We start from the raw sequence: 53190 nt of genomic DNA, 5'->3' as shown, positions 1-53190 counted from the left end.
TTCTGCTAACCAGAACCGCGAAGGTGGTGGTGGAAACTACCGCGGAAATCGTCCCGATGGAAACCAAGGTTATCAAAACCGCGAAGGCGGTGGAGGTTACCAAGGCGGTCAAGGCGGCGGTGGATATCGCGGAGGTCAGGGTGGCCAGGGCGGTGGATACCAAGGCGGTCAAGGTGGCGGCGGTTACCGTGGCGGCCAAGGAGGCGGTCAGGGTGGTGGATACCGTGGAGGTCAAGGTGGCCAAGGCGGTGGAGGCTATCGCGGCGGCGGTCCAGGTGGAGGCCAGGGCGGCGGATTTAGAGGAGGCCAAGGAGGTCCAGGCGGAGGTTTCCGTGGTGGCCAAGGTGGCGGAGGATTCCGTAGTGGTCCAGGAGGACCTGGAGCTGGTGGACCACCTCCAGGTTTAGGACCTGTAGAAGGCGGAAGAGGTGTTCCTTCCGGCAAAAAACGTAATGATAAAGATAGAGGCGGAAGACCGGAAGGTCAGGAAGGTTCTGAAAACTCTAGATTCTACAGACAGAATTACAAAAAACAGAAAGTAAGCGGACCTACTGGTGTTTCCGTTCCGAAAGAGATTACTCTATTAGAGAACGTGCAAGTAGGAGAACTGGCTAAGAAAATGAATCTTAAGCCGGGAGACGTTATCGGAAAACTCATGAAAATGGGAATGATGGTGACTATCAATAATATCATCGATGCAGAAACTGCTTCGATCCTCGCTGACGAATACGGCTGTAAGGTAAAAGTAGTTTCTCTATATGAAGAAACTCTAATCGATGAGGAAAAAGACAGTCCTGAAGATTATATCCACAGACCTCCTGTCGTTACCATCATGGGTCACGTTGACCATGGTAAGACAAAACTATTGGATACAATCCGTAAATCTTCAGTGATCGATACCGAATCCGGTGGAATTACTCAGCATATCGGTGCTTATCAGGTAAAAACTTCCAGAGGGGAAATCACCTTCTTGGATACTCCTGGTCACGAAGCGTTTACATCCATGAGAGCAAGGGGAGCGAAAGTTACAGATATCGTAATCCTTGTAGTCGCAGCGGATGACGGTGTAATGCCTCAAACATTAGAAGCATTGTCACATGCTAAGGATGCTAAAGTCCCAATTATCGTAGCTATTAACAAAGTGGATCTACCTTCTGCAAATCCTGATAAGATCATGCAGGAACTCGCGAACCATGGACTCCAATCGGAAGAATGGGGCGGGGACACTATGTATTGCAAGATCTCTGCGAAAGAGAATATCGGGATCGATAAACTTTTAGAATCGGTACTTCTACAAGCAGAAGTTCTGGATCTGAAAGCGAATCCGAAACGTAGAGCAAAAGGAACGATTGTAGAAGCGAAACTTGATCCGGGCCGTGGAGCAGTAGCGACTGTTCTGATCCAAAATGGAACCCTAAGAGTAGGCGATCCGTTTGTGGCGGGAATATTCTCCGGTAGAGTGAGAGCAATGTATGATGATTACGGTCATCTAATCAAGGAAGCAGGACCTGCTTTCCCTGTTCAGGTAACTGGTCTCGACGGAGTCCCTGATGCTGGAGCACCTTTTGACTCTGTAGAAGACGAGAAAGAAGCAAGAAATATCTCTCAACACCGTATCGAATTCGAAAGGATCGGAAACGCTGGAGCTGCAGGTTCCAAAGTAACCCTCGAGAACATGAACGAGTTCATCAAACAGGGTGCGCTAAAAGAACTGAAAGTAATCATCAAAGCGGACGTTCGCGGTTCTGCGGAAGCGATCAAAGAAGCATTGGAAAAACTTTCCACTTCTGATGTGAAACTGAATGTGATCCAGTCTGGAGCGGGAGCGATTGTGGATACAGACGTGATGCTTGCATCCGCTTCCAATGCGATCGTTATCGGATTCCATGTTCGCGCGGCGAACCCTAAGACGATCTCACTCGCAGAAAAAGAAGGCGTTCAGATCAAATACTACAGCATTATCTATCAAGTTGTAGACGAGATCAAGATGGCGATGGAAGGACTTCTCGAACCGGAAAGGATCGAAGAGGTTATTGGAACTGCGGAGATCAGAGAAGTCTTCAAAGTTTCCAAGATCGGAAACATCGCAGGTTGTATGATCACGACTGGAAAGATCACAAAAGTTTCCGGTATCCGCGTGATCAGCGACGGAGTCCAAGTGTTCGACGGAAAACTCAAATCTCTACGAAGATTCAAAGACGAAGTGAACGAAGTACTGAACAACTTCGAATGTGGTATCCAATTGGATAATTATAACGACTTCAAAGTCGGAGACACAATCGAAGCATACACTGTCACCGTAGTAAAACGTAAGCTTGAGTAGGAGTGGGAATTGAATCCGATCCGTAAAAGGAAAATCGAAGCGGAAACGGTTCGTACCGTAGCCATGATGATCCTTGCCGGAAAAGTCAAGGATCCTCGGGTGCATATGGTTTCCGTTCATAGATCGGAAATTTCCGACGACTCAAAAAATCTGAAAGTGTACGTCACTGCTATCTGCACTGACAAGAAGAAGGAAAAATTACTCGCAGGCCTGAATAGCGCCTCGGGTAAATTTGCCGCAACTCTCTCTACGAAACTCAATCTAAGGATCACTCCTAGGATCAGTTTTGTCTGGGACGAAGAATATATCCAAGGTTTAGATGAATCCCTCCGACTTACGAGAAAGCCAACAAATCCGGACTGAATCCGGGTTTTTACTTTTAGATAAGCCGGTCGGAATGACTTCTTCCGATTTGGTCTTAAAAGCTAAAAAGACTCTTGGATTAAAAAAAGTAGGTCATACCGGGACCTTAGACAAAGCCGCTTCCGGTCTTATGCTACTTCCTATAGGAACTTCTACTAGCTTCTCCCAAGTATTTTTAGGAAAAGACAAAGAATACGAAGCAGAAGTCCAATTCGGTTTTTCTACAGACTCCGGGGACAGAGAAGGGCTCGTAACCGAGGACTGGGAAACTTCTAAGATCCAAAGATGGTATGTAGAATCCAGAGCAAAGTTAGAAGAAATTCTTTCCAAGGTTTGCACTTGGGAAGAGCAAGTGGCTCCTGAAGTTTCCGCTCTGAAAGTCCAAGGGCAGAGAAGGGCAAAATTATTCAGAGAAGGGATTTCAGTCCCTCCAAGCATTCGTAAAATTAAGATATTCGAATTCGAAACCTCAGAGTTATGCGGAGAAGGTTTTAAACTCAGGACAAAGGTTTCAGGCGGGACTTATATCCGAAAATTAGTCATGGATATCGGCCAGGAAGCAGGTATTCCGATGTGCCTCAAGAGCTTAAACCGCACTAAGGTGGGGAAGTTGAAGTTAGAGAATGCAGATACATACGAGGCATTACTCCTTGGAAAAGTGATCATCCATCCGCCGGAAGAAATTCTGGATATTCCCTCGGTAGAGATCCCTAGTACGGAAGTAAAAGACGTATTTCATGGGAAAAAGATCAAACTGGACTGGATTCCGGCCCAGGAATTCCTACTTACTTCTCCGGAAGGTGAGATTTTGGCGTATTGCAGGAGGGAGGGACTTCCTGGCAGCCTTTCTTATAAATATTTGAAGGTCTTTTCTAAAATTTAGCTTGGACAGGGGGGTAGGCCCCCGAAAATTGGCAGCAGGTACAATCAAACTATGGTAACTACGGAACAAAAGAAGCAAATTATATCCACATTTGCAAAAGCTCAAGGGGACACCGGTTCAACGGAAGTTCAAGTCGCCCTTTTAGACGCTCAAATCAAAGATTTGAACGAGCATTTTAAGACTCATAAGAAAGATTTTCATTCTAAAACAGGCCTTCTTAAATTAGTTAGTAAACGTAAAAAATTATTGGAATATCTAAAACGCCAAAATCTAGAACGTTATAAAAAACTGATCGAAACTCTCGGACTCCGCAAGTAAGGAGTTCCTTCATGGCTAAAACAATAAATGGCCAATTTGGCCGTGATTCCATCACTCTCGAAACGGGAGACTGGGCGAAGCAAGCCCACGGGTCCGTAGTATATAAAACCGGAAATTTAGTTCTACTTGCTACAGTTTGTGCAGCAGATGAACCGAAAGAAGGCCAAGATTTTTTCCCATTAACCTGCGAATACTCTGAGAAAATCTACTCCGTAGGTAGATTTCCAGGCGGTTATTTCAAAAGAGAAGCGAAACCTTACGAGCATGAGGTCCTAAATTCTAGGATCATAGACAGACCGATCCGTCCTCTTTTTCCGGAAGGATATTTCTGCGAAGTGCAATTGCAAGTAACCGTTCTTTCTGCAGACAATGAGATCTCAACTGCGGGTCACGCGTTGAACGCAGCTTCGGCAGCATTAACAATCTCTAATATTCCTTTTAACGGTCCGATTGCAGGAGCAAGAGTTGGAAGAATTAACGGAGAACTTGTTCTTAATCCGGGAAATAAAGAACTTCAGAATTCCGATTTGGATCTGATCGTTGCCGGAACTAAAACTCATATCGTTATGATCGAAGGCGAGGCAAAAGAACTTTCCAATACGGAAATGTTGGAAGCTCTTAAATTTGCCCAAGGACATATCGCTAAGTTTGTTGAACTTCAAGAAAATTGGGCCAAAGAACTTGGAACAATTAAAAAAGAAGTTAAACTGAAAGTGAAAGACGAGACTCTTTTAGGTGAGGCTCGTAAATACGCATTCGATAAATTATCCGCTGCAAACAAAACTGCTGATAAGGCTTCCAGAAATAAGGAAGTTGCTGCAGTTAATAAAGAAGTAGTCGAATACTTCAAACAAACAGTGACGGAATCCGAAAAGATCAAAGATATCAAAAACTTCCTACACGAACTTGAATACGAGATCGTTAGAGAGCAGGTGCTTAAAGAAGGAGTTCGTTTCGACGGAAGAAAATTGGATGAGATCCGAAATATTTCCGTAGAGATGAGCCCACTTCCAGGAGTCCATGGTTCTGCAGTATTTACAAGAGGTCAGACTCAATCTCTTGGAACCGTAACTTTAGGAACCGCTTCGGATAACCAACGTTACGAGACTCTTGAAGGCCAAAAAGAAAAGAACTTCATGTTACATTATAACTTCCCTGCTTTCTCAGTGGGAGAAGTTAGAAGATCTTCCGGCCCGGGAAGAAGAGAGATCGGTCACGGGAATTTAGCGGAAAGAGCTTTGAAACTTGTTCTTCCGGACCAAGATAAATTCCCTTACGTGATCCGCGTAGTATCCGAAATTTTAGAATCCAATGGATCTTCTTCCATGGCTTCCGTTTGTTCCGGATCCTTAGCATTGATGGCTGCAGGAGTTCCAGTAAAATCTGCAGTATCCGGGATCGCGATGGGATTATTCTCGGACGAAGGCGGAAGATTTGCAGTATTATCCGATATCGCAGGTCTCGAAGACCATTTCGGAGATATGGACTGTAAGATTGCAGGGACCAGAAAAGGGATCACTGCATTTCAAATGGACTTAAAAGTTACCGGTGTTGCGTTTAACGTATTGGAAGCGGTATTCTCTCAAGCAGAAAAGGCTCGTTTCCATATCTTAGATGTGATGGAAAAATCCATTTCCAAGGCTGCGGATTCTGTTTCCAGAACTGCGCCTAGAATTATCGTTAAGTATATACCGAAAGATCGTATCGGTGAATTGATTGGTCCTGGTGGTAAAAACATCAGAGGGATCATCGAAGCTTCCGGAGCGGATATCAATATAGACGACGATGGAAAAGTGACGATCGCCGGAGCGAACCAAGAGCAAGCGGAAAAAGCTGCCGGTATGGTAGAAGGGTTCTTCGCGGAAGTGGAAGTAGGAAAAATTTACGAAGGTAAAGTGAAACGTATCACCGATTTCGGTGCCTTTGTGGAAATTCTTCCTGGTAAGGAAGGGCTTTGCCATATTTCCAAACTGGACTCTAAAAGAGTAAATTCCGTAAAAGACGTTGTGAAAGAAGGTGAGATTATCCGAGTTCGCGTATTAAACGTGGACAAAACAGGTAAGATCGATCTTTCCAGAAGAGACGCTCTCGAAGTTTAATAGAATCGAAGACCGGCGGGTTCCCCGCCGGGTAGACTATTGGTTTTTCTAGAAGAAAAAAATCATAAAAAAGTTTTAGGGAACGGACTTACAGTCCTCTTCCAAAGAGCTCCGTACTCGGTTAGCGCCTCCTTAGGTGTTTATGTTAAAGTAGGGTCTCGTTCAGAAATTTTAGAGACTGCAGGTTATTGCCATTTCTTGGAGCATATGCTTTTCAAGGATACGGAAAAGAGAACCGCGAAACAACAGGCAGAAGACTGGGAAAGAGTAGGTGCTTATTCTAACGCCGCTACTTCCAGAGAATATACTTATTTTCATGCAACCTTAGCTTCCAGGGATCTGGAACTCGGACTTACATTATTTTCCGAGATGATGTTCCAACCTTTATTCAGAGACCAGGATATCAAAACAGAAGCAGAAGTAGTCCTGGAAGAAATGAAAGGTTACGAAGATTCTCCCGAAGACGGAGTTCATGACTTCTACTATAATAATCTTTTCCCGGGAAATTCTTTGGGAAGGGATATAATCGGAACAGAAGCCTCCATTCGAGGAGTCACTCCATCTAGTTTAAGAAAATTTTATGAAACCTATTATCACCCGGAGAATATGATCCTTTCTCTCTCCGGAAATTACGAGCCCGAGTTCGTATTTGATCTGGTTTCCAAATATTTCTCTTATTCCCCTAAAAAAGGAAAAGAAGGAACATTCGAAACTCCTAAAAAAGAATTCGGATACTTCCGCAAAGGGAATAAAGAAACAGAACAGGCTTATTTTATTTTAGGTGGAGAAGGTTTCCCGAGAAATTTCCACGATGCGACCAGGCTTTCTCTTTTAACCCATGTTTTAGGCGGTGGAATGTCTTCTCGCCTCTTCCAAAAAGTGAGAGAGGAGAAAGGACTTTGTTATCATATCACAAGTTACCCTTCTTCCTATAGAGATATCGGGATTAACTCGATCGTTTGTTCCACTTCCAAAGAAAGATTTGCGGAAAGTTTGGAACTGATCCTTCAAGAATTAAGACTTTTCGTAGATAAGGGAGTGACTTCCGAAGAATTAAGGGACGCGAAAACAAATCACGAGGGAAGTCTTTCTATCGGTTACGAACATACTGAAAGTAGGATGAATAATATAGCGTTCCAAGAATTGTATTATGGAAAATATAATTCTTTAGAAGACAGGATCAAAGAGATCCATTCGGTAACGGAAGAAGAAGTAAACGGGACGATCCGTAGAATATTCGCATTACCTAAATTACATCTTTCCGTTTTGGCAAAATTGAAAACGAAAGAAGAGCAAAAAATAAAATCCATTTTCGAGTCTTACTCATATTCCTGATCATGAAAATCCCTGTTAAAAAACTAAAAGACAAAGCATTACTTCCCGAGATCAAAACTTCCGGTTCTGCGGGTTATGATATCGCTGCTTGTTTAGAATCTTCCTTAACCTTACCCGTGGGAGAAGTTGTTTTAGTTCCGACAGGTCTTTCTTTTGCGATCCCGGAAGGATTTCATTTTGAAATTCGTCCTCGCTCCGGATTTTCCACTAAATTTAAGATCTTAATTCCGAATACTCCAGGCACGATCGATTCCGATTATAGAGGGGAACTCATGGTCCCTCTTTTGAATTTAGGGAAAGAAGCTTATATTCTGGAAGACAAAACCAGGATTGCCCAACTTTTAATTCGCCGCACTTGGCATACGGATTGGGAACTAGTTTCCGAACTTCCTGAATCCGAAAGAGGAGCAGGCGGTTTCGGTAGCACCGGTCTTTAAGTAAAAGAGAATTCAGTTTCACACAGAGTGCACTGAGAACACGGAGATTTTTTACCTCTGTGAACTCCGTGATCTCTGTGCAAAACTCAGAAGCTTCATTTAAAAACTTCTATTTTTAACTTTTTGGCAATTGAAGTAACCTGTTCGTCAAGGGTTGCGATGCCCGCGCCTTTGCGAATACAAAGTTCAAAGTAAGAGGCGTCGTAGGATGAGAGATTATGAGTCTCCGCTAACTCTTGGATATGGCGGAAAACCTCGAAAGAAAGATTAATATCGAATTCGATCGGCAGAGATTCGAAAATGGAAATGATCTGTTTTGTTTGTAGATCGTTTAACCGTTTTCTTCTTTTAGAAACTAAGAGTACATTATTGAATTCGTACCACCAAAGGCTCGGAACTATAGTTCGTACAGTTTTGCTGATCGATTGCAAAAACTGATCCGCTTTGGAAGACTTTTCATCCGGTAAAAAACTTGCTGCTGCTAAAGAACAATCTAAAACCCAGAGTTTTACCATTTGCGGCCTTCGTTGATAAATTCTTTAATATTTACCTTCGAAGAAATGCTAGATCTGATCTTTTTTAAAGTACTGAGCCCCTCTTTAGGATCGAATTCGATCTCTTCCGAAAAAGGAACAATTTTAGCGATCGGTTTTCCTCTATGTGTGATCACAAAGACTTCTCCTGCTTGGACTTTTTTGAGTAATTCTGATAAATGAGTCTTCGCCTGAAATGCGGAAACCTGCTCGATGTTTATATTCACAATAAACACTAGTCTATTAACTGGTTGATTTAATTTTTCAACCTAAAAATGAAAAGAAGACCGGAAAACTCATTCCTTGTGCTCCGGTGCGAACCCTCGGATCCTTTTTTTCAGTATTTTGTCTCTTTTCGGATTTCGGTTTTCTGCCGATGCTTAGGGGGTATGGATAGAAAGGACCAAATAGTCGGACAAAATATAGCGATTTGGGAGAAAGGAAGGGCTGCCTTACCGTATCTTCTTCTTTTTAGCGGGATTTTTCTCACTCTTTCTCTTGGTTCTTTCACGATCGCGGAGAATGGGGTAGACGCGAATTTATTCGGAAGACTCGGGCATTTTCTATCTTGGGGATTTTTATACTTATTCGGAAATGCGTCCTTTGTTCCCGGGATCATGCTCATTCTAACTGGCGGGATCCTTCTCGCAAAACCTGCTCAGGATGTAACGAATAAACTTCTTACCATCCCATTGTTCCTACTTGCAGTCGCGGTGAGTTTGAATGTTTTCGGAAATGTTTCTACGATCCCTTTTGCTTCGAACGGAGGAGTTCTTGGTCAGGCACTTGCAGTGGCTTTGGAATATTTACTAGGCTCCACCGGAAGACTTCTCATCCATTTCGTGGTCTATTTTTACGGAATTTTAGTTTATTTGAATGAATCTCCGGTCCATTTCCTCGGAAGACTTCTTGCTCAAAGTGGAAGAGATTGGAAGGACCAATGGCTGGCTGGTTACGGTAGCGGGAAAATGAAAAAAGAAGAAGAGATCGGAAACTACGAGTCTGTTTTTTCTAAGAGCAATAAGACGGATTGGTCCAAGGGGCTTTCGAGCATGATGAATACTTGGAAACAAAATGAACCTGAAGTGTCGGAAGAAAATATTCCTCCTTGGTTTCGCAAAGAAGTTTCAGGCCAATCTTCTAACTCCCAGGCTTCGCCAAAGTCTCCGGCAAATTTAGGATCTTATATCCAAAAGGCAAAAGAGAATACAAAACCTTCTTATACTCATGAAGAGAATGTTCAGTATAAGAACTCTGGAATTCTCCAAGGATTTTTTGAAGAAGATAGAAAAGTTTTCCAATTCCAAAGTGCTTCTACTCGACTCTTAGAAAAAGTTTATGGAGTTCCGGAGAAAAAGGAAGAAGTTCCTACACCTTCTAAAAAAGGCTGGGAGATCCTGGATCTTCGTAGCGAGAGATCTACTTCCGAATTTTTCCGTAAAGAAGAACCAAAAGTTTCCGAACAGGAAGAAATCGTTTCGTATTCCGAGCCTGAAGTTTTTGACGAGGAAGAAATTGAAGAGCTGAATGAGGCTCCTCATAATTTCCAAGAGGAAGAAGAGGAAGCCGATTCTGAAGAATGGGTAGAAGAGGAAGATTCCTCAGAAGAGTCGGATGAAGAAGAAGCAGGCGAAGAGGAGCTGGATGAGGAGGAAGAGTTCGAAGAGGAAGAAGAAATTTCCGTCGAACCGGAAGTCCTTCCACCTGTAGTAACTCCTACGCCTGTTCTTGAAAAGAAGAAAGATATTGTGGAAAAACAGAAACAATCCGAGCTTCCATTTGCTCCAGTTTCTATGGTTCCGATCTTCAGATCCAAACGTTCTGTATATCATATTCCTTTGAACCGATTGCATAGTAATCCGACAAAAGTCCAGGACGCATTATTCAAAGTGGAATCCGAAAAAGTAGCTTTCGAGATCCAAAACGCTCTTAAAGTTTATGGATACGAAGCCAAGGTCGTTGCTTGGGAAAGAGGTCCGATCATCACTCGATACGAATTGACTCCTCCTCCAGGTGTGAAACTCGGAAGGATCACTTCTTTGACGGACGAGCTGAGAATGTATCTCGCGGTAAAGAACATCCGTATTGTAGCTCCGATCCCTGGCAAATCTACGATCGGTATAGAAGTCCCGAATAAACATAGAGAGGATGTCTTCTTAGGGGATATATTACGTTCTTCTTTAGCTCCTAAGCCTAAGAAGGATCTAAATATCGTGATCGGTAAGGATATTTCGGGTAAACTAGTATCCATCGATCTAAACAAACTTCCTCACTTGCTTGTTGCAGGAACAACAGGTTCGGGTAAGTCGGTTTGTTTGAATGCGATGATCGCTTCTCTAGTCTTAAATCTTTCTCCGGAAGAAGTTCGATTCATTATGATCGATCCTAAGATGGTGGAACTCACTTTGTTCGAGGACATCCCACATCTTCTTATGCCGGTGATCAAGGATGCGCGTAAGGCAACCAAGTCCTTGTCTTGGGTCATCCAAGAAATGGAAGCTCGTTACGAAGCAGTTTCCCAATTGAAATGTAGGGATTTCCGTTCTTATAACGAGAAGGTGGAAGAACATTATCATAAGGAAGGATATAATAAGATGCCTTACCTTGTGGTTTTTATAGACGAGCTTGCGGATCTAATGATGGTTTCCGGAAAAGATCTGGAAGATGCGATTACTCGTATCAGCCAGAAATCCAGAGCGGTCGGTATCCACCTAGTAATGGCGACCCAAAGACCTTCCGTGGATGTGATCACTGGACTTATCAAAGCCAACTGTCCTGCAAGGATTGCATTCCATGTGGCGCAAAAAACGGATTCTAAGATCATTCTAGATATGAATGGAGCAGAATCACTTCTTGGAAAAGGAGATATGTTGTATAAGTCTCCAACTTCCGCGGATCTCGCGAGAATTCAGGCTCCATTTATTTCGGAAGAAGAGATCGAGAAGATTGTGGATGAGGCCAAAAAATACGGAGCTCCTACTTACGTAGATTTCGATCTGGAAGAAGAAACCGAATCCGAATCCGTAGAAGAGATGGACGAGGAATTATTCGATAAGGCCTGGGAAATCGTAAGAACGGATCGGAAAGCGAGTGCAAGCTATCTGCAAAGACGTTTGAAGATCGGATACAATCGTGCTGCAAGGATCATGGAACTTATGGAAGAGAGGGGATATGTTTCTCCCATCCTAGGCTCCAAGGGCCGGGAAATTTTAAGATCCGCTTAGACAGACCCGATTCCGGGAATTTTCAAGCCGGGAAAAGAAACCAAGTGACAGGGGGGCGGATACTCTCCATCCTGGAAAAAAATCCCGGCATTCTTGAGAATGAAAGATACTAAAAACACTATTTCATTATTTAGGGCACTCGGAACCGTTTTGGTCGTTTTATTTGCGTCCTTTCCAGTATTCGCCCAGTCTTCCGCAAAACATCATTGGAATTCCCCGTCGGAAGTCGTTAAAAAAGTCAGAAAAACTTTTTCAGATCTGCAATCTTACAAAGCTGATTTTGTGATCCAGACCGAAGCGAACAAAAAGACGGTCACTAAAAAAGGGATCTGCTATTACAAGAAGGGAGGAAAGATCAAATATGAATTTTCCGATCCTTCCGGAGACGAGATCGTTTCCGACGGCAAGACACTTTGGATCTTCATCAAAAGATTGAACGCAGCTGGCAAACAAGATCTTACATTAAATAAATCGAATAAATCAGGCCCTATCTTTTCACCTATGACTGAAGAGGGACTTTCCAGGATTTTTAGAAAATATCATTATAAATTCGAATCTATCGAACAACCTCAAGTGTCCCCGAAAGACAATCGTAAATATTTCGTATTGGCTTTGGAACAAAGAGAGAAGATCGGCGGATACGAGACCATGACCCTTTACGTAGATGCTGAGACTTCTTTCATTAAAAAAGCGGTTGCAAGCGACGGAAGAGGTAAAACCACCACCGTTGAATTTTCCTCTTTAGAAGCGAATGCGGATATCGAAGATGGAAAGTTCAATTTCCGTCCGGATGGAAATTCTAAAATCGTAAATAACCCCTTGGTTTCGGAAGAATAAAAACTTCCTAGGAAAGGAGAGCGAAATTGAATCAGAAGCGAGTAGGGCAGATCCTTAGAGAGGCTAGGGAAGAAAAAAAGCTCACTGTAAAGGACGTATCCAAGGATACGAATATTTCCGTTAAATATATTCTCGCATTGGAGACTGAGGACTATGCTCAGTTTCCCGGAGAGACGTTTACTATCGGTTTTTTAAAAAACTACGGTAGTTATCTTAAATTAGACACGGGAATGCTGATCAATTTATATCGTGGGGAAAAGATAGAAGAGTCCCAGGCTCCTCTGGAAGAATTGACCAAACCTACTTCCAATTTCTATTACGATCTTAACTTCGATAAGAATAAACTTATCACCGCGATCTCCGTTCTGATGGTCGCTATTGCAGTAGTCCTTCTGTATACATTTATAGACGGATTTTCTTCGGGTGACGATGTCGCAGAAGAAAGCGGACGTAAACTTGAAATCCCTGAAAATATAGACTTCATCAATCGTTCCGTTCCGGAGACAAGACCTGAAAGTTTTATTCTAACCGCCAACCAAGGTGTGAGTTTCAGTGCGTCTAATCAACAATGTAAACTTTTCATCTCTTCAGTAGAGCAGGGTTCCGATACCAATACGGCTGTTTTGGCATTCAATGTGTATCCTGAGTTGACGGTTTATAAATTCAGATTGTCCGAAGGACAGGAAAAAGTTTTGAGTTATTCCATTCCTGAAATTTCCTCATTGCGTAGAAGTATCAGAATTTCGGCTCAAAGTGTGACTGGAAGTTCCGCTAAGGTCTTAGTTTCTTTAAGCGAAGAAGAAAGACAGGGAACTACAGTTCAACAGAACCCTCAGGGGGAAGATTCCACCAAAACATTGGGTGATGTTCCGATCCAGGTTACCTTGTTCTTCTCCAAACCTAGTTATGCGGAATTCATCATAGACGGGCAAATGGGATTTAGAGGTCTCGTTCAGTCCGGAGAAAACAAAGCTTTGGAAGCGAAGGATCGCTTAGAGATCAAAGTCGGGGACGGATCCGCAGTGGAAATGATCCAGAACGGAAAACAGAAAGTAGTTTTAGGCCGCCCTGGAAAATTAGTGAAGAAAGTTTATATAAAAACACCAAACCCTTACGATAGCACTCAGTTTATCATTAAGGAGTTAGGCGAGTAGGCCTCGTTTGGATAAGAAGTTCTACATAACAACTCTAGGATGTCCAAAAAACACTGTGGACTCCATGAGCATGCATCATTCTCTTTTGGAAGAGGGATTTCTTCCGGCTACAAAACCGGAAGAGTCCGATTTCCATCTGATCAATACCTGTACTTTTATTCGTTCCGCAACCGAAGAGACGATCCAAACGATACTAGGTGCTGCCCATGCTAAAAAACAAGAAGGGCAAAAACTAGTCGTCGTAGGATGTTTTGCAGAAAGATATCCGAAAGATATCTCCGCAGAAATTCCGGAAGTGGACCTGGTTTTTGGAACCGGAAAATATTCCCAGGCTGGAAAGATCATCAAAGAAGCTTTCCGTAGAGAGATCGTCTCCGTTCCTAAAACTGAATTCAATTCTGATATAGTGGAAAGGATGAAACTTTCTCCTGAGATAGAGAATTATTCAAAACCGTATGCATACGTAAAAGTTTCCGACGGTTGTAATCGCGGCTGCGCATTCTGCATCATTCCTTCTTTACGTGGTAAATTCGTAGATTCTCCTCTAGAAGAGATCCTAAAAGATACAAGAAGGGCGATTTCTGCGGGAGCCAAAGAGATCTGTCTAGTGTCTCAAGATACAGTGTATTACGGAAAAGATTCGGACAAACTTTTGGATATGATCAAGGTCGTCTCCGAAGTAGAAGAGTTGGAGATCCTACGTCTTTTATACTTATACCCTGATAAGAAGACTGAAAAGATCCTGAGACTCATGGGAGAAACTCCTAAGATCGCTCCATATCTAGAATCACCTTTGCAACATGTTTCCGAAAGAGTACTTAAAAGTATGAATCGTAGCGGAGGATATTCCGCGTTTAGAGATCTATATTCTCTCGCAAGAGAAGTAAGACCGGATCTGGAGATCCGCACTTCTTTTATCCTAGGATTTCCCGGAGAAACAGGAGAAGACGTGGATGAGATCCTAAGATTCGTAGAAGAGACTCGTCCTGAAAAACTGAATTTATTCTCTTATTCTCCTCAGGAAGGGACCAAAGGTGCGGACTTCCAACAAACAGTCTCCGACAAAGAAAAAGCAAAACGGATCAATTTAATCCGAGATCTACATTTGAAAATCCTGCAAGAGATCCACGAATCCAGGATCGGTAAAACATACGATGCGATCGTGGATGGGATCGAAGGAAATACTGCAGTCGTCAGAAGATTACAGGATGCTCCTGAGATAGACGAAGTAGTTTATGTGGAAGATCCTTCCTTGAAACCCGGAACGATCGGAAAAGTGAAAATAGAATCCTTTTACGAATATGATATGATGGGGACTTGGCTCGAATCTTGAATCCGAATATAAATTTACCCAACGCTCTTACCGTACTTAGAGTTGCTTCACTTCCATTTTTCGTCTGGTTCTTATACCAGAAGGAACAGGCGTATCATATCGCCGCTTTAGTACTTTTTTCTTTGGCATCTATTACAGATTTTATAGATGGTTATCTGGCTCGTAAATGGAAACAGGAAACCGAGTTCGGGAAATTCTTAGATCCTCTTGCTGATAAGATCATAGTAGTGGGATGTTTTACCACATTCATCTTTTTGCATGAACAAATAGAACTTTGGATGGTAATACTTATCATCGGAAGAGATATGCTCATCACTACTTTACGTTATCTTGCGATCCGACTCGGAAAATCCATCCGAACTACGATGCTCGGGAAGGTGAAGACCGCCTTCCAGATGGGAGCTATCATTCTTATTTTAGTCTTCTTTATCCTGGTTTCTTCTAGCAAAAGGATCCTGATCAACGAAGTATACCAAAGTGGTAAACTTGCAGGGCAAACTGTATTCGGGATCGCTTCCGAAAACGCGGTTGCTTTCGTTCGAGTTTGGCAGGAAAACGGTGCTCCGGGTTGGAACGAACTTGTATTCGGGCTAGGCGGATTTGTTCCGTATTTCGGAATGCTTCTGACCACTCTTATTACTGTTCTTTCAGGAATACGTTATCTGATCTCCAACCGAGAAGTAATTCGTTACAGTTCTATACGGAGGGCCTTCGGTAAAAATGGAAATTAGACAAGCGATCATCAAAGTATTAGAAAAAAAACACCTAAGCGTTCCGGAAGCAGAAGCAGTAATCAATTCAGTAATGAAAGGAGAAGTGTCGGAGATCCTACTTTCTTCCTTCGTGACTGCAATGAGAGCAAAGGGAGAAACCGTAGACGAGCTACTTGGATTTTGCCTCGCTCTTCGCAAAAACGCTCTCAAACCTAAAACTGCATTTCCTTTCGATATGCTAGATACTTGTGGAACCGGGGGGGACGGGAAAGGTACAGTCAATATTTCTACATTGTCTGCGATCGTGATCTCTTCTATGGGGATCAAGGTTGCAAAACATGGAAATCGTTCCGTTTCTTCTCATACAGGTTCTAGTGATATCCTTACTCGATTAGGATATAATACTGAAAAGACCCAGGAAGAAGTGGAGTCTCATCTTATTACTAGTGGATTCGCGTTTTTATTCGCGCCTATGTGGCATCCGTCTATGAAATTTGCAGGACCTGTCCGTAGAGAATTAGGTTTTAGGACCTTATTCAATATGATCGGGCCACTTAGTAATCCTTTCTCTCCCCAATACCAGATCATCGGAGTGTATGAGCCTGAACTGACCGAGACATTTATCCGAGTTCTACAAGGCTTAGGTTTAAAACGCGCTTTGGTTTGCCATTCTAGGGATGGGCTGGATGAGTTTTCTATTTTTGAAAAAACGGATTATACTCTTTTAGAAGATGGTGTAATCTCCAGAAAAGATTTCGACCCGAAAGAATTAGGCCTAAAAGACCTAGATCCGGACGAGGTTTTTACAAATGGGCCTGAAAAGGCGGAACATTTGGCTCGTAAGATCCTGGCAGGGGAGAAGATTGCGGGTGCCCATGCGGTTGCCTTAAACGCTGGAGCGGGGCTCTATACCTTGGGAAGGGTCTCGAATATTAAAGAAGGATATGAAACAGCTTTGGAACAATTGGCTTCCGGAAAAACAAGCGCCTTCTTTCAAAATTTAATTACCAAGGGATAATCAAGGAAAATACTGGTCCCAAAAAGGACCAAAAAAGGAATCACTAGGTTTCGTATGCTCAGTAATCTTCAAAATCTATTCTTACTCGCTCAGGCTGATCCAGCAGGAGCTCAAGGCGGAGGAATGAACACTCTGCTCTTTATCCCAATTCTATTCGTAATTTTGTATTTTATCGTGATCCGCCCTCAAAGAAACGAGGAAAAGAAAAGAAAAACGATGATAGAGGGTCTACAAAAGGGAGATACCGTTATCACTTCGTCTGGGATCCACGGTAAAGTGGTAGAATTTAAGGATAATAACGAGAGTGTTGTTCTCGCGATTGCGAAAGATACGAACGTTACGTTTAACTCTAGCACGATTTTAAGGAAGAAAGAAAAAGAGAAAGAGGCATAGTTCCCTCTTTCCGATAGTATCAGTATAATCGGTGCGAATATGAATAAGATCCTATGCCTCCTTCTTTCCATCTCATTGACCCTTCCAATTTTCGGGCAAGACGGGGAAGAAATCGATTTTTTGGACAAGGTTTCCGAACCTAAGAAAACTACAACTAGCTCTAAAAAGGCTCCTCTTGCAAAAGCTTCTAGAAAGAAGAAAGTAAAGAAGAATGCAGGTAAGAAGAAGAAACAATTAGAGTCCAAAGAGTTAGAGCAGAAGGAAGGGGAACCTAAGAAGAAGGTAGAACCTGAAATCGCACCGGATGATCCTACCCAAGGAAAAAATTCCGGAGACCCGAATGGCCCGGGAGAAACTACTGAAAAACCTGCAAACCGTGAAATTGCAAATCAGGAAACTTCTGGAGAGATCCAAAAACCTTACTGGTTAAACGAAGAGACTAATATTAGTCCTAAAAGTCTTCCCGGTTACGATGCAAGCGCCGCATCTCTTCCTAAAGAAGATATTTCTATCCGAGAAAAATTAGGAGAGATCCTAAAACTCGGAGATGATAAAAGAAAAGAAGAAGAGAAAAGAAAGGCTGCCGAGCAAAAAGAGCAGGGAGCGATTGCCGGATTTTTCTCAGAACATAAAAAGGGCATCATCATCATTGCCATCATACTCGCTTTTGCTTTATATCAATTTAGAGCCAAAGGCGCACGCGTCACTCGGCGTTCCCCTGTGACAATTAATAAAGTGAGAAGAGACTAGGAGTCCGAATTTGAAATCTGTCCAATGGATTTTTGTTCCAATCGTGGTAGTTGCTGCGTCTTTGACGCTTCTCTATCCAAATTTCGCCGAAAGAGAATTGGAACTAGCAATTAGAAAAGAATTTAACCAATTACCAGAAGAATCACGAAAAACGATACTTTCCAATTTCGCGGAAAGATGGAAATCTGATTATAACCCGCAAGGAACCTTGCAGATCGAACCTGATCCAAGCGTTTTTCCGGATAAGGATTATTATCTTGTAAAAGGAAGATTTATCACTTCCGCAAAGATCAACCAGCTTTCCCAAGAAAACCAAGAGTTGATCCTAGAGCCTAAAAATAAACTCAGACCTACTTTAGTGGAAGAGTATATTTTCGGCGGAAGACCTTTGGCAATCCGTTTGGGATTGGACTTACAAGGTGGGATGAGAGTCGTTCTGAAAGGTGATTTCGACGATTATACTTCCAAATTAAAAGATTCTTATACAAAAGAGATCGAAGATCTTACTAAGAAAAAAGACGATCCAAGTCTTTCTGAAAAAGAAAGAAAAGAAGCTCAGGACAAATTAAAAGAGATCGCAAGTTATTTCGAGCTGACTCCTACCAGAAAACTTGCGGAGTTAGAAAAGGCGAAACTGATCATAGACAATCGTCTGACCAACCAAAACTTAACAGAGCCTCAGGTTCGTATCCAAAAAGATCAGGATTCTATCGAAGTATCTCTTCCAGGTGTAAGTAACTCTTCTCAAATTTTGGACATCATCCGAAACACTGAAACTGTTGAATATAGATTGAGAGAGCCTTCCGATCCTTCTAACCAGAACTCCAGAGGTCAATATCATGACGCCATAGAATTGGAAGAAATGAAAATGATGAGCGAGGGCAAAAAGGAAGAAACCGAGATCGTTAAATTCCAGAATATAGTAAAACAGAAACTGGGAAAAGACGAGCAGGACAGATTCCTTGCTGCAATGGAGAAGAAGTATAATATTCCAGATCGTTATAAATTATACGTAAAATGGTCCAGAGCAAATAATCCTAAGGCTTCCTTACTTCCTAGGGAATTCGTAGTTCTTGAAAGAGCGATCTCTCTAGACGGAAAGGATATGAGAAACGCTCACGAAAGTTACGACCAAAACCGTCTTTCTTATTACGTTTCCTTCTCCCTAACTTCCCAAGGTGCGGAGAAATTTTTCGATATTACTTCCAAAAACGTAGGAAGACAACTTGCGATCGTATGGGGAGATAAAGTTATTTCTGATCCTGTGATTCGTAGCCCGATCGCCGGTGGTAACGCTCAGATCGACGGAGAATTCGGACAAAAAGAAGCGACCGATCTTGCAAACGTGATCAGTGAGGGTGCTCTTCCGATCCCATTAAGCGTATTGGAAATGAGATTTATCGGACCTACACTCGGGATCGAATCCATCGAAGTTGGATTAAAAGCGGTACTCTTAGGTTTCGCTTTGGTGATCATCTTCATGTTGATCATCTATAGATTGTCCGGTCTTGTCGCGGATATCGCATTATTAGTGAACGTGATCGTGTTAATGGCGCTTCTTTCTTTGATGGGCTTCACTTTGACATTACCCGGTTTTGCAGGGATCATCCTGACTGTCGGTATGGCGGTGGATGCGAACGTAATTATCTATGAAAGGATCAAGGAAGAATTGGCTGCGGGCAAACATGTATCCGCTGCAGTTGCCCAAGGTTTTGAAAACGCTTTCTGGACGATTATGGATAGTAACGTCACTACATTGATTTCCGGTATTTTAATGATCAAACTTGGAAATGGACCGATCAAAGGATTCGCGATCACTCTTTGTTGGGGTATTGTGACTTCTTTATTCACTTCCTTGTTCTTAAGTAGAATGATCATGGATCTACTCGTGAACAAATTCGGAGTTAGCAAACTTCGCATCGGATTCAAAAAATTGGAGTCCAAAAATGTTTGATTTTATAAAATATAAATACATATCAATTTCATTCTCCACGATCCTTATTGCGATCGGGTTTGGAGTTACTTTCGGAAAATACGGTGGGTTTGCAACATCATTGGACTTTGATGGTGGACTAAGAGCCGTAGTGGAATTTCCGGAAAACGTAGAACGCAAAAACTTAGAAGAATATTTTTCTTCTAAAAATATAGAAGCGGTCTTGGTCCTTATGGATAAGGATAAGAATGATTACCAGATCGATATCGGTTTGGGATCAGTGGATCAGATCAAAGAATTATATCTTCAGAAAAAAGGAAAAGATAGTGTTGAGGCTCAACAAGCTTCCGCGATAGATGCTTTGATCGGCCTTTTGCAAGAAGACTTTAAATTAGAGAAAAAGAAAATTCTCTCTGCGAATCAAGTGGGTTCCGTAGTAGGAGCCGAATTGACTTCTACAGGGATCTCTCTCTTAAGCCTTACACTTTTCTTCATCATGTTGTATTTGAGCTTTCGTTTCCAATTCAAGTTTGCTTTGGGTGCGATCTTAGCTTTGATCCACGATTTGGTGATTACGATCGCGTTTATCGGATTTTTTCAGATCAAACCTAGCGTGCCAATCATTGCTGCACTCTTAACTCTTCTCGGATATTCCATTAACGATACGATCGTGGTATTCGATAGGATCAGAGAAAATGCAGGAAATCTAAGAGATACGTTTTCTCAGGTGATCAACCTTTCGATCAATCAAACTCTTTCCAGAACGTTTAATACGTCTGTTGCAACATTGATCTCGGTAGTAGCGATCATTATAGGTGGAGCGGTAGAATTATATGATTTCGCGTATGTTCTTACATTCGGGATCATACTCGGAACATTCTCTTCCGTATTTATTGCAGCACCTCTCGTAGATATCTACGACGGTTTAAGCAAGAGGTGGAAACGCTCTTGAGCTCTTCCCTCCCGGATCGAATTCGGGAGGAACTAACACGCTATTCCTTTGTCTCCACAGGATATTCCAGTCCGAACCCTCCCGTTGCTTGTGTTATAGAAGATGCAAAAACGGGAGAAATTTTAGCTTCCGGTTTCACTCAGAGAACAGGCGGAAATCACTCAGAAAGAGAAGCTTATCGTATTCTGCGGGAAAAATTTCCGAGCGGGGATATTCCTTCTCATAATGCATATGTAACTCTGGAGCCTTGTTCTCATCACGGTAAAACTCCTCCTTGTATCGATCTATTTTTGAAAGAAAAACCGATCCGTTTGGAGTATGGCTGGAGGGACACGAATCCACTTGTGGCAGAAAACTCCGGGCTGGAGAAATTGTCCAAGATAGGTATCCAAGTTGTTCAGAATTCTGAGTTAGCCGAAATAGCGTCGAAATTCGTTTTCGGTTTTAGATCCAGAATAGACAAGGATCGACCCGCTTATTTGCTCAAAACTACAGTGAGTAAAGAAGGATATTTTAGCACTGGAGTAGGTTCGAGAGAGAAAATTTCCTCCCTCGAATCCGACTTCTTCCTTTCGATGCTTCGAGCAAAGGTGGATGCAGTTTTAGTAGGACCAAATACTGTCAAAGTAGATGATCCCGGTTTAGATTTTAGAGTGCCCGATTTTTCTTACCCGAATGTGTCTAAACATATAGAAGGAAAAGAATCCGGTTTTTCCGGATTAGTGTCTGCACTTTTAGAATATTCCGCAGAAAAAGAAATTTTTCAGATCCATCAGGATAAAGAGAAGGATTACCAAACTCTGCGAGTATTTTTTCTTCCCGCGCAAGAGTTTGCCTCCGAAGCTTTTTTGGAAAAACAATCCAAGATCAATGAAAGGATCGGTAAGAAGTCTGCGGCATTTTTTTTGGATTCGAATAAATCTTATGATCCTTCCTTTATAAATCGGTTGGAAGAACTTTCTAAATTCCCTTATGAGAGGATCGATTTTTCGGACGTACTTAAAATTTCCAGGATCTTATGCGGATGGGGAATCAACTCAGCGATGATAGAAGGCGGAAATTTTCTATATAAAGCATTCTCTCCGATCCTATCGGAAGAAGATGCAATTTTGCGAGTCAAATCCTCTACGGTTTCTTTTACGAAAGGGATCTTGCCGGAATGGGCAGGGAATTTTTCTATGGAATGGAAAGCGGAAATTGCTTCCGATCTTTGGGAGGTTGGTAGATGTTCACAGGGTTGATAGAAACTACCGGAAAAATCGAATCCATTCAGAATACTGACGATGGTAAAATTTTCAAAGTATTGACTTCTTGGAAAGATCCGGATCTGAAAAACGGGGATTCAATTTCAGTAAACGGTGCATGTCATACTGTTACTTCTTTCCAAGAGAATGGAAATAAATTCGAATTTTATTCTTCCTACAGAACTTTAGAACTTACTAATTTCGGGAATTTTCAAGTCGGAACAAAGATCAATCTGGAACGTTCCGTTCAACCTCATACTAGAATGGGTGGCCATTTCGTTACTGGCCATGTGGATCTAACTGGAAACATTCTTCTTTCAGAAGATAAAGATAATGGTAAGGTCAGAAGATTTATTATTTCTCATGATCCTTCGTTCACTAAATATTTTGCGGTTCGAGGAAGTGTAACCGTAGACGGGATCTCTCTTACGATCGTAGATTCCAAATCCGGAGAATTCGAACTAGTACTTATCCCCGAAACTCTAACAGTAACCAACGCCGCAGAAGCCTGGAAGGTCGGAGCCAAGGTAAACCTCGAAGTGGATCTCATCGCTCGATATTTGGAACAACTAGGTAAGCATAGTTAAAAGTTTCACACGGAGCACACGGAGAAGCACAGAGGGAAAGGCCTCAGTGAACGGTTGGTGTTCCTACAAATTCTTCTCTCCGTGACCTCTGTGTTCTCTGTGCGAAATCATCACGAATTCGTTTTTCTCGTTCCCGGAGTCGTATTCTTGGTTCGTTTTACCAACTATCAATGTCAAATTTCCTGTTTTCCTTAGATTTATAATGGTAAAAAACCAGTCCAACAAATGAGGTGGAATCATGATCGGCTCCATTGAACAGGCAATCGAAGATATAAAAGCGGGGAAGATGATCATTCTCGTGGATTCCGAGGATCGGGAAAACGAGGGGGATCTGGTTTGTGCCGCCCAATTTACCGACAAAGAAAAGGTAAATTTCATGGCTACTTTCGGAAGGGGGCTCATCTGCGTTCCTATGGAAGGAGACCGTCTTAGACAACTGGGTCTGAACCGAATGGTGGACGACATCAGTCTAGGAGATAAACACGGCACTGCATTTACTGTTTCCGTGGACGCTAAGGAAGGAACTACTACAGGGATTTCTGCCCAAGACAGAGCGACTACCATCCAGGCTCTGATAGATCCAAAAACGACTCCTCATGATCTTGTAAAACCGGGGCATTTATTCCCATTGCAGGCTGTTTCAGGCGGAGTGCTCAGAAGAGCAGGACATACCGAAGCTTCTGTGGATCTGTCCAAACTTGCCGGCTTATATCCTGGAGCGGTGATCTGCGAGATCATGAACGACGATGGAAGTATGTCCCGTCTTCCTGATCTTGAAAAATTTGCTGCTAAACACGGACTCAATATTTATACGATAGAAGATCTGATCCGTTACAGAAGAAAGAAAGAAAATCTAATTCATCTGGAAGTGGAAACTTCTCTTCCAACCGAATACGGGGATTTTTCCGTCAGAGCTTATTCTACCATCATAGACGATAAGGTCCATGTTGCATTAGTAAAAGGTAAAATAGATAAGGACGAGCCGATTATGGTTCGTGTTCATTCCGAATGTTTTACCGGAGATATTTTCGGAAGCGGCCGCTGTGATTGCGGACCTCAACTACATTCCGCTCTTTCCATGATCGCTCAAGAAGGGAAGGGGATCCTCCTTTATATGAGACAGGAAGGAAGAGGGATCGGTCTTATCAACAAACTCAAGGCTTATAATATGCAGGACCAAGGTTTGGATACTGTAGAGGCTAACGAGAAACTAGGATTTGCTCCCGATCTAAGAGAATACGGAGTGGGTGCTCAGATACTAAAGGATATTGGTGTGGGCAAGATGAAACTTCTCACGAATAATCCACGTAAGATCGTCGGTCTAGAAGGTTACGGTCTGGAAGTGACTGATAGAGTTCCGATAGAGATCAAACCTACCGGGAATAATCACCATTACCTATTCACTAAAAAAATGAGAATGGGACATTTACTCGGACTAAACTAAGGTTGTAGTCTCGTTTTTGTCCAAGCCCCGCCTTCTTTTCGGAATAAGATCCGATCATGAAGGCGGCTTCTTCTTCCCTGCCAAAATTCTATTTCAGAAGGATCTAATATATATCCTCCCCAAGTTTCCGGGAGTGGGACGGTCTTTCCTTCGTATTTTGATCTTAATTCTTCAAAATGTTTTTCTAATACGGATCTGTCTTGAACAGGATCACTTTGAGCGGAAGCAAGAGCGCCTATCTGACTTTCGAACGGTCTGGAATGAAAGTAGTTTGCTGAATTTTCCCTGGATACTTTGGAAACTTTCCCTCTGATCCGAACCTGTCTTTCCAGTTCAGGCCAGAAAAAAACAAGGCTTGCATTCGGGTTGGATTCGAGAGCCTTCCCTTTGCTGCTGGAATAATTGGTATAAAATTGAAATCCTTGGTTTTCGATCCCTTTGAGTAGAACGATCCTCGCATCCGGGATCCCGTCTTCTCTTATTGTGGCAAGTGTCATTGCAGTAGGTTCTAAAACTTCCGAATGGACCGCTTGTTCGAACCAAACTTTAAAAAAATCTAAAGGGGAAGATCCGACATCCGCTTCGTCCAAAGAGGCTTTACTATATTCGTTCCTGATATCGGAGATCTTTTTCTGCATGTCTATAGGATGAAGTTTGTCCACTCAGGAAGTAAACCCGAATTTGAGACTAGTCTAGCGAGAAAGGTCAATGCAAGGCCGATTGAAAAATACACTCCCATAGGGATCGGAACTCTTCTCAAACTTTCTCCCTTTTTCCTCTTCAATACAGTGACTATGATCGCAATCCCATAGGAAGAATTTAAGAAGAAGATCCACCAAGGATGTCCGCATAAAAGAGCGAAAGCAGGTGCAAATACCGCATCCGCAAATCCCATCGCATTCGGAAAAAGGAAATAGATCAGAAAGAATACTGCGGAAAAACAAACGTATACGATCAGATCCGCCTTGCCCGGTGTCGCATCGAAGAATAAATAATTTGTTAGTGCTCCAAAGAGTAGAATGAAGGGTAAATTTTCATAATCTAAGGAAAACTTTTGGAAATCGGTACTTGCTGAAACGAGTAAATGTCCGCATAGAGCTAAAAATGCAAATGTCCCGAGTAGTTTTCCGGAAAGAAGAAATGCTACTACGAATAATAACCCGAAAACTGCTTCGCATAAGGAGTATAATGGATTGATCGGAACTTTACAGTTGCTACATTCTTTCTTAGAAAACCAGTATCCGAAAACTGGAAAGATTACAAGTCCTGTAATCTTATTACCACAAGACTCACAAGAAGAAGGTTCTATTAGTATCTTACGAAGTCTAAAAAGTTTGGAGCCAATTTTTCTTTCTTTGCCATAATAGAATCGGACGACCCTATACGCTAAGGTAGAATAAAAACTTCCCATGGAGAAGGAGATTAAAACTCCTCCGATCCATATGAAAATTACTAAACTCGGGAACTCAGAATAAAACTCCGCCAAAATTTTCTCTTAAGAAGCCGCGAGTTCTTTTAAGGCCTGGACGCCTCGTTTCAAATTCTCCCATTCGGAAGCGAAACTGATCCGGATATATTCTTTGGAATCTGTGAATATATATCCGGGAACTAAGATGAGGCTTTTTTCCTTAACAGCTCTAACAATGAAATCGTCGTCTTTTCCTTTTATTTTCAGGAAGAAATAGAAGGCCCCGCCGCTTTTTTTCAGTTCGTAATGGTCCTTAAGATTCTCGTAAACGAAATCTCTTTTTTCCCTATAATCGTCTATATAAGGTTGCATCTCTGTCTTTAAAGCTTCTATCCCCATCCATTGTGTGACGGAAGGAGCGCATACCAGAGTGTATTGTTGCAGAGTAGTTAAGGTTTTTATAATGGGTGCCGGAGCTAAAATAGAAGCAAGACGAAGTCCTGTCATACTATATGTTTTGGAGAATCCGGAAAGAGTGATTGCTCTTTCATAAAAAGATCCTACGGATAAGAAAGACTTATCGTAATCGAACTTTTCGTAGATCTCGTCGGAGATCAGATAGGCTCCCGTTTTTTCCGCAAGATCTGCGAGAGCTGTAAGTTGAGACTTGTTTAAAACGGTTCCGGTCGGATTGGAAGGAGTGGAGAAGATGATGATCTTCAACTTCTTATCCTTAAATGAGTTTAGATCGTCAGGTTGAAAATCCTCGGAGATCGTATGCATTTTTCCGCCGTATATTTTGATATAAGCAGGATACATTAGGAAGTGAGGAGTTACTACAAGGCATTCGTCTCCTTCGTTCAGAAGGGAGTTGAATAAAAGTAAAAATGCGGAGCTGATCCCGGAAGTGATTAAAATTCTTTCCGGGTTCGCATATGGAATATGATTCTCTTGTTTGTATTTTTGAGCCAGAGCTTCTTTTAATTCAGGAATTCCGGCGGTTAAAGTATAGGCGGTTTTGCCGTCGCGAAGAGCTTTTGCTCCAGCTTCTATAATATTCGGAGGACAAGGAAAATGAGGCTGTCCTATGGAAAGGTTGATCGGGTCCTTTAAGGAACCGGCAAGTTCGAATGCTTTTCGTATGGCTGAGGAATCCAGTCCTTGGATCCTTTGTGCTAGTACATAGTCGAGGGTACTTTGGCTCATAGAAATACGCTAATGTAGAAGCCGTTTGTCTAACAAACCGAAATTAGATCTACTTAATGTTTTTTTCGCACAGAGGCCACGGAGCCAACAGAGATATTTCGGATTACCACCACCAAAACTCTGTGATCTCAGTGAGCTCCGTGCGAAGACCATTTTGATTCCAAAGTAAAAAGTTGGAGTGTCCAACCAATCGTCGCAGGAAAGGGAGAAATGAGATTGCCTCCGGATTCTACTTTCCGGATCTTGGGGACATGGATACAGTAACAATCGCCGGCATCAAAGTACCTAAGTCTAAATTGGGAAATAATTCCGGATCTCTCGGCGCCGACTTGGTGGAAACGGATTCCACTATCCGAAATCTTCAAAATATTCTGTATCCACTTTTGGAATCCCGTCCGGTTCTTCTGGTGGGAGACGCAGGGGTCGGAAAAAACGCACTTATCTATTATATTAATTTTAAACGAAATCATCCTACTGCAAGATTCAGTTTTAATGAGGACACTTTACCGGAAGATCTGATCGGTTCCTACAGATTACTTCTGGATGGAAAAGGTTTTGCTTGGGGGGACGGGCCTCTTACTTCTGCAGTGAGAAGTGGCGCAAGTTTTGTCGCAGACGAGATGAACCTTTGTCCTCCTCATATCATCAAACGTTTTTCCACAGTATATGAATCCAATCATTTGGAGCTGATAGAAGGTGACGGTTCCAGGATCCACGCCGCAGAAGGATTTAATTTTATCGGGACCCAAAACCCTTCCGAAGGTTTTGAAGGTCGTAAGCCTCTTCCTTTCGATATCACCAGATATTATTCTACTGTATTTATAGATCCTCATACACCAGACGAGATCCTGTTTATCCTCGGAAAATTGTATCCGAATATGAATACTGATATTCTGAAATCCTGTATTCGTATCTCTCTCGAAACTGAATCCAAAGTGGTTTCGGGAGCATTAGGAAAAGGTGATTTAGAAAAGTATCATTTCAATATCCGAAATCTGAAAAAGCTTTGCAATCGTATCTTAAGTCTAAAAGCGGATCAGCCTGAACTTAGATTTAGGGAACTTTGGAATTTTTATGTGGAGCCATTCCGCAAAGAAGACGATCGTAATTCTCAAATCGAACTTCTTCTGAAAGAAACAGGTTTAAAATCCAAACCGAATCTTCCTGAGCCTAAATTCGAAGTTCATAAGGGCTCCTTGTTCTGTAACGATAAAGAAATTTCAGTTACTAACGAAAAGGCTGCAAAAGAGATCCTTTCTTCCGTTCCGATGCCTTTGAAATTAAGAGAGTTTGCGGAGAAGGTTTACTCTGCAGTTCAATTCAAAGAGAACGTTCTGATAGAATATTCCGAAGAGCAAGATCCTCAGCTCATTCTACCTTTATTTACTGAGATTAGCGGAGTTCCTTTGGAAGCAGTCCATCTTTGTAAAGGAATTCATACCGCGGACATTATTGGTGCCTTAAAACCGATCGCAGGTTCCCAAGTGGGTTGGGTAGATGGTCCTTTGACAAAAGGGATCCGAGAAGGTGGGAATATCCTGATCACCAACCTGGAAGCAGCAGGTGCAGAACTCGTAGAAAAATTGAATATGCTTACGGATGATGCGAGAGCTCTTGTTCTTCCTCCAGAAAGTTCGGAAGAGCGTCCTCTTTCTTTAAAAGAAGAATCTCGTATCTTCGCACTCAAACTTTTTAGAAAAACAAAATCCACTCCTACGATTTCCAGAGCTTTTAGGAACAGATTTACATCCGTTCTATTTCCTGAGTTGGAAGATTCAGCAACACTTCAAGAAATCTTAAACTTCTATCTGCCTGAAGGAGATCTTGTTTCCAAGATGGCGGAGTTTCATACAAAAATTAAGGATCTTGCAAAGAAGAGAACTATCGGTTCTGCAAATTTAATGCCTTATACATTCGGACTTTCGAATCTTCTACAATGGAAAGATCATATTCTACGTTATGCAGAAGAGTCTCTTGGAAAAGAGGGCTTGCGAGAGATCGCGATACGAGGTGGAAAGATCGCATACTCCAATCAGGTTTCAGATCCTGGTGAAAGAAAAGAACTGGAGAGAATTTTAGAATTCTCCTTATCCGGGATCGAAATTGTATCTGACTTCTTCCAAACCTTGGAGGATAAGAAAAAAAAAACTCTGACTCCTTCCACAGAAATCGAAAAGAAACGTTGGTGGGATCCGGAACTCCATAAAAGAGAAGCGATCACCGGAAAAGCGGAACTGAAAAATTCAGGACGCGAACTCCGAGAAGGTTTAGAGATCAATACTCCCGAAACCGGGGGTCAAAGAAAAGAAGGTCCCGACGCATGGTATGGACAAGAGACCCGAGGAAATATGGGTCAAGGGGAACCTGCCGGTGGGGGTGGAGCCTGGGGTTATCGCACGGAAGAATTATACAAAGCGTTTCTTGCAAAGAGAAGAATTCTTTGGGAATACACCATCCAAACAAGCATCAAAGAGTTTAAGGAAGTTTTCGGTCGTAGCTTAGAAGAAGTACAGCTGAACCTAGAAAGACTTTTTGATCCTGAAATTGATATTAACAGGATGTATAGAAGCGAAGGTTCCCGAATCGACACCCGTAAATACATTTCTTTCTTATCCGGAAAAGGAGACTCCAAAGTATTCGATAAGACTACGATAGATAAGGACGAAGAAAAACTAAAAGGTGTGGAAGTTGCCTTCTTAGTGTCCAAGTCCCGTAGGATCTTCAACTTCGAGTATTCTGTAGCTACACTTTCTGCGATGTTATCCAGCGCTCATATTTTGGATGAGCACGACGTGAACTTCTCCGTTACCGCTTATTCCGATAGAATGAACCGAAAAGATCGGATCGACCTAGTCCAAGTGAAACGAATGGACGAATACTTTGATCCTAAGAAGGAAGAGGAGATGTTCGATTCTCTCCGAGCCGACTGGCAAGGGGACTCCATAGAGGAATACCAACTCTTAGAACAGATAGAATCCTACTTTTCCCCGGACGCCCAGACGAAAATACTGGTCATGATCTCGGATTTTAGGGGTCAAAGAGGGAAGACGGAAATCGAGCACGAGATCCAATCCCGGGATAATAAGCGCTTGAAGGCTGAAATCCTGAAACATACAAATAAGAATTACGTGTTTTTGGGTGTGGGACTCGGACGCAGATATATTGCAGAGCATTTATTCCCTGATTCCATCCAAATCACCTCGGAAAACTTCTATAATATGCCGAATTTAATCGGGGCGGAACTGGGAAGATTGATCCTCACTCACCATTCTTCCCGATAACGGTACGCGGGGATTGTCCCGCAAACTTTTGGGAACTATGGCAAAGAAAAAGGAAAAAGATTCAGGCGCTCCTCAGCCCCTGGTAAACAAAAAAGCCAAGTTTAACTTCGAACTGATCTCGTTCATCGAAGCTGGGATCGTTTTGTCCGGATCAGAAGTCAAAAGTCTCCGAGAGAAAAAAGCGAATCTCACAGATGCATTCGCAAAGATCAAGAACGGGGAAGTATATCTGGATAGTTTTTCGATTACTCCGTACAAAAACGGAGGATATACGAACCATCCGGACATTCGTCCTCGCAAACTTCTTCTGAATAGAAAAGAGATAGATAAACTAGATAAACAAATCAAAGAAAAGGGCTTGGTGCTCGTCGCTACAAAAGTGTATTTCAAAGACAACCGTTGGGCAAAGGTGGAACTAGCATTAGGAAAACCTAAAAAACTATTCGATAAACGGGAAGATATGAAGAAGAGCGACGCTAAACTAGAAATCGCGAGAGCGATGAAGGCCAAGAATTACTCTTAAATGTCCTCTAAAAAAAGAGTTCCGATCATAAGTATCGTTGGGCGCCAGAATGTGGGAAAATCCACTCTATTCAACGCTCTATTAAAAAAGAAATTAGCGATCACGGAAGATTATCCCGGAGTGACCCGAGATGTTTTACGTGCTCGAGTTCTGAATCCTGAAAAAGGATTGGATTTTATTCTATGTGATACCCCCGGCTTAGATATAGAAAGACCTGAAAGTTTGGAAGAAGCGGTTCTTGAAAACGCTTTCAGACAAGTAGCAGAATCGGATCTTGTAGTATTCCTTTTGGATCTAAAAGAAGTTACTTCTTACGATTCAAGATTGATAGATAAATTCAGAAAGGATCCTGAACTAAATCAGATCCCTGTCTTATATTGTGTAAACAAAGTCGATCATCCGGAAGATGAGGAAGATCTAGATTCATTCTACAAAATGGGTTTGTCGGAGATCCTACCGATTTCCGCGATCGGTAGAAGAAACCTTCCTCTACTTTTGGAAAAGATCGCATTCTTACTTCCGAATGCAAAAAGAAGGATCCAAACGGATGAAGAGGGTGAACTTCCTAGTCTAGAGGATTTTAGTCTTGCGATCGTAGGAAAACCGAATGCAGGAAAATCAAGTCTTCTAAATGCGTTATGTGGATATGATAGGGCCGTAGTAAGTGAAGTCGCTGGAACCACTCGCGACTCTGTGGATACTACTGTAACTTTCGATGGGAAGAAGATCCGTATTACGGATACTGCAGGTATTCGTAGAAAATCGGATAAGGCAGAAGCCCTCGAATTTTATTCCTACAAAAGAACACAAAAGACCATCCAAAGTTCGGACGTGGTCATCCATCTTTTGGATGCGCTAAAAGGTTTTGGAGAATTCGATAAAAAGATCGTAGGAATGCTCCAAGAAGAAGGAAAGCCCTTTTTGCTCGCGGTGAATAAATGGGACGCAGTAGAAAATAAGGATAATAATTCCTTTAAAGACTATCAGGAACGTCTGTATTCCAGATTTCCTCTTTTAAAAGAGATCCAGATCGTTACTCTAAGCGCTAAAGAAAAACAAAGAATTCATAAGATGATGGAGATGACGATCGATCTTGCATCTCGTGCAAAAAGAAAAATTTCCACTTCGGAGTTGAATCAATCTCTCCGAGCTTGGATGGCAGAAGCGGGGCGTTCTTTTTCCGCAAATCGCCCTCCAAAAATGTTATATTGCACCCAAGTGTCCATTTCTCCGTTCCATCTCATCTTATTCGTAAATCATGTGGATTATTTTAAATCCAACCTGCTTTCATTCATTAAGAAGAAGCTGACTGAAAAATATAATCTAAAAGGAATTCCCATCCGTTTGGAGTTGAGGTCCGACAGAAAATGAGCGAACTATTTATCATTTTTCTTCCTTCTTCTTTTCTATTGGGCTCCATCCCGTTTGGATTTTTAGCTGCAAAGTATAAAGGGATCGATATCAGACAAAAAGGAAGCGGAAATATTGGTGCAACCAATGTTACCCGTTTGCTTGGATGGAAGATAGGTCTTCCGGTCTTACTGTTAGATATTCTAAAAGGTGCAATTTTTCCTCTGACAATCCGTATCTTATATGGAGATGTTCAGGAAATTTTGGCACTGTCTTGCGGAGTCGCAGCTGTCCTTGGTCATATGTTTTCTCCTTTTTTAAATTTTAAAGGAGGGAAGGGGGTTGCGACTAGTTTCGGAGTATTTGCAGTCCTTGCTCCCGGATCTACATTGATCACTCTTATAGTTTTTTTAAGTTTAAAGAAGATATTCGGATTCGTATCTATAGGATCCATAGGTGGAGCATTCACTTTACCGATTTCCTATTATTTACTTTCTCTTTGGGAAGGTAAAAGTTTTCATACGCCTATCTTTTGGGCGATCGTCTGTATTAGTTTAACGATCTTAATTTTACATAGAACCAATTTGATCCGTTTATTCAAAGGGCAAGAATTCGCCTCAGATAAGGAAAAATACTCCAAAAACCAAAAATAAACTTTTTTCGAAATTCCAAATGAGTTCCTTTTAGGCTTGAATTTCAAAGCGGTCGCCTTTAAAAAATTCCCATAAGGTTTTTATGATTCATAAGGAGATAGACGAAAACCGGACTAGAGAGGAGAAAATCTCCAGCCTGAACCGCTTTATAGAAGCTCATCCCCTTGCGGAGATCCAAGACCTGTACAAATGGTTGTATTATGGGGAATTCGGAGAAGTAGCCGTCCAAGAATTTTACTCAGAGAAAAAAAATGCTCCCGCTCTCCATTCCATGTTGGAAGAACTTCGTTTCGACGGAGACAATAATATCTCCCCGGAAATGGTATGGGAACCTTTAGGTTTTTCTCAAAGATACCTGATGGTTTACCTCACTCCATATTTTAATTTAGAATATCCTTTGATGAGAGTGGTCAATCTGATCCAAAGATCCTCAGCTTTCCAAGGATATAGGATGAGATTCAAATTAGATTGGATCATGTTAAAAGACGAGATTGTGTCTAGAAACTTAGGATTTACAAAACAAGACTTTATCAACTTCGAAGATCGGATCCAATTCCATCAGCTGCCGGAGTTAGAATTTTCGGATATATTCAAACAAAATTATCCCGCTGCAAAACGGATCATTGCAGGAAAATTATTCTTCGAATATTTTCCTGAATTCATAAACGAGCCTAAAGGATTTACACTCTTAGAAGACGAGGCTGGTTCTTCTGTCCCAGAAGAAAACGAAGAAGTGAGCTATCCACGCTGGGAAGGCGAGGCCTTGTAAAATCTTAATTCCTATATCTCCGTGGTCTCTGTGTCCTCCGTGCGAAATCGGGTTCGCACAGAGTTCACTGAGGGTTTAATGCTATCACAAACTTGTCCTTCTTTCCTTTGCTGCTTTGCGTGAAAATTGTTCTAAAAGTTTCTTGGGTTCACGCTAAGGCGCAAAGAGAAGAAGGTTTTTGTTGTAGTCCCTACTGGAAAAACTCCCTATTTTGCCGATGGCTTTGTGCCTTTTTTCCCGAAATTTCTTTCTTTACAAAACTTCCGGTTTAGGCTACGTTTTGTAAAAATAGGATTCGCAGTTATGTTACAAGAAATCAATGCAGCCGGAAGCAATAACCGAGCAGCCCAACAATTCTCCCAATCCGAATTTACGATCCGAAATATGCCGGACCGTCTTCATCCATTAAGCAATATGGACTCAGTCGTAACCGCACCCAAGAGCCTTGCCAAGGTAGGCGTAAATACAGATGACCAAATGACACGCAGGGGTTATCTAATCGATCTAAATGCATGATCTTTCAGATACAGACTAGAGTTCGAAAAGAAAACCCGGCAACCAGGCCGGGTTTTTTATTGTCCTCCTCATCTAAAGCGAGGGGAAAAAACTGGTAATGAGGCAATGCCTGAATGTTCCAAAATCAATCTATAAAATTCTTTATTCTACTTGTGATCGCTATGGTGAGTTGGGGATTCGCCTGGCCTTCCGCTAAATCTATCGTAGGAACGGAACCGCCGATAGTGATCGTGTTCTGGAGGTTTTTAGCCACGGCCTTATCTTTAATTCCGGTCCTTATTCTAAGAAAGGAATCAATTGCGTTGCCGGATAAAAAAGGAGTGCTGCAAGTAATTATAGGAGCGATTTTATACACCATATACAATCAGTTCTTCTTACTCGGATTGAACCAAGGACTTGCAGGTGCAGGCGGAGTATTGGTGACTACGATGAATCCAATATTCACTTATATACTAGTCCATAGCTTTCAAAGAAAACTTCCTTCCATGAAAGAGTTTATAGGGCTTTTCATAGGTTTAGCCGGAGGATTTTTACTATTAAAGATCTGGGAAGGGGATTGGACTTTACTATTCCAATCAGGGAACGTTTATTTTTTACTTTGTGCATTTAGCTGGGCGATCCTGAGTATGAATAGTTCAAGCACTGGGCAAAGAATGTCCCCCATGGTATATAGTTTTTATGTATTCAGTATCGGAACAATATTAGATCTATTTTTGGCACTTCCCTATGACTTAGGCGGAGTATTCGATAATGATTGGAATTTTTGGGTCCAGCTATTTTACCTTTCCGTAATATCTACTACATTCGGAACTACCGTATATTTTTATGCTTCCAGCAGACTCGGATCCAGGACCGCGAGTTCTTTCATCTTTCTAGTTCCAGTGACTGCATTACTTGGAAGTTGGATCTTTTTGGGAGAAGAGCCTAAATTAAGCACATTGCTCGGAGGAGCCTTCGCGATTTCTTCCGTGATCATCCTAAATAGGACCCAAGGAAAGAAAACGGAGACAAAAGAAAAATTGGAAGTTGTGAATTAACCCCAATTACTTTTATAAAAATGACGACCTTTAGGAGCTACTTGAAATCCTTCCGGGTGCTCCACGATCAGACTGGCTTCTTTTAGATCTTCTAAATGAGGCCTGAGATTCCATTCGGTAAGAGAGGTATTTAATTCCAGATCCCTCATCGTTAAAAATCCTCCACCTGAGGAAGCAAGATAGATATCTTGTAGGATCTGATTTTCGATGCCGCTCATAGTACCTTTGTTTAGTAGAGTCTTGGAGCGGTCACGTCTAAAAATACATAGGCACCCGATTCCACTTCCTTGCTGAACACGATCAGGTCTTTCACTGCGTCGCTATCAAAATATCTATCGCTCATTCCCCAGTCTTCCGGCTTTCTCATGGAATCTCGTAATTGTTTATAAAAATAAGGAAGGTAGGACCAGTTTTTTCCGATCCCATGACTCGATTCTCGAAAAGAATCTTCTCCTGTTCTCATATAATATGGAGACAATTGGGTTCCTTTTGAATCTGTAATATATACCCTGTGGATCTCCTTGGAAGATTGAAAGACGGTATATGCGTCTATCATATATCTATTCGCTATTTTTAATATAGGGAACGGATTTAAAAGTTCTGTAAGAGTGAGCCTGATCTTTCTTTCGAAATTCAACTCTTGCTTGAGTGCTTCCATCTTTTTCTTATGAAAAAATTTTACCATTTCTTTGATGGAAAGAGATGGTTCCTTGCCATCCGAAAGCTCAGGGCCTGGTTTCAATAATAAAAATCCCTGTAAGAATCTTGCTCCACCTTCTAATGCAAAATATAATTCTTCCTGGGTTTCCAAACCCTCGTATAGAACCGAAGCACCGATAGAGAAGGCTAGGTCCCTAATATGCTCCAATACTTTTCGAACGGAAGGAGAACGAGAAGAAGCCCTAATCAGTCTTAAGTCCATTTTTAAAAAGTCTGGACGCAAAAGCCCGACTCTTTCTATTCCGGAAGCTTCCGAGCCTAGATCATCCAAAGCGATCTTAAATCCGTAGGCTCTCAATAGATCCACTGCGATACGTAAAGAATCCAAACTTCCGGAAAATTCCTCTTCGGTCACTTCTAAGATGATACGATTCGGATCTATTCCATATTCTCTGCAAAGCCGTAGTAAACGAAAAGAATCGATCCTCTCGTTCTCTAATTCGCGATATAACCTATTCGGAGAAATGTTTAAGAATAATTTAGAGGTTCCTGAAATCAGTTTAAGTTTATTTAATGCTGTTTTCCAAAGAGTTTCTTCCAGATCTCCTAATTCTGTATCCGACAATCCCGCTTCTGCGGAAAATAAATAACCTGCGGAACTCCAGCCATCAGGAGTTCTTTTACGTGCCAAGACTTCGTGAGCAAAAATTTTCTCATCTTCCACGGAGAGAATCGGTTGGAAGAATGGTGCAATTTCTGTGTTAATCGCTGGAAGGATCACTGTTCGCTATATTGAATTAATTTATTGTTATAGCAAACGAAATATACCTTTGCACAAGGTTTTAACGGCGATGTGGTTTATATATTACTCATTGTTTAATAATATTAAATTACTCTATAACTTAAGGAAGAAGATCTAAAACCTCAGTGGTCTCTGTGTAGTCCATGCGAAATATTTGGGCTTCGCATAGTTCACTAAGAACAGAGAGATATAATGATCAGATATTCTTTTCCTTTGCCAGAATTTTGGATAATAGGGGAAGGGTGCCTAGAACCAGTAAAACTTCGAGACCCCCATATAGGATCCCCGTGAATTCTAAACCGGCTGATTGATTGTATAAGGATGTAAAGGTGTCTTGAACGGAAACGGAAACTAAAGGTCCCAACAGAAATCCTAAGGATCCGAGTCCAGTAAACACTGTCATTACTACTGCATTAAATCCGTTCGGAGCAAGTGAAGAAGCAAGTCTCATTGCTGGCACATACATGATCCCGGCCCCGATCCCACAGGCGATCATTGATAGATAAAGGTTAGAAGAATTATTTAAAAATCCAGTGCTTGCTTGTGCGATCCCATAAATAAAGGAACCGATCCATACCAAGGATATAGAATTCCATTTTTTAGAAAGAAGAGCAGCTGGAAGAGAAAGAATACTCATTAGTAGGAACATTACGCCGAAGAGTCCTCCGACTTGTCCCGGGGTAAAACCTAGATCTTCACGCAAATGTAGATTTAACGAACTTAAAAAATAACCTACGGTAAAACGATCGATGAAATGAAATAAGATCGGAACGATGAGTAACGGAGAAAGAGCTAATGCTGTTTTTGTTTTTTTCCAACCTTCCCATTCCAATTTTTTTAGATTCCCTTCTTCTAATAAAAAGAAGGATAAAATCCCTAATAAGGAAAGAATGGCCGCTCCTACAAAAAAAGGAAGAAGAGGGTTTTTATTCCCTAAAAATCCGAGCGCTTGACCGACTCCTCCTCCTAAAGTGAGAAGTGTTCCTCCAAGGCCGAATAATATTCCTCTATTATAAAAATTGGATGTTTTATCCTTTTCTTTATCGGAGATACAGGTTAGTAAAAGCCCGATCACAAAAATATGAGCTCCACCTTCTAAAAATCTTAAAACGAATAAAGAGGATATGTTTGGCATGAAGGGGAGAAGAGCTAAAAGAACCGCGTCTACAAGAGCAAAGATCCCGATCAATTTTCGTCTAGTCCCTAATTTGTCGGAAATCCAACCTGCGATAGGAGAAAAAAGAAAGGATCCGAGCATAGCGGAACTTTGGAACCAGGCCACTCCGTAACCTGTTCCACCTAATCGGTCTTTTATAATTTCTTTATACACGGGTACGATCATCGTAACCGGAAGCATCGCTAAGAATATAAAGGATAAAGTAACCCAGGGAAAAGTATCCGCTTCGGAAGAAACGGATACTTTTTTGGCGGATAATTTCGACAAATGTCAGTGCCTCGCAGGACTAGCTAATACTTCATCGAATTTTGCTTTGCCTATGGAGGAAATCAATGTTTCTTCCAATTCTGCGAAAATATCACCATTCAGTTTGAAAACTAGATTTGCTTCCTCTACGATCTTTTGTTTTTCTGAGTCTGAGAATGGAAGCGAATCTAAAACGTTTCTGTATTTATCTTTAAAATCTTTTGGACTTGCGATCTCAGGAAATTCGTAAAAATCCAAACCGGAAGTTCCTTCGATGCCTAAAGCTCTCGCCGCTACTCTTTTCAAGATCTGTCCGCCGGAAAGATCACCCAAATAACGAACATAACTATGAGCTACTAATAATTCCGGAGAAGTATTTGCGATTTCTTTAATATGATTTACGTAAGCTTCAGTTGCCGGAGTTGCTATTGGAGAATGACCTGGGGCGAAAAAGTGAGCTATATCCTTTTCGATCTGCGCTTTTCTATATAATTCCGGGAATCTGATCTTTCCGAGGACTGGATGATCTTTTCCGTTTTCGAGAGCTTCTTCCATCGCCTTATACACGAAGTAAAAAGATTCCAAATGTTTTGCGTAACTTTTAGGTTCCAAAACACCTTTCATGAAACAACGGATGAATGCGTTATTTTCTGCGAGAGTATGGGACTCAGAGGTTCCATCTCTTAATAATTGGGCAAGGCTCATAGGGTTCTCCTGACAATACTGTGACAAATCTGTCGACTCACAGTTGAGAGTCAATCTCAAAAATTGAAAAAATCTCTTAGGGAATCTATCAGTCTATAAAAAAAGCCACCTTCCAGATGGTGGCTGTGGCTAAAGCGATAATTTTATTCGAAAGGAAGCTTTAGGTTTCGCGATCATAGTGTAAGTATTAAAATTTCCCTCAGGAGCAAGATTGAAATAGGTCGAGTTCCCAGGACAAGAGACAGCGTATGTGATCCCACCGCCCCCATCCTTAATTCCTTTCACCTGCACTTTTGAAGGGACCGGGATGCTAAACGATTGAGGATCATTTCTGATCATAAATGCGGGAGTGATCGATTTTCCGTTCACGTAGATCTCTACTTCGTCTCCGTCTTCGGCGGCAAAATCCCAGATGAGTAATCTAACTTCGTTTGCTCCTCCGGAAATTTCGACAGTAAAATCTTTGGAAACAATCGCAGAATCTGAATCCGATAAAGAAGTAACCGACCCTGAAGCAACATCTTCTATAATTTGTGATAAAGGGATTTCTAATTTATTACCTATCGTTGGCGATCTTAGAAAAAAACTAGCAACGAGAGCGCTTAAGGCAGTAATCAGAATTGCGATCTTAGAAGGAGCATTTAGGATCTTTTTTTTATTTGCCACTTCAGATTTGAAATTGCCAGAAGTTTGATTCGAAACTTTTTGAAGAGCTTTATCCGAACTAACCTCGCTTCTTTTTTCCTGTTCTTGCATATTGAGATCTCTCAGATTTAAGGTTTTACTAAAGTATATTTATTAATTTTTCCAGGCTCTACTAGGTTAAAATAAGTAGACTTTCCTTGGATCTGGATCGCATAAGAAATACCTCCGACTCCGTCTTTTATACCTTTTACTTCAACAACGGATGGAACCGGTATCTTAAACAATTTTGCTTCATTTTTGATCTGAAGATCTTGGACGATAGAAGTCCCATTTATTAGAATTTCGATCTCATCACCGTCTTCGTCTGCGAAATCCCAAACGAATATATTGGCTTCAGAAGTTGAATCTTTTTCAAAATTTATGTTAAAGTCGATTGATCTTAATTCTGCTGCTCCTCCGCCGCCGTGTTCATTAATTCCGACTTTTACATTTTCTAATATCTGGCTTTTAGGGATTTTAAGTTGATCCAAGCTCGGAACTCGTAGAAATGGTATCGAAATAAACCCTGCTAAGATCATTACTAAAATGAGTTTTTTTGAGTTAATAAGTAATGGATTGTTTTCCGGTATTCGCTGAGAAGTTAGTTCTTCTTTTTCGAGGCTCTTTTGTTGTTTAGTTGGTCGATCGAAAGACTGTACAGGCTCGGGAGCAAGTCCTCTGACTTTTCTATCGATTTCCGCTCTTCTGAGCTCTTCCTGAGATAGGTTTGGTTTTTTATTCTCTTTTTCTTGATCCATATCCATCTTCTTCCTCCTATTAACTCTCTATTGGGAAAAACTTATACCAAATAGAGAGCGCAAGGCGAACTAGGCAGAATGCCAAGACTGCTAGTAGAATTGCGAAGGATTTCCCTAAAATTGCATATTGTGCCCATAGATTCAGGATCTTTAATGCGAGTTCCACTCCAAAAAAGGTTACGTATATGATCGTTACTATAGGAGCTAAGATCGGGAATTTATCATACAAATAACGTAGGTATCTTCCAGTCATTCCTAAGAAGATGGAAGCCCCGAATGAAATAATTAGAGCTATATGAAAGCCGTAATATGGAACTTCGTTTTGTATTGTCTTAAAAAAAATATTTATTCCAACGAAAATTTCAAGGCCAATAATAATTACTATAAGGATTATTCCTAAATTGAAAGAAATCGAATAAAGAACGCGAACGAAATGAAGAATTTTTTGAAACATTCTATAATCCTAATATATCCTATATCCCGTCGAAATCTTCGGGTTGAATGGTCGTTAAAATTTCTTTAGTAAGTGCCTTTCCGCTTTTTTGCAGATTGACCAAACGATTGGAACAGGCTCTTTCCGTTTTTTCGATAAGATTGCGGACTCCTCTTGCATTTCCAAAGTCTTTCTCTTTGGATTTTACTCCTAAAATCGAATTTAATGTTTTAGCTGCCTTGTCGGATATCTGATATCCTCTGGATTTAAGCATAGAAAATCCTATATTTGTCAATTCTTCATGGGAGTAATCTGGAAAGGTAATTACATTCGAGAATCTAGATCTAAGACCTTCGTTAGTGTCTAAGAATCTATCCATGTCTGCGCTATATCCGGCGAGAATTATGATTAGATTATCTCTATGATCTTCCATCGCTTTTACGATCGTATCTATCGCTTCCCTTCCGAAATCGTTTTGATCTCCTCTTGCTAGAGAATAGGCCTCATCAATGAATAATACGCCTCCTAAAGCTTCTTTGATCTTTTCGGAGGTTTTGATCGCAGTTTGACCGATATAACCAGCCACGAGACCTGAACGATCGGTTTCTACTACGGTGGTGGAGGGAATGACTCCGATCTCGTTCAATCTTTTCGCTAAGATCCTTGCGATCGTTGTCTTACCTGTTCCTGGATTTCCTTTAAAGATCATATGCAGGCTTTGTTTTCCACCTGCTTGTACTCCCATATCTCCTCTTAATTTGGTAATCTCCACTTGGGCGGAAATTTCGCGGACAAATGCTTTCACATTACTTAAGCCTATGATGGATTCTAATTCGGTTAAAGCATCTTGGCCCTTAGAAACCGGCTCAATATCGAAATCAGAAAGTTTAAGAGTGACTAATTCTTTTTTATCCGTTTCAGACAGATCTTTTGCGTTCTTTTCTTTGGATGCCCAGGAGTTCATGATCCTTTCGGATTGTTTCCTTCTTGCCGAGTCTATTACGTTATCTACAAGTCTTCCATTTCCGGATTGATTTTTACCAGCTACCTGCTTGCCTGCGAAGTATTTCGGCAATTGTTGTAATACTTCCTTTTCGATCGTAAAACCTTTCTTTTTAGCATTTACTTCCGATATTTGTACCATTTCTTCAGGGGTATAATCCGGAAATTCTATATTGATCGGGAATCTCGATCTTAGGCCCGGATTAATTTCTATAAATTGGCTCATCTCATCACTGTATCCTGCAACGATAACGACCAAGTTATCTTTATTATTCTCCATTTCTCGAAGTAATGTCTCGACTGCTTCCTGTCCAAAGTCTCCTCCTGAGCGAGCGTCTCCTGTAAGTTGATATGCTTCGTCTATGAATAGCACTCCTCCTAGAGAGTCCTTGACGATTTGAGCCGTTTTTCCTGCGGTTTGTCCTACATATTCGGCCACTAAGTCTTTGCGAGTGACTTCTATTAAATGACCTTTTTTTAATATTCCAATTTCTTTAAGCATTTGTGCCAAAAGTCTTGCGATCGTAGTTTTTCCGGTACCTGGATTTCCGGAAAACACCATATTTAATCTTTGCCCGCTATCTCCTAAAACTCCCGCTTCTTTTCTGATCTTCTCAAGTCGAACTTGATTTTCCAAGGAGCGAACAAACGTTTTTACTTTTTCCAATCCTATGATCCCGGTAAAAGCGGCTTCGATATTAAAAGATTCCTTCTTTCCAATCCCGAAATCCTCAGGGATTAGAGTTTTAAAATCTTTCTGAGAGGAGGAATTTTTGGAAAGTCGATCCGCTTGACGTTTTCGAGCTTCGTCGAAAATATTGCGCACTAATCTTCCGTTACCTGAATCATTTCTTCCCGGGATTTGTTTCATTTCAAAAAGTTCTAATAGTCCAGGTTCTACTTCCGAGGAAAGTGTATAGTCTTTTCCGCATAGAAGTTTTAGGATGGATAACATCTCTTCTGGAGTATAATCAGGGAATTCTATCGCAGTGGGAACTCTGGATTTCATTCCGGGATTCGAATTGAAAAATTCTTTCATTTCATTCGTATAGCCGGCCACGACTACAGCGAAGTCGTTTCTATTATCTTCCATTGCCTTCAGAAGACTGTCTAATGCTTCTTTTCCGAATGAGTCGTTCTTGTTTTGTACTAAGGTGTATGCTTCGTCTAAGAACAGGATCCCTCCCATGGCTTCTTTTACTTTATCCATAGTTTTGGGAGCTGTATGTCCTACGTAACCTGCTACTAATTCTTGCCTTGCGCATTCAATAGTATGACCTTCTTTCAATAATCCCATTGCCTTGTACAACCTTCCGATCAGTCTTGCGACGGTGGTTTTTCCGGTGCCTGGATTGCCGGTAAAAGAAAGGTGTAGAGTTAAGGGGCCTAAACTTTGTCCTGATGCTTCTCTTTCTTTTCTTTGAGAAGTAAGAGTAACTAATCTTTGGATTTCTTGTTTAACGGATCCAAGTCCTACAAGTTTGTTTAATTCAGCAAGGACATCCTCTACAGTTTCGTTTTGTGAGGAAGATACTGGCTTGAGGAACCAACCTTTATTTTCACTTCTTAAGGCAGGTTCTCCATCCTTCATAAGGATTTGGATCTCCCTTTCTCTCGGGATCTTGCCTTCTGAAACTAGGGAAAAGACTTTTTCTGAAAAGGCCTTGGAGACCCATTCGTCTATCGTTTCTCCACCTCTTCCTTGTTTTTCCAGATAGGAAACTATTTGTTTAATAAAGTTTAGATCGTATTTCGTATCGATTTGAACTTTAACTTTTAAATTGGAGCAAGCCTCTTCCAATTTGGATTGAAAGAGGCGATGCATGGTATCTTCACTTAATCTAGATGAAATCGCAAAGGAACGAATATGGGGACGAATAGATACGGGAATATGATCCATTAAAGACTGAGGAATTCCTTCATAAGGCCCCGGTTCTTTGGGTGCTTTATCTAGGTATAGAAATATATAATGATCCTCCGCTTGGACCCTGATCCCTTGTGTGGTCCTGAAAGAACCAGTTTTTAATAATTCCGCCAGGTAGTTCTGGATTTGCAGATCCGACTTTTCCCAACCGTAAAAGCAGACGGTTCCCATTCCCGAGGAAAATACTTGGGAAATATCTGAGATAAAATTTGTATCTATATCCTTTTCAGAATATTTTGCAAGGTCCAGTTCGGAGATTTTTGGATAGGCAAGAAAATTCTTAGAGTTTAATTCTTTTACGATTTCATTTAATGCCTTCTTTTTTCCAGTTCCGGGAGGGCCGGCCACGAGTATCGTATTTAGGATCTCTCCGCTTCGATCGTTAAGATAGGGAAGTTTTACCGCACTAATCAAGGACTTAAGAAAATCTTGTTGCTCCAAAATTTCTGTAGTAAGCGTATCATATATTTCTGCGAAAATTCCTTCGTTCACATCTTTGTGATTCGGGGAACTTACGTTTTGGATCTTTTTCTTAATATTCTTTAGTAGGGTTGCTTGCGATTGTATAGATAATGGAGAAGGATTATTATTTCCTCCCTGAATTGGACTGGAAAATGAATTTGTGGAACTGTTATCATTTTTCCATATGAATTCCAGAACTTGAAATTCCGGAAAAATAAATCGAATAATACTTAAAAAAGAAGCCACCTAATTCTCCTTATAAAGAAATGGATTGTCCCGTCAAACCGGGGTTAAATATAATGAGTTTTAAAATTCCTGAACGCTATATCAGGGCACGCTTAACGTAAATCAAATGCTAATAACGTTAATAATTTAAGTTAAAATAATGCATACTCTTGGTTTAAATATGTGGCAGCAAGATTTTTTTTTGAGAGTTTTGAATGTCGTAAATCGCTTTCATTCCTTGAATTGTTTCCATAGAATTTTGATATTCTAATAGATCTGGATATATTTGCTGTCTAAACCGATAATATTCCTTTTAACGTTTCGAGGGGGCTCTAAAGATTCTATCTATAAATGGGATAAAGCAGACAAGATTGGTGGAAAATTAGATAAAAACCTTCCTAGAGGAAAATCGAATTTTAGATCCTTACTCCATATCCCAGAAAAAGTCCTTATTTGTAAGTTCCGACTCTTCCGTTCTAGCGTAGGAGTTCCTACTGTCTTCTTCAGTAGAGACCGGGAGATCCGATCCTAAATTTTCCAGGTCTCTGGTTTCTTTTTCCCAATATTCTTCTGTCCCGAAATGAGGGAAAGCGTTCGGGAAAGAAGGGTCTTCCCAACGTTTTGCGATCCATGCAGAATAATGAATATATCTTAAACCTCTCAACGGTTCCACAAGGTCAAACCATGAGGATTTAAATTCTCGGAATTCACGATATCCTTCTAAAAATATCTCTCTTTCGTATTCCGATCTATGATCTCCGAAAGGAAGAAGCATCCAGAAATCCTGAACTGCGGGTCCGGTTACAAAGTCATCAAAATCTATAAAACAAAGTCCATTTGAAGTTTGTATTAGATTTCCTTTATGGCAATCTCCGTGAATTCTATGGAACGGCATTTCCTTGGAAAAGTTTAAATAGGATTGAAAGATCCGATTTGCCGCTTCCTCGTATCTTTTCCAGAGATGAGAAGGTAGGAACTCCTTCTCTTTTAGAAAACGTAAAGGTTCTTTCCCGAAATTTTTGAGATTATATTCTATCCTATGATTTGTCGCTTTGGAAGAACCTATATTATGGATCCTAGCGAGTAATCTTCCGATCTGTGCTAGGTTTTGTTCGTCCAGTTCTTCTACGAGTCTACCTTTTTGTAACGGCCAGATCGTATAATAAATTCCTTTTGTTTCTCGGATAGTATTTCCGTTCTCTAGTTGGATCGGAGTGATTACCGGAATTTCTCCCTCTTCCAATTCCTTTAAGAAAGAATGTTCTTCTAAAATCTGGTTTAGGCTCCAGCGTCCAGGGCGATAGAATTTTACTACTAGTCTTCCGCCTTCTTCCAGGCCGACATCGTATACACGGTTTTCTAAACTGTTCAGAGCTAAACAGTGTCCTGAAACGGAAAATCCCGCGTCTTCTACCGAGGATAAGACCGAGTCTATATCCAACCGATTATAGAATTCTTTGCCTGGGATTTCCATGATCGCTAGTATTCATATAGAAACTAGCAATCATAGAATTTTTTATTATTTTGCGGCTGCAGCTTTCGCCGCGAGTGCTGCAAATTCTTCCTTTCCGAAAGCAGTTCCTGCGATTCCCCATCCACCTTCTGCTGCTTCCGTGAGTAATACCCAGGTTCGAGAAGCTTGGCTAGGATCTCCTGATATTTTCGTTACGATCTCAGTAATTTCTTTTACGAGCTGTTTTTGGCCGTCCCTGTTTAGAACTCCTGGAGGAGTGATTACTTGGACACGGACGGTTTTAGCAGAAGCGCTTGCGGCCGTTTGGACTGCAGAGGCTTGCATACGATGGATATAAGCCGCAGTATTATTCAAATGAAGAGGACCAGGTTTTTCTACACCTTCCGCCCTGAGGACTGCTAGAGTGAGTTCCTCACCGAGTCTGCGATCTGAGTCGGAGGGAAAAAGATCGGTTGCCGCGTATACATCTATCATTGGCATAGTATTGTAACTCCAAGAATTAATTCTGGATTACTATCGTCATCCAGAATTAAAATGAGACTCCGGGGCTTTGCTATGTCAACCCCAAAAGGGGATTAAAATGGGACATTCTCAATCTAATAAGATAGAAAATCACGATAAGATCGTAAGAATTGCGGCAAATCGTTTCAGAGAGTTAGGAGTGAACGGGGTCGGTGTAGATGGACTTATGAAAGAGGCCGGTCTGACCCATGGTGGATTTTATCGTCATTTCTCTTCTAAAGATGAATTAATTGCGGAAGCCATCGAGAGAGCATTAGAGGACGGAGGAGCGAAAGTTTTGGACTCGGTTTCCAAAGGAGAAAAGATCACTCTTGAGTCTTTGATCCAAGCCTATCTGAGTCGGATCCATAGAGATCGTTTGGAGTCTAGTTGTGCAGTTACAACTTTGGCGACTGACGTGATCCGTAGTAACGAAAAAGCAAGATCTGCTTACACTCGGCAAGTGGGACGCTACTTGGATCTTTTAAACCAATTGATCTCAGGCAACGAAGAAGAAGTTAGAAAAAAAGCGATTAGTACTCTTTCTACATTGGTTGGAGCATTATCCATGGCGAGGGCAGTGAACGATAAAAAACTTTCTAGAGAAATTTTAAGATCTGCTACGGAAGATCTTTTGGAGAGGCTCAAATGATCTTAGTTTTATGATCGGATCCAATAATTAGAATAAACCCATTTAAATAGAAATACTAAAAAAACATAAAATGCGAAAACGAATGCCTGGATAATCCTTCCGGAAAAACCGAAACCTCTAGGCTTATCACATAATATTACATCCAACCAAAATTCTTTCCAATTGATCTCTTGCTTTTTCGATTTTGGAAGTGCAGGTTTTTCGGTATTAAAAATCCCTAATTCTGGATCGAAATATAATTTTCCGGATCTTAATCCTTCGATCAGATCTTTTAGAAAATCCTCTAATGAGTTTGCATTTTCAGGTCTTTCATCGGAGTCGTGAATGAATTCCAAGACTTTACCTGTCTTTTTATCCAAAACAAGATAGTCGCCTGTTCCTCCGTCTCCGAATGGATACCAGTTTTTATCCCACCATTCCTTTTCCCATTTTTCTTCATCTGATAACTCATCTAACATTTTTTTAGATTCGAGAGAAACAGAGAATGGCATAAAGGAATATTGTAAGAATAAACTTGGGAACTCTTTCTTTTGTCCGTCTGCAATTGAATATAATTTCTGAAGAGGTGAGGGAAGTTTTTGAAGATCTGCGTTTGATCCTGGATTCAAAAGTTCTTCTTTGCTTCCGGTTTGCTTCCAGGTGAGTTTGTATAGTTCTTCTATTAATTTTTCCAGCATGTAATCACGAAAGTATCGATTGAATCTCTAAATATGCTACAACCGATCTGACAGGAATTTCTTCTTAATTTTCCCCAGCCAGAAGTTTTCTGCGAAGCATCGTGAATTCTTTTAGGATCGCACCTAGGAACAGTTGCTTTTTTCTATCCTCGTCCAGTTTATCTTTATGGCGAAGAATATATACTTCCGTTTTTCGAATTAAATAACGTAGATCTTCCCAATTTCCTAAGGTATTTCTGAATAAGTCTAGGAGATCCGTATACGTTTCTTCCTTTCGCTCCGGTTTCATGAATTCCGTTTTGATCTTATCAATTGTTTCCAAAAGATCTTCCTTGAATTTTGTAGGAGATCCAACTAGGTTTTCTTGGATTAAACTAGGCTTCCAAGCTGGGAATTCTTTCCAAAAATAACGATGTTCCTGGAAAGAATTTAGGATCTGAGAAGCTTCTTCAGGGCTGATGTTTTCCGTATTTTCGATCTTCGCACCTTGCGTATTTACGTTATATATGGGGAAATCGAGGGATTTAGCGGATTCTTCAAACCAGTGCCTGTATAGATCCAAAACGTAATCGGTTAATACTTCGGAGCCAGTAACGGATGGAACATATCTTGTGTCCCTCTTTCGTACAACTGCTTCATTGATTTTTTCTAAACTGGTCTTTCTGTTTAAGAGGGTAAGCCATTTTTCGTTATGATGAGTTCCGGTAGAATGGATCTCTCTTCCTGAATATGCAAGATCTTGTCCTACTAAGAAACAAGGTTTACAACCAAGGCTTCTGAGTAAGTCGAATGCGGTTGTTGCAACACTTCCTCCTGATTGTATGTCTCCAATCGGACCGAGTAAGGATTCGGCACTTTTACTTCCTGCAGTCGCTTCTCTTTTTAATTCTCCGGAAGCATCTACCAAATATTTAGCGGTAATACTGTGAACGACCGATTTAAATTTCAGATTTCTTAATATAGGTGGTGAACTGACCAGATCCGCAAATAACGGGATTTCAGAAGTATCTTCTCCCAAAAAATGAAAAACTGAATGTGTCTGAGCATCCAGGGTAATTACTCCATCCGGAATAATTCCGTATTTCAATAAAACTTTCAGGGAAGTGTCGCAGGACATTACGAAAACCTTATCTCGTATAGAACGGATCCATTCACATTGCCTTCTTAAATTAGGACCTGCAGAAACAAGAAGAGAAGGAACTCCTTCAAATTTTTCTTTTAGAGATTCGATCTTGGTCTTAGGGCTTGGTGGAGATAAAAAATTAGCGGTGTTTACAAGAGAGTTTTTTACCCAAATCCTTTCAAATTCGAATTTGGTAAGAAGATCACTCATCTTGGAAGATAAAATTTTTCTGAGACGGATATCCGTTTCCGCATAAAACATTTCTTCCAAGGTAACGCTTGCCGCGTTTCTCAAGATCCGGATCCCAGAAACTCTTTCTACAGGAAGAGATTCCAAGTAATTCCAAAGAAGAGGAAGAGAATTTTCTCCCAAGAATAAATGTCTTCCCGGAACTTCCATCACAGGTTCCAACCAATTTTCCCAAAGGGGAAAGATCAGATCTTTGTCCTTATCGATCAGTAGTAAAATTTGCCCAGGTTCTAGTTTAGAATGTACTTCTTGGATGAGATGAGGATTTCCAAGTCCCAAAACAGCGACTAAATCAGTGGATTGGATAGATACTGCATCCGTTTGTCGTTTTGCCTGAGTTAAAGGAGATACCGAGCTTGCTAACGCTCTGGAATTTTTACTTAGAAAAAACTCATTTTGGTTTTTGGCAGCTCCCAGTTGGAACTCCAACGGCTCTGTTGGAGGATTTTGAAAATACAGGCTGAGATAGGGCTTTTTCCCGAATATTTCTCTTGTTTTTTCCGGGAGATCGTGAGACATAATACTCCTAAGCATTCCAGAGTCCGCCCGATTCTGGTCACTTGCAATCAATTTCCCAAAGAAACACAAAAATACATATGTATCTCAAAAGCCTGAATATTGTTGGATTCAAGACCTTTGCGGACGAGACGGAAGTTCTTCTCGATCCGGGATTTACCGCAGTTGTAGGACCTAATGGTTCCGGAAAATCGAATATAGTCGATGCTTTAAAATGGGTCTTCGGCGAAAAATCCGCCAAAGGACTTCGTGGTGATAAGATGGACGATGTCATCTTCCACGGATCCGAAGCTCGTAAGCCTGCCGGCTTCGCTGAAGTCAGCGTAGTTTTCGATAACTCTTCTAAACTTATCAAGATGGATTATCCTACCATCAAACTCACTCGCAGATTGTATGCGGATGGAAATAACGAATATCTAATCAACGATTCCAGAGTGCAAAGAAAGGAGATCGAAAAGATCCTTTTAGATACCGGGATCGGAAAATCCAGTTATTCTATCATGGAACAAGGAAAGGTGGATCGTATCCTTCATTCCAAACCGGAAGAAAGAAGGCTGATCTTCGAAGAGGCCGCCGGAATTTCACGTTTCAAGATGGAAAGACAAGAGGCCCTCAAAAAACTTTCCGACACAAATCAAAACCTTCTTCGCATCCAAGACATCATGAACACCATGAAAAAGGAGATGGAAGTCAAGGAGAAGCAAGCGGAGAAGGCTGAAGAATATTTCAAACTCAAACAAGAGCTGGATGAAACGGACAAGATCATTCGTTATATCAAGTTTTCCACTTTAACTCGGAAACATGAAACTTCCGAAAATGAATTAAAAGAGATCAAAGAGAAAAACCAGGTTTTATTAGAAAGAATTTCTGTCGAGACCGGCAAGATAGAAGAGTTGGATCACCAAAAATCAGATCTGGAAAAGAAAGTCGCAGAGATCGACAAAAAGCTCCTGGATCATTTGACCCAGACCCAGATCCAAAAAGACAAGGTGGAGAGTAATAAAGGGATCATTCTGGATTATTCCGATCGTATTTCCGATATTAGAGAATCCTTAACTAAGGAAGAATCCGCTCAAAGTCTTTTACAGATCGAAAGAGAAAAGTTGGAAAAAGAAGCGATCGATCTAGAAGGAGAAAGTAAATCTCTTGAATTAGGGATCGAAGAACTTCGTAAGAATAAATCCGATATTGAATCCAAGATAGAAGCGGAAAATACTTCCATCCAAGAAAAGGAAGCTAGGATCCAGTCCAACGATAAACGACATGTGGATCTTCGCGAAAAACTAAAAGAAGTTATTTTTGACCTAATTTCACAGTTAGAATCCCGTAAAAAAGAAGCTCAGTCTACGGAAGCCGAAAGAAATCGTCTGAAGGAACTCCTACTCGGAGAAGCAGATCGGATCCATTCTGTAGAATTAGAAATTAAATCCGCTCTGACAGGTTCTTTCCAAGAAGAGACGAAGGATAAAATTTCTTATCTGGCTGGAAAACTGGAAACGGAAGAATTCAGATCTAAACTTGGAGAGTATTTCTCGCTTGAAGATAGTATCCGTACTCTATTATTTGATAGAGACGGATTTTTATCCCAGAAAGAAGGTTTGGATCAGGATATAGAAGATCTGATCTTAGAAAATGAAAATCTAACTCGTTCCATCAAAGAATCCGGGCTTACTATCGAATCTCTACGAGAAGAAGCGGAGAATATCCGAGAAAAGATCGTGTATCTTGAAAAGCGTATCCTGGAGTTAAATTCGGAAAGGAATGCAAAACTAGAGTCTGCAAAATCACTTTCCGAGAGGATTTTGGAAACTCAAAAAAGGATAGAAGCTTCTCAGGAATCTATCAAAACTCTTAGCTCCAAAAAGACTGAATTTGAAAAAGAAGTCTTGGAGTTGGAACAACAGATCGAAAATCGTTACAACGAATTTTTGGAAATGAGCCGTGCTCTTGATTCTGAAAAGGAAGCTCTTCGTAATATAGTAAAAGAGATCCAAGGGTTAAAGAACGAGATCCAGAAGAATCAGGAAGACTATAAGAATTTATTTCCTATCTTAACCGAAAAGGAAAAGGCAGTTTCAGTCTATAAGGTCCAATTAGAATCCTTCTCCGAGGAATTGTACAACGATTATTCTATCTCCGAGCAAGAACTTGCAGATGAGTTCAAGGATAAGAAGCCTGAAAAGGGAGAAAGTGAGACCAAACTCAAACGTTTGAAGTCCGACATCCAGATGCTCGGTTCTATCAATCCACTTTCTATCGAAGAATATCGAAACGTAAAAGAGATCTACGAACATCATCGCACTCAAAAAGAAGATATCGAAAGATCTAAGAATGATATCACAGAGATCTTAAAGAACATCAACGAAGAATCCGAAAAACTTTTCAGAGAGACTTTCGAAAGGATCCGAGAAAATTTCCAGGAAACATTCTCCACATTATTCAACGGTGGAAGGGCGATGCTTGAACTCGTAGACGGAGAAGATAGCCTAAACGCTGGGATCGAGATCATGGCGGAACCTCCTGGCAAACATGTCCAAAATCTAAGACTTCTTTCAGGTGGAGAAAAATCCCTGACTGCAATCGCACTTCTATTTGCGATCTATATGGTGAAACCATCTCCATTCTGTTTCTTGGATGAGATCGATGCTGCACTTGATGAGGCGAATAAACTTCGTTTCTGCCAGATCTTGGATAAGTTTAAGGATAAGTCCCAGTTTGTGGTCATCACTCACGCGCAATCCACGATCCATCGTGCTAATTCCATTTTCGGAGTTACGAATGAGGAGCCTGGGATTTCTAAAATTATCAGTCTCAGATTGGATGAGGCTCGAGAATTTGCAGGAAGTGGCAAGGCTTCAGAAGCGGTTTAAGTAAAAATTGTGGCGGACTCCGACGATCTAATCATCGCAGGCAGAAAATTTAGCTCCAGATTATTTCTTGGAACTGGAAAATTCTCTTCCGGGGTCGCGCTTGGAGAGGCAATCCGTTCTTCCGAGACGGAAGTAGTAACCGTTGCACTTCGTCGTGTGGATCTAAATTCAACCGAGGACGATATTCTTACTCGGATCGATCGAGAAAGAATATTACTTTTACCGAATACAAGCGGTGCAAGGGATGCGGAAGAAGCTGTCCGTCTGGCAAGGTTATCCAGAGAACTTGGTGGCGGGAATTGGGTAAAATTAGAAGTCACTCCTGATCCTGTCTATCTTCTTCCGGACCCGATCGAAACATTAAAGGCGGCTCAAATTCTCGTAAAAGACGGATTTAACGTTCTACCTTATATCAACGCAGATCCGATTCTTTGTAAACATTTGGAAGATGCTGGTTGTGCAACTGTGATGCCTCTTGGTTCTCCGATCGGGACCAACCAAGGCATCCGCACTCTCGCAAATCTTGAGATCATCATAGAACAATCCAATATTCCTGTCGTAGTGGATGCTGGACTTGGTCTTCCTTCTCATGCCGCGCAAGCGATGGAGCTAGGAGCGGATGCGGTTCTTGTAAATACTGCAATTGCGATCGCAAAAGATCCCGCAAAAACTGCGTATGCATTTAAATTAGCGACCGAAGCAGGAAGACTTTCCAGATTATATTCGGCTTCCGGATCTAAAATTTCGAAAAAAGCATCCGCATCCAGTCCTCTTACGGGATTTTTAGAAGAAGAATCCAGAAATGTACACGGAGTTATTTGACCGTATTTCTTTTTCCGAAGCTAAGGAAAGAGTATTATCAAAATCTAAATCGGATTGCGAACAGGCTCTCCATTCTTCTTATTTAGGCAAACCTTTACAGTTCGAAGAATATCTTTCTCTAATTTCACCGGTTGCTTCTACTTATTTGGAAGAGATGGCAGAACTTGCACTTTCTTGGACTAAAAAAAGATTCGGGAATACAATTTCTCTCTATATGCCGATGTATCTTTCCAATGAATGCAGGTCTTCTTGTGTTTATTGCGGATTTAGTTTTGAAAATAAGATCCCTCGTAAGACCTTAAATGAATCAGAGATCCGTTCGGAATCAGAGGTCTTGTATAAAAAAGGGATCCGGCATGTTTTGATCTTAACCGGAGAAGACTACTCTATTACGAATTTAGAATATTTAAGATCTTCTGTTCAAATTTTAAGAGAATATTTCGATTCTATATCGATCGAGATCTATCCTATGGATCGGGAAAAATATGAGAACCTTATCGAAGAAGGTGTAGAAGGTCTTGTAGTTTATCAAGAGACCTATGATCCTAAAAACTATTCCAAATATCATCTTCGTGGTATGAAAAAGAATATGAGATATAGGTTGGATGCTCC

At 41.2% G+C, this 53190-nt stretch carries 48 protein-coding genes (1 of these 48 running past the window's edge); 31 read left to right on the top strand and 17 right to left on the bottom strand.

The features are described 5' to 3' along the window. From infB to dut, 7 genes are all read left to right on the top strand, one after another. Positions 1-2323: translation initiation factor IF-2 (gene infB / locus EHQ64_RS10250; protein ID WP_135649389.1), on the top strand; the 2323-nt coding region annotated here is incomplete at its 5' end. A 9-nt stretch (positions 2324-2332) separates the two neighbouring features. Continuing rightward, on the top strand, positions 2333-2686 hold the full coding sequence (gene rbfA, locus EHQ64_RS10245; RefSeq protein WP_135649388.1) for a 30S ribosome-binding factor RbfA: 354 nt from the start codon (positions 2333-2335) through the stop codon (positions 2684-2686). Beyond that, positions 2643-3569, top strand: coding sequence for a tRNA pseudouridine(55) synthase TruB (gene truB, locus EHQ64_RS10240; RefSeq protein ID WP_135649387.1), 927 nt, complete (start codon positions 2643-2645; stop codon positions 3567-3569). Before rbfA ends, truB begins: the two co-directional genes overlap by 44 nt. A 51-nt stretch (positions 3570-3620) precedes the next feature. Continuing rightward, on the top strand, positions 3621-3887 hold the full coding sequence (gene rpsO, locus EHQ64_RS10235; protein ID WP_135649386.1) for a 30S ribosomal protein S15: 267 nt from the start codon (positions 3621-3623) through the stop codon (positions 3885-3887). Between the two features lie 11 nt (positions 3888-3898). After that, positions 3899-5986 (top strand): polyribonucleotide nucleotidyltransferase, encoded by a 2088-nt coding sequence (gene pnp / locus EHQ64_RS10230; protein WP_135649385.1) that lies wholly within the window; start codon positions 3899-3901, stop codon positions 5984-5986. A 39-nt stretch (positions 5987-6025) separates the two neighbouring features. Next, positions 6026-7321: a M16 family metallopeptidase gene (locus EHQ64_RS10225; protein ID WP_135649384.1), complete on the top strand. Its 1296-nt coding sequence runs from the start codon at positions 6026-6028 to the stop codon at positions 7319-7321. Between the two features lie 2 nt (positions 7322-7323). Beyond that, positions 7324-7758, top strand: a complete 435-nt coding sequence (gene dut, locus EHQ64_RS10220; protein ID WP_135649383.1) for a dUTP diphosphatase — start codon at positions 7324-7326, stop codon at positions 7756-7758. A gap of 95 nt (positions 7759-7853) precedes the next feature. Here the strand turns inward: dut and EHQ64_RS10215 are convergent, their stop codons facing one another. Both EHQ64_RS10215 and EHQ64_RS10210 read right to left on the bottom strand, forming a co-directional pair. Continuing rightward, positions 7854-8273: a type II toxin-antitoxin system VapC family toxin gene (locus EHQ64_RS10215; RefSeq protein ID WP_135649382.1), complete on the bottom strand. Its 420-nt coding sequence runs from the start codon at positions 8271-8273 to the stop codon at positions 7854-7856. After that, positions 8267-8518 carry a type II toxin-antitoxin system Phd/YefM family antitoxin gene (locus EHQ64_RS10210; protein ID WP_246048686.1) on the bottom strand — a complete coding sequence of 84 codons (252 nt, stop codon included), beginning with the start codon at positions 8516-8518 and terminating at the stop codon, positions 8267-8269. Before EHQ64_RS10210 ends, EHQ64_RS10215 begins: the two co-directional genes overlap by 7 nt. Before the next feature lie 162 nt (positions 8519-8680). Between EHQ64_RS10210 and EHQ64_RS10205 the strand changes: the two genes are divergently transcribed. The 13 genes from EHQ64_RS10205 to EHQ64_RS10145 all read left to right on the top strand — a co-directional run bounded on the left by EHQ64_RS10205 (position 8681) and on the right by EHQ64_RS10145 (position 23873). Further along, entirely contained in the window at positions 8681-11515 is a 2835-nt protein-coding gene (locus EHQ64_RS10205) for a DNA translocase FtsK (protein ID WP_135649381.1), read from the top strand. 99 nt (positions 11516-11614) lie between these two features. Next, positions 11615-12352 (top strand): LolA family protein, encoded by a 738-nt coding sequence (locus EHQ64_RS10200; protein WP_135649380.1) that lies wholly within the window; start codon positions 11615-11617, stop codon positions 12350-12352. Positions 12353-12378: 26 nt separating this feature from the next. Beyond that, positions 12379-13506 carry a helix-turn-helix domain-containing protein gene (locus EHQ64_RS10195; RefSeq protein WP_135649379.1) on the top strand — a complete coding sequence of 376 codons (1128 nt, stop codon included), beginning with the start codon at positions 12379-12381 and terminating at the stop codon, positions 13504-13506. A 7-nt stretch (positions 13507-13513) separates the two neighbouring features. Beyond that, positions 13514-14839 (top strand): 30S ribosomal protein S12 methylthiotransferase RimO, encoded by a 1326-nt coding sequence (gene rimO / locus EHQ64_RS10190; protein WP_135649378.1) that lies wholly within the window; start codon positions 13514-13516, stop codon positions 14837-14839. After that, on the top strand, positions 14836-15570 hold the full coding sequence (pgsA, locus tag EHQ64_RS10185) for a CDP-diacylglycerol--glycerol-3-phosphate 3-phosphatidyltransferase (RefSeq protein ID WP_135649377.1): 735 nt from the start codon (positions 14836-14838) through the stop codon (positions 15568-15570). The genes rimO and pgsA overlap by 4 nt, the downstream gene beginning before the upstream one ends. After that, positions 15560-16570, top strand: coding sequence for an anthranilate phosphoribosyltransferase (trpD, locus tag EHQ64_RS10180; RefSeq protein ID WP_135649376.1), 1011 nt, complete (start codon positions 15560-15562; stop codon positions 16568-16570). The genes pgsA and trpD overlap by 11 nt, the downstream gene beginning before the upstream one ends. 123 nt (positions 16571-16693) lie before the next feature. Next, the gene (yajC, locus tag EHQ64_RS10175) at positions 16694-16963 is read left to right on the top strand and encodes a preprotein translocase subunit YajC (RefSeq protein WP_246048693.1); all 270 of its coding nucleotides are present in this window, start codon (positions 16694-16696) and stop codon (positions 16961-16963) included. Between the two features lie 39 nt (positions 16964-17002). Continuing rightward, positions 17003-17713: an SRP-less Sec system protein gene (locus EHQ64_RS10170; protein ID WP_135649374.1), complete on the top strand. Its 711-nt coding sequence runs from the start codon at positions 17003-17005 to the stop codon at positions 17711-17713. A gap of 10 nt (positions 17714-17723) precedes the next feature. Further along, the gene (gene secD, locus EHQ64_RS10165; RefSeq protein WP_135649373.1) at positions 17724-19667 is read left to right on the top strand and encodes a protein translocase subunit SecD; all 1944 of its coding nucleotides are present in this window, start codon (positions 17724-17726) and stop codon (positions 19665-19667) included. After that, positions 19660-20598, top strand: coding sequence for a protein translocase subunit SecF (gene secF, locus EHQ64_RS10160; RefSeq protein WP_135649372.1), 939 nt, complete (start codon positions 19660-19662; stop codon positions 20596-20598). Before secD ends, secF begins: the two co-directional genes overlap by 8 nt. Beyond that, positions 20595-21839, top strand: coding sequence for a bifunctional diaminohydroxyphosphoribosylaminopyrimidine deaminase/5-amino-6-(5-phosphoribosylamino)uracil reductase (locus EHQ64_RS10155; protein WP_135649371.1), 1245 nt, complete (start codon positions 20595-20597; stop codon positions 21837-21839). The genes secF and EHQ64_RS10155 overlap by 4 nt, the downstream gene beginning before the upstream one ends. After that, positions 21824-22429 (top strand): riboflavin synthase, encoded by a 606-nt coding sequence (locus tag EHQ64_RS10150; RefSeq protein WP_135649370.1) that lies wholly within the window; start codon positions 21824-21826, stop codon positions 22427-22429. The genes EHQ64_RS10155 and EHQ64_RS10150 overlap by 16 nt, the downstream gene beginning before the upstream one ends. A gap of 238 nt (positions 22430-22667) precedes the next feature. Further along, on the top strand, positions 22668-23873 hold the full coding sequence (locus EHQ64_RS10145; protein ID WP_135649369.1) for a bifunctional 3,4-dihydroxy-2-butanone-4-phosphate synthase/GTP cyclohydrolase II: 1206 nt from the start codon (positions 22668-22670) through the stop codon (positions 23871-23873). Here EHQ64_RS10145 and pdxH read toward each other — a convergent pair. The 3 genes from pdxH to EHQ64_RS10130 are packed head-to-tail and all read right to left on the bottom strand — an operon-like array spanning position 23870 to position 26487. Then, positions 23870-24511, bottom strand: coding sequence for a pyridoxamine 5'-phosphate oxidase (gene pdxH / locus EHQ64_RS10140; protein WP_135649397.1), 642 nt, complete (start codon positions 24509-24511; stop codon positions 23870-23872). The two genes, EHQ64_RS10145 and pdxH, sit on opposite strands and share 4 nt — an antisense overlap. A 2-nt stretch (positions 24512-24513) precedes the next feature. Beyond that, complete coding sequence (locus EHQ64_RS10135; RefSeq protein WP_135649368.1) at positions 24514-25359, bottom strand: prepilin peptidase; 846 nt, start codon at positions 25357-25359, stop codon at positions 24514-24516. Between the two features lie 9 nt (positions 25360-25368). Next, positions 25369-26487: a pyridoxal phosphate-dependent aminotransferase gene (locus EHQ64_RS10130; protein ID WP_135649367.1), complete on the bottom strand. Its 1119-nt coding sequence runs from the start codon at positions 26485-26487 to the stop codon at positions 25369-25371. A 251-nt stretch (positions 26488-26738) separates the two neighbouring features. On the opposite strand from EHQ64_RS10130, the gene EHQ64_RS10125 reads away from it, so the two are divergent. From EHQ64_RS10125 to EHQ64_RS10095, 7 genes are all read left to right on the top strand, one after another. Continuing rightward, on the top strand, positions 26739-29768 hold the full coding sequence (locus EHQ64_RS10125; protein ID WP_135649366.1) for an AAA family ATPase: 3030 nt from the start codon (positions 26739-26741) through the stop codon (positions 29766-29768). A 37-nt stretch (positions 29769-29805) separates the two neighbouring features. Next, on the top strand, positions 29806-30291 hold the full coding sequence (gene smpB, locus EHQ64_RS10120; protein ID WP_135649365.1) for an SsrA-binding protein: 486 nt from the start codon (positions 29806-29808) through the stop codon (positions 30289-30291). Continuing rightward, a complete protein-coding gene (gene der / locus EHQ64_RS10115; RefSeq protein WP_135649364.1) occupies positions 30292-31662 on the top strand; it encodes a ribosome biogenesis GTPase Der in 1371 nt (456 codons plus the stop codon). Next, positions 31659-32294 (top strand): glycerol-3-phosphate 1-O-acyltransferase PlsY, encoded by a 636-nt coding sequence (gene plsY, locus EHQ64_RS10110; protein WP_135649363.1) that lies wholly within the window; start codon positions 31659-31661, stop codon positions 32292-32294. Before der ends, plsY begins: the two co-directional genes overlap by 4 nt. Positions 32295-32376: 82 nt before the next feature. Further along, entirely contained in the window at positions 32377-33063 is a 687-nt protein-coding gene (locus EHQ64_RS10105; RefSeq protein WP_135649362.1) for a hypothetical protein, read from the top strand. Positions 33064-33366: 303 nt separating this feature from the next. Continuing rightward, the gene (locus EHQ64_RS10100; RefSeq protein WP_135649361.1) at positions 33367-33579 is read left to right on the top strand and encodes a hypothetical protein; all 213 of its coding nucleotides are present in this window, start codon (positions 33367-33369) and stop codon (positions 33577-33579) included. Between the two features lie 113 nt (positions 33580-33692). Then, on the top strand, positions 33693-34616 hold the full coding sequence (locus tag EHQ64_RS10095; protein ID WP_135649360.1) for a DMT family transporter: 924 nt from the start codon (positions 33693-33695) through the stop codon (positions 34614-34616). Here EHQ64_RS10095 and EHQ64_RS10090 read toward each other — a convergent pair. The 10 genes from EHQ64_RS10090 to EHQ64_RS10045 all read right to left on the bottom strand — a co-directional run bounded on the left by EHQ64_RS10090 (position 34613) and on the right by EHQ64_RS10045 (position 45648). Beyond that, the gene (locus tag EHQ64_RS10090; protein ID WP_135649359.1) at positions 34613-34834 is read right to left on the bottom strand and encodes a hypothetical protein; all 222 of its coding nucleotides are present in this window, start codon (positions 34832-34834) and stop codon (positions 34613-34615) included. The two genes, EHQ64_RS10095 and EHQ64_RS10090, sit on opposite strands and share 4 nt — an antisense overlap. Positions 34835-34845: 11 nt before the next feature. Further along, positions 34846-36057 carry an EAL domain-containing protein gene (locus tag EHQ64_RS10085; RefSeq protein ID WP_135649358.1) on the bottom strand — a complete coding sequence of 404 codons (1212 nt, stop codon included), beginning with the start codon at positions 36055-36057 and terminating at the stop codon, positions 34846-34848. Positions 36058-36274: 217 nt separating this feature from the next. Beyond that, entirely contained in the window at positions 36275-37522 is a 1248-nt protein-coding gene (locus tag EHQ64_RS10080) for an MFS transporter (RefSeq protein WP_135649357.1), read from the bottom strand. Positions 37523-37525: 3 nt separating this feature from the next. Continuing rightward, complete coding sequence (locus EHQ64_RS10075) at positions 37526-38206, bottom strand: biliverdin-producing heme oxygenase (RefSeq protein WP_135649356.1); 681 nt, start codon at positions 38204-38206, stop codon at positions 37526-37528. A 129-nt stretch (positions 38207-38335) separates the two neighbouring features. Beyond that, positions 38336-38962 carry a hypothetical protein gene (locus EHQ64_RS10070; protein WP_135649355.1) on the bottom strand — a complete coding sequence of 209 codons (627 nt, stop codon included), beginning with the start codon at positions 38960-38962 and terminating at the stop codon, positions 38336-38338. A 17-nt stretch (positions 38963-38979) separates the two neighbouring features. Continuing rightward, positions 38980-39648 (bottom strand): hypothetical protein, encoded by a 669-nt coding sequence (locus EHQ64_RS10065; protein WP_135649354.1) that lies wholly within the window; start codon positions 39646-39648, stop codon positions 38980-38982. Between the two features lie 19 nt (positions 39649-39667). After that, positions 39668-40102 carry a hypothetical protein gene (locus tag EHQ64_RS10060; RefSeq protein ID WP_135649353.1) on the bottom strand — a complete coding sequence of 145 codons (435 nt, stop codon included), beginning with the start codon at positions 40100-40102 and terminating at the stop codon, positions 39668-39670. 19 nt (positions 40103-40121) lie between these two features. After that, on the bottom strand, positions 40122-43715 hold the full coding sequence (locus tag EHQ64_RS10055) for an AAA family ATPase (protein WP_135649352.1): 3594 nt from the start codon (positions 43713-43715) through the stop codon (positions 40122-40124). Between the two features lie 403 nt (positions 43716-44118). Next, on the bottom strand, positions 44119-45168 hold the full coding sequence (locus tag EHQ64_RS10050; protein WP_135649351.1) for a serine/threonine protein kinase: 1050 nt from the start codon (positions 45166-45168) through the stop codon (positions 44119-44121). A 45-nt stretch (positions 45169-45213) separates the two neighbouring features. Continuing rightward, a complete protein-coding gene (locus tag EHQ64_RS10045) occupies positions 45214-45648 on the bottom strand; it encodes a tautomerase family protein (protein ID WP_135649350.1) in 435 nt (144 codons plus the stop codon). Positions 45649-45748: 100 nt separating this feature from the next. On the opposite strand from EHQ64_RS10045, the gene EHQ64_RS10040 reads away from it, so the two are divergent. After that, positions 45749-46321, top strand: a complete 573-nt coding sequence (locus tag EHQ64_RS10040) for a TetR/AcrR family transcriptional regulator (protein ID WP_135649349.1) — start codon at positions 45749-45751, stop codon at positions 46319-46321. Between the two features lie 8 nt (positions 46322-46329). Here the strand turns inward: EHQ64_RS10040 and EHQ64_RS10035 are convergent, their stop codons facing one another. Continuing rightward, on the bottom strand, positions 46330-46998 hold the full coding sequence (locus EHQ64_RS10035; protein WP_135649348.1) for an SMI1/KNR4 family protein: 669 nt from the start codon (positions 46996-46998) through the stop codon (positions 46330-46332). Positions 46999-47062: 64 nt separating this feature from the next. Continuing rightward, positions 47063-48889, bottom strand: coding sequence for a motility associated factor glycosyltransferase family protein (locus EHQ64_RS10030; RefSeq protein WP_135649347.1), 1827 nt, complete (start codon positions 48887-48889; stop codon positions 47063-47065). 77 nt (positions 48890-48966) lie between these two features. Here EHQ64_RS10030 and EHQ64_RS10025 point away from each other — a divergent pair, with 77 nt between their 5' ends. The 3 genes in view from EHQ64_RS10025 to thiH are tightly spaced (at most 9 nt apart) and all read left to right on the top strand, a layout consistent with a single transcriptional unit that may run on beyond the window. Then, positions 48967-51756, top strand: coding sequence for a chromosome segregation SMC family protein (locus tag EHQ64_RS10025; RefSeq protein ID WP_135649346.1), 2790 nt, complete (start codon positions 48967-48969; stop codon positions 51754-51756). A gap of 9 nt (positions 51757-51765) precedes the next feature. Next, positions 51766-52578, top strand: coding sequence for a thiazole synthase (locus EHQ64_RS10020; protein WP_135649345.1), 813 nt, complete (start codon positions 51766-51768; stop codon positions 52576-52578). Continuing rightward, a protein-coding gene (gene thiH, locus EHQ64_RS10015) for a 2-iminoacetate synthase ThiH (RefSeq protein WP_135649344.1) crosses the window boundary here: on the top strand, positions 52559-53190 show its 5' portion. The gene runs 502 nt beyond the window's last position; only the first 632 of its 1134 coding nucleotides appear in the window; it begins with the start codon at positions 52559-52561; its stop codon lies beyond the right edge, outside the window. Before EHQ64_RS10020 ends, thiH begins: the two co-directional genes overlap by 20 nt.

It is taken from the genome of Leptospira sarikeiensis, from assembly GCF_004769615.1.
In the GTDB taxonomy this organism is placed as follows: domain Bacteria; phylum Spirochaetota; class Leptospiria; order Leptospirales; family Leptospiraceae; genus Leptospira_B; species Leptospira_B sarikeiensis.
This window is presented reverse-complemented; position numbering and strand designations above follow the sequence as displayed.

What these genes read in the sequence shown, in the direction of transcription:
- truB (WP_135649387.1), top strand. Translation starts at nt 2,643, where the DNA reads ATGAATCCCTCCGACTTACGAGAAAGCCAACAAATCCGGACTGAATCC.
- rpsO (WP_135649386.1), top strand. Translation starts at nt 3,621, where the DNA reads ATGGTAACTACGGAACAAAAGAAGCAAATTATATCCACATTTGCAAAA.
- pnp (WP_135649385.1), top strand. Translation starts at nt 3,899, where the DNA reads ATGGCTAAAACAATAAATGGCCAATTTGGCCGTGATTCCATCACTCTC.
- dut (WP_135649383.1), top strand. Translation starts at nt 7,324, where the DNA reads ATGAAAATCCCTGTTAAAAAACTAAAAGACAAAGCATTACTTCCCGAG.
- EHQ64_RS10215 (WP_135649382.1), bottom strand. Translation starts at nt 8,273, where the DNA reads ATGGTAAAACTCTGGGTTTTAGATTGTTCTTTAGCAGCAGCAAGTTTT.
- EHQ64_RS10205 (WP_135649381.1), top strand. Translation starts at nt 8,681, where the DNA reads ATGGATAGAAAGGACCAAATAGTCGGACAAAATATAGCGATTTGGGAG.
- EHQ64_RS10200 (WP_135649380.1), top strand. Translation starts at nt 11,615, where the DNA reads ATGAAAGATACTAAAAACACTATTTCATTATTTAGGGCACTCGGAACC.
- trpD (WP_135649376.1), top strand. Translation starts at nt 15,560, where the DNA reads ATGGAAATTAGACAAGCGATCATCAAAGTATTAGAAAAAAAACACCTA.
- yajC (WP_246048693.1), top strand. Translation starts at nt 16,694, where the DNA reads ATGAACACTCTGCTCTTTATCCCAATTCTATTCGTAATTTTGTATTTT.
- EHQ64_RS10170 (WP_135649374.1), top strand. Translation starts at nt 17,003, where the DNA reads ATGAATAAGATCCTATGCCTCCTTCTTTCCATCTCATTGACCCTTCCA.
- secF (WP_135649372.1), top strand. Translation starts at nt 19,660, where the DNA reads ATGTTTGATTTTATAAAATATAAATACATATCAATTTCATTCTCCACG.
- EHQ64_RS10150 (WP_135649370.1), top strand. Translation starts at nt 21,824, where the DNA reads ATGTTCACAGGGTTGATAGAAACTACCGGAAAAATCGAATCCATTCAG.
- EHQ64_RS10145 (WP_135649369.1), top strand. Translation starts at nt 22,668, where the DNA reads ATGATCGGCTCCATTGAACAGGCAATCGAAGATATAAAAGCGGGGAAG.
- pdxH (WP_135649397.1), bottom strand. Translation starts at nt 24,511, where the DNA reads ATGCAGAAAAAGATCTCCGATATCAGGAACGAATATAGTAAAGCCTCT.
- EHQ64_RS10130 (WP_135649367.1), bottom strand. Translation starts at nt 26,487, where the DNA reads ATGAGCCAAAGTACCCTCGACTATGTACTAGCACAAAGGATCCAAGGA.
- EHQ64_RS10125 (WP_135649366.1), top strand. Translation starts at nt 26,739, where the DNA reads ATGGATACAGTAACAATCGCCGGCATCAAAGTACCTAAGTCTAAATTG.
- smpB (WP_135649365.1), top strand. Translation starts at nt 29,806, where the DNA reads ATGGCAAAGAAAAAGGAAAAAGATTCAGGCGCTCCTCAGCCCCTGGTA.
- der (WP_135649364.1), top strand. Translation starts at nt 30,292, where the DNA reads ATGTCCTCTAAAAAAAGAGTTCCGATCATAAGTATCGTTGGGCGCCAG.
- plsY (WP_135649363.1), top strand. Translation starts at nt 31,659, where the DNA reads ATGAGCGAACTATTTATCATTTTTCTTCCTTCTTCTTTTCTATTGGGC.
- EHQ64_RS10105 (WP_135649362.1), top strand. Translation starts at nt 32,377, where the DNA reads ATGATTCATAAGGAGATAGACGAAAACCGGACTAGAGAGGAGAAAATC.
- EHQ64_RS10100 (WP_135649361.1), top strand. Translation starts at nt 33,367, where the DNA reads ATGTTACAAGAAATCAATGCAGCCGGAAGCAATAACCGAGCAGCCCAA.
- EHQ64_RS10095 (WP_135649360.1), top strand. Translation starts at nt 33,693, where the DNA reads ATGTTCCAAAATCAATCTATAAAATTCTTTATTCTACTTGTGATCGCT.
- EHQ64_RS10090 (WP_135649359.1), bottom strand. Translation starts at nt 34,834, where the DNA reads ATGAGCGGCATCGAAAATCAGATCCTACAAGATATCTATCTTGCTTCC.
- EHQ64_RS10075 (WP_135649356.1), bottom strand. Translation starts at nt 38,206, where the DNA reads ATGAGCCTTGCCCAATTATTAAGAGATGGAACCTCTGAGTCCCATACT.
- EHQ64_RS10070 (WP_135649355.1), bottom strand. Translation starts at nt 38,962, where the DNA reads ATGCAAGAACAGGAAAAAAGAAGCGAGGTTAGTTCGGATAAAGCTCTT.
- EHQ64_RS10065 (WP_135649354.1), bottom strand. Translation starts at nt 39,648, where the DNA reads ATGGATCAAGAAAAAGAGAATAAAAAACCAAACCTATCTCAGGAAGAG.
- EHQ64_RS10060 (WP_135649353.1), bottom strand. Translation starts at nt 40,102, where the DNA reads ATGTTTCAAAAAATTCTTCATTTCGTTCGCGTTCTTTATTCGATTTCT.
- EHQ64_RS10050 (WP_135649351.1), bottom strand. Translation starts at nt 45,168, where the DNA reads ATGGAAATCCCAGGCAAAGAATTCTATAATCGGTTGGATATAGACTCG.
- EHQ64_RS10045 (WP_135649350.1), bottom strand. Translation starts at nt 45,648, where the DNA reads ATGCCAATGATAGATGTATACGCGGCAACCGATCTTTTTCCCTCCGAC.
- EHQ64_RS10040 (WP_135649349.1), top strand. Translation starts at nt 45,749, where the DNA reads ATGGGACATTCTCAATCTAATAAGATAGAAAATCACGATAAGATCGTA.
- EHQ64_RS10035 (WP_135649348.1), bottom strand. Translation starts at nt 46,998, where the DNA reads ATGCTGGAAAAATTAATAGAAGAACTATACAAACTCACCTGGAAGCAA.
- EHQ64_RS10030 (WP_135649347.1), bottom strand. Translation starts at nt 48,889, where the DNA reads ATGTCTCACGATCTCCCGGAAAAAACAAGAGAAATATTCGGGAAAAAG.
- EHQ64_RS10025 (WP_135649346.1), top strand. Translation starts at nt 48,967, where the DNA reads ATGTATCTCAAAAGCCTGAATATTGTTGGATTCAAGACCTTTGCGGAC.